This is a genomic window from Acinetobacter sp. GW821-FHT09D10 (genome assembly GCF_059416285.1).
This window is the reverse complement of the sequence record NZ_JBWKOW010000013.1, coordinates 1-51,312: the sequence shown is the minus strand read 5'-3', so window position 1 is coordinate 51,312 and position 51,312 is coordinate 1. Positions and strand designations below refer to the sequence as shown.

Here is a 51,312-nt window from a genome sequence, read left to right as displayed (position 1 = left end):
TAACTGTTTTTCAACAAGTTTCTATCTGCATCACCGCCGATGGATGTGCATTATAGACCATTAAATTCTCTTGGCAAGGGGTATTTCAGCCTTTTTCTATTGAGTGCCGTTTTTTTCTACTATTTTACGAAAAAAGTGATATATATGCCTTTTTTTTAGGCATTTTTACTGCTTTTTCTTAATTCTTATATTCAGAAATGTAGGTTATCGTGAGTTTTATATGTCTTCTATAAGAGCTTAGAGGCATATATAGCTTCTTCTAATCCAAAGATTCCAAAGATTCCAAAGATTCCAAAGATTCCAAAGATTCCAAAGATTCCAAAGATTCCAAAGATTCCAAAGAAATAATAGAGCAAATACTCTACCCCACTCTATATTTCTTCTTATTTTTAATTTACTTCTTTTATTATTACTGAATTACTGATCTTTAGATTGTTCCACGTGGAACACTGAATTGTTTTTATGATCCTAAAATAAAAAAAGCAGGATTACTCCTGCTTTTTATCACTACACAACTTTCTTAGTCAGTGAACGTTACACGAGCAATTGCTTTCTTACCTGACTGAATAATGAAAGTACCGTTTTCTTTTACAGAGAAACTTGCATCAACAGCATTCCAGTCAACTTTTACTGCTCCGCGAGCTACAGCATCTTTTGCAGCTGCTGCATTCGGATTTAGGCCAGCTAAACGTAGAATCGTAGCAATAAAGATTTCTCCACCAAACTCACCACGTGAAATAGTCACTTCTGGTGTGTCTTCGGGTACTTCACCTTCTGTAATAAGGTTACCAGCACTTTTATGTGCATTAGCTGCAGCTTCTGCATCATGGAAACGTTCAACTAATTCAAGTGCAAGAATACGTTTTACTTCTTGCGGATTACGACCAGCAGCAATTTCATCTAATAAAGTTTTGATTTCATCTAGAGATTTAAAGCTGAGTAAATCGAAATAGCGTTCAATTAAAGAATCAGGCATTGATAAAACTTTTTGGTACATTGCCCCTGGTGTATCAAATACACCAATATAGTTACCTAAAGATTTAGACATTTTATTTACGCCATCTAAACCTTCTAGAATCGGAACAGTGATACACACTTGTGATTCTTGACCATAACGACTTTGTAAAGTACGACCCATGAGAAGGTTAAAAGTCTGGTCTGTACCGCCTAATTCTACGTCAGCTTCAAGTGCAATTGAGTCATAGCCTTGAACTAAAGGATATAAAAACTCATGGATTGCAATTGGCTGATGGTTGCTATAACGCTTAGTAAAGTCATCACGCTCTAACATACGCGATACAGTTTGCTGACTTGCTAACTGAATAAGGTCAGCAGCAGACTTTTGATTAAACCATTCTGAGTTAAAACGTACTTTGGTCTTATTCGGATCTAATATTTTGAAAACTTGTTCTTGATAAGTTTTGGCATTGGCTTCTACTTGTTCGCGTGACAACGGCGGACGAGTTGCACTTTTACCAGTTGGGTCACCAATCATGGCAGTATAGTCACCAATCAAGAAGGTCACTTCATGACCCAAATCTTGGAACGTTTTTAATTTATTAATAAGAACAGTATGTCCTAAATGTAAATCTGGTGCTGTAGGGTCAAAACCAGCTTTAATTTTAAGGGGACGGTTCTCTTTGAGCTTTTTCAGTAAATCTTCTTCTGAAATAATTTCGTGCGTGCCTCGTTGGATGAGGGCAAGCTGTTCTTCGGCGGGCAAGAAATTTGACATCACAAAACCTAAACACATCAGTTATTCAATTTGTGCGATATACTAACATTTTTTCAGCGTCTTGCAGGGGAAGTTGCATATGAGCGCAATCTATATCGGCGTAATGACTGGCACTAGTATGGATGGTTTGGATATTGTTGCGGCTTCATTTGAGCCACTACAGCTTCATGCCACTCTTACAGTTCCATTTGAACCCGAGTTACGTGATGAGCTTATGGCATTAACTTTACCTGATGACAATGAAATTGACCGCATGGGTAAAGCTGATGTTGCTCTGGCCCAAATGATTGGTCACGGGATTAATACTCTCATTGAAAAACATCAATTAGATCGTAGTCAAATTAAAGCGATTGGTTCGCATGGGCAGACAATTCGTCACCGTCCAGAACATGGGTTTACGCTACAAATTGGCGATCCCAATATCATTACCGAAATCACTCAAATTCCAGTTGTTTCAGATTTTCGTCGTAGAGATATGGCAGCAGGTGGTCAAGGTGCACCATTAGTTCCAGCTTTCCATCAAGCCTTATTTCAACATGCAAGTATCCATCGTGTGATTTTAAATTTGGGTGGTATTGCTAATGTAAGTATGCTGCCTGCCAACAATGCAGACGGCGTATTTGGTTTTGATACAGGTCCTGCAAATATTTTGATGGATGCGTGGTGTCATCGTCATACTGGTCATCCATATGATGAAAATGGTGATTGGGCAGCTTATGGGCACCCTATCCGCTCTTTACTCGATCGCCTTCATGCGCATGAATATTTTTCTAAAGAACCACCGAAAAGTACAGGACGTGAAGATTTCAATATTGACTGGTTAGATGATCAGTTAATCGATTGGCGAAATGATTTAACTTATGATGAGTTAGAAGACACACCTGAAAACGTCCAAGCCACCTTATTAAAACTCACTGTGCGTGCTATTCAAAAGGCGATTTATCGCTCAGAGATGGAAACAGGTGAAGTATATGTTTGTGGTGGTGGTGCTTATAACTCTTATTTATTAGAACAATTACGCTGGCGTTTACGTAAGCACAATTGGTCTGTTCAACCTACAGATGTTTTAGGACTCTCCCCTACTTGGGTCGAGGCTACAGCATTTGCATGGTTAGCAATGCGTTTTGTAAACGGTTTAAGTGGTAATTTACCAGCGGTAACAGGTGCTTCGGATTTCAGAATTCTAGGTACGATCACGGCCGTATAAAGCTACATATCAATTTGATTGGTCAGATTCGACCTCATAACACATTTACTGACCCGAAATGCTGTTATTTAAATCAGTATAAAAACTCATGATAAGTGCCAACAAAAATAATTTGAGGCACTGTCATCATGGATCTGACCAAACGTATCCATCAGTACACGCGTGGCGACTGGACATTCGATGTGATTGATTCAGGCCCTATTGATGGCCCACTTGTTGTTTTATTGCATGGTTTTCCAGAAACTGCTCATAGTTGGGAGCAAACCTCGGAATTATTGCATCAGCATCAATTTAGAACACTTGCAATTCATCAACGGGGCTATAGCTTAAATGCTAGACCTCAAAGCCGATTTCAATATTCATTGAGTGAACTGGTAGAAGACGTGGCAATTTTTATTAACCAACTCGGTCAACCAGTCTATTTAATAGGGCACGACTGGGGATCGGCAATCGCTTCGGGCGTTGCAATGAAGTATCCACAATATATTCAACATCTCACTTTAGTTTCTGTACCACATCAAGCTGCTTTTTTAAAAGCCTGCTTAAGCAGCAAACAACTTTTTAAATCTTATTATTTTGCAATTTTTCAGCTGCCTCTTCTTCCTGAAGTTCTATTTAAAAAGATGCCTAAATTAGGTCGTAAATTTCTTCAGTCATCTGGCATGACCGAGCAGCAAATTAAAACATTCGAGACTGAGTTTATAAAGGAAAATAGATTAGGTACGGCGTTAAATTGGTATCGTGGCTTTTTTTGGGACAAGCCTCAAAATCCGTTTAAAGCAATAGATGTTCCTACTCTTTTTATTTGGGGTAAACATGATATTGCCGTTACAGAAAAAAGTGCCAAGTTAAACTCAAGTTATTTTAAAAATAGTTATCGTGCAGTTTTTATGGATGCTTCGCATTGGATTCCGTATCAGAATGCACCTGAACTTGTGCAATACTTTTTAGAATCTATCCGTGAAAAGTAATAATCTGATCAATAAAAAACCTCTCAAAATAGAGAGGTTTTTAAATTTTAAAATTCTTTTTAAATCGAGAATGAAGAACCACAACCACATGTTGTTGTTGCATTCGGGTTTTGAATGATAAAACGTGAACCTTCAAGGCCTTCTACATAATCAACCACTGAGCCAATTAAATACTGATAGCTGAGTGAATCAACAAGCATTTTTACATCGCCATTAACAAATTCTGCATCATCTTCATTTACACTTTCAGCAAAATTAAAGCCATATGAAAACCCTGAACACCCGCCTCCCGTTACATATACACGTAACATGAGATCGTCATTCCCTTCACTATCACGGAGTTGGCGTACCTTATTGGCAGCATTATCTGTCAAAACTAGAGCTTGGGCATTCATGATGATTGTTCCTCGGATTTTGCTGTGCCTTTCAAAATAAAAAAGACCCTATATTGAGTATAGCATAATCAATATAGGGTCTGTCTTCGAAGTTTAAAGCGAATCTTGAGTATTTTTATCAAGATTATTTGTAATTCTCGTCTTGTAAGCCACATTCGAAGTTTTTAGCATCTTGCTTACAGCGGAATTGCCATAATAGTTTCATCATACGTTTATCATATACACCACGTTGTGTAAGGCTGATTCGTGACTCACGCATGAGCTTTTGGTAACCCGGTTTATCTGCTGGTGGAACATCCATCCAGTATTTTTGTGGAATATCAGCTTTCATTTTACCTAAAATGGTAAAGGCACGTGGTAACTGACCCGAAACCCACTCTCTAGATTTCTGACCAAAACCTGCTGGGAACTTATCAGGACGGATAATAATATTTCCTGTCACCTGTAAGATTGGATAGTTCACGATCGCCCCTTTTGTTCCTAAACCTTTTTGTAGTTCTAAAGGTTTAAATGCTGCCGCTGGAGCACCAATAATGTCTACCTGATGGTTATTAAATTTAGCACCGAAATTTGTTATATCGGCACTAACAGCCTGCGCACCTACCTGCTGAACCATAATTTTTTGCGCTTCATCATAGTCAAGAACTGCAATTTTTTTACCTGCAGCTTTCGCTACTGTATTGATGCTGCGATCATTTACTAAAAGATAGGCATCTCCTACTGGAATAACACCTACAACCTCATAGCGGCCGTTAACCATATATTTACTAAAAGTCGGACTCGCCAAACCTTGCATCACTTTTACGGCAAGCTTGAGGTCAGGAATAGCACCAATTGCGTCTAATGACCCTGTAAACGAGTTAAATTGACGACCACGCATGCCTGACACACTGATGCCATCGCATTTGCCTGCTTTAAAATCTTCGGCAATAACGGCTTCATTCTGGTTTACTTTCAGTTCGATATCAGCTCCCCAGGTTTTAGCGGCAAGTTGATAATCCTTCATCAGCGCATAGACATCACCATTTTTACCAACGAAGTCAAAAACACATACTGTTTGTTTAGCCTGAGCTGCAAAAGAAACTGTGGTCAGTCCCATCGCAAGTAATAGCATTTTGGAAAATTGCATATTCTTTTTCCTTTCCTTGTGGAGTTTTTTGTTTTTCGATACCAAGAAATTTCACACCGAAATGGTATGAGTCGGATAGGCTTCATATAAAAAATCATGTTGAAGATATTTTTACGGATCCATTTTGCTTTTATGATTTTATTTCCATCAAAAATAGATAGTCGTCTATCTATTAGCAATTATTTTAATCACAGAAGTCCTTGATCCATTTTTATACCTTCATGTTTCCTTATGAAGTTTTTATCTAAATTTAGCTTAACGTCTTTCTAGTTATCCACAATGGCAGAATTGACAGCATATACAAAACAAAAAGCCTAGAACTAAGTCTAGGCTTTCTGAGAAAAATTAAGATTATTCACCAGGCATTGAACATTCAAAGTTAGCCTTGTCTACAGAACAACGCGCTTTTTTCAATACAGACATCATTCCTGCATCGTAAACACCGCGTTTAGTTAAATCCATACGGCCATCACGCAACATTTTTTGATATTTAAGTTTGTCTTCTGCACTTAAATTCATTTTGTATTTGCCAGGAATCTGAGCTTCTAAACGGTTGATCATTGCAAAGTTCTTAGGCAACTGTTTAACAAACCAGTCACGAGATTTTTGACCAAAACCAGCTGGGAATTTATCAGAACGTAATACTAGATCAGCTGTAACGTGTAATACAGGGAAGTTCCACATTACACCGTTTGCACCCAAACCTTTATTTAATTCTAATGGTTTGTAAGCATAAGCAGGCGCACCTACCATATCTACTTGGCCATTATTAAATTTCGCAGCAAAGTTTGAAATATCAGAAAGAACTGCTTGAGCGCCTACACGCTGCACCATAATTTTTTGTGCATCGTCATAACCTAATACAGCGAATTTTTTACCCGCAGCTTTTTCAACAGAGTTGATGTTTTTGTCACGTACGAAAATGAACGCTGAACCTAACGGAGAAATACCAGCAACTTCGTATTTTTTACCGCCCATATTGGTGGTCATTTTTGCTGCATTACGCGCATCTAACACATAAGTAATTGCACGTTGAGCGATTTGGTTGTTTGGAACACCGCCAAGTGAGTCGATAGATCCTGCGAATTTGTTATATTGGCGTGCACGCATTGCTGTCATTGCTACAGCATCACATTTGCCCGCTTTAAAATCATTATCAGCAACAGCCTCGTCCTGACGAGGTACTAAGTTAATTTCAGTACCCCAGCCTTTTGCAGCTAGAGCCCATTCTTCCATCATTTTATATGAGTCGCCTGCTTTTCCTAAGAGGTCGAATACACACACGGTACTCGCTGCTTGCGCTGAAGCAGAAAAACCAACAACAGAAGCGGCAGCCATAGCAAGTACGATTTTTTTCATTTTCTTCATCCTTCCACGGAACAGATTTTTTGTTTGAAGTTTCCTTTCAAAGACAGATATTAATCATGTTTTTTAGAAAAAAATAGAGCATTTACTCAATTTTTTTATCTGATTGAACCATTGTTTGTTCAATTTAAATTATTTATTAGTAGTAAAAATCACTAAGTTTCCGTAAGTTACTTTTTATATTCACAATTTTCATACCCATATTCAGTATGGAAATATATGTAGGGTTTTTGTGATGAAAAAATAATCTACTCTCCATTAAGCGTACATTCAAAATTTGTGCGTTCAACTGTACAGCGAGCACGCTTAAGTACACTCATCATGGTCGTATCATATACACCCTGTTTAGTTAAGTTGAGACGTCCCTCTCGCAAAAGTTTTTGATATTTGGTTTTATCGTCTGCTGAAAAGTTCATTCTAATTTTTGATGGTACGCCCATTTCCAACCGCTTTATCATGGCAAAGTTTTGAGGTAATTTTTGTATAAACCAATCACGGGATTTTATGCCAAAATCTGTAGGGAACTTATCAGTTCTCGCAATTAAATCTCCAGTAACATTCACCACTGGAAAATTAAACATGGCCCCTTTAGTGCCTATACCTTTGCCAATCTCAAGTGGTTTATAAGCATAAGCAGGCGCAGCAATTGCATCGACTTGTCCACTATTAAACTTTTTCACAAAATCATTAATTTCAGAAGGAATAGGCTGCGCCCCCACACTTTCTACCATAATTTTTTGAGCAAGGTCATAATGCAAAATAGCGAATTTTTTACCGCGAACTTTTTCAATGGAATTCAGATTTTTGTCTCTTACAAATAAATATGCCAGACCAATCTGAACAATACCGACAACCTCGTAATTCGTTCCATTCTGAGCAGTCACCATGCGATGTTTATTGCGTTTATCTAAAACGTAGCTAATCGCTTTTTGCGCAATAGCATTACTGGTTACCCCACCAATCGCATCGATAGAACCTGCAAATTTATTATAGTTTCGTGCCCGCATGGAGGTCATATAAGCAGCATCACATTTGCCTTCACGAAGTCTACGGTCCACCAGAGCTTCATCTTGAAATGGAATTAAGGTGATATCAGCTTGCCAGTCTTTTGCTGCAAGCGCCCACTCTTCCATCAATTTATAAGATTCACCTGACTTCCCTAATAAATCAAATACACACACATTTTGTCCCGCATGTGCTGTTCCCATAGCGCAGCAAAATACTGCACTAATTATCCCCAATCTTTTTTTCATTTGACTTTCCCTAGTCTAGTTTTATTAGTAGCTCATTAATCAACCAAACTTTAAACTGTTTTTATTTTAGTCATTTTTTTTAAAAAGTGTTCTATCTTGTTCAATATTGACGACATTTCGGATGAATAGCTGAACCTAGAATATTTCGATGTATACAATTGTTGTCCACTTCTAACTAAAATCCGGAAAGTTTTGTTTTCATCGGCAGTTCTCTTTAAAATACGGCATTCCTCACTCACCTCGATACAATAAGATGATTCAATTTGACCAAGTTTCTTTACGCCGCGGTGGACGTATTCTATTTCAAAAAGCGTCTATGCAATTACACCCAGGTTGGAAAATTGGTCTGACTGGGGTCAATGGTGCAGGTAAATCAACATTATTTGCAGCGTTACTAGGTAGCTTAGGTGCAGATGAAGGTTCACTTACTCGTCCTTCAGGCTGGATCGTGGCGCATATGGCGCAAGAAATAAAAGCACTAGACATGCCTGCAATTGATTTTGTTCTCTCAGGTGATGAAGAGTTTTGGGATATTCAAAATAAGCTTGCTCAACCAGATCAACTGAGTGACTTCGAATTGGCTAAATTGCATGGCCGCTTTGATGAAATTCATGGTTATTCAGCACCATCTAAAGCAGCTCAGCTTATGGCTGGTCTTGGTTTTCTAGAAAATCAATTGCGTTTAAACGTTGAGAGTTTCTCAGGTGGATGGCGTATGCGTTTAAATTTGGCGCGTACCCTAATGAGCCGTTCAGATTTATTATTACTGGATGAACCAACCAACCACTTAGACTTAGATGCAATTTTGTGGTTAGAAGATTGGCTTAAGGCCTATGAAGGTACACTCATTTTAATTTCGCATGACCGCGACTTTTTAGATGCGATTACAGATCATATTCTGCATATTGAAAATCAGGAGCTCACCCTTTACACCGGAAATTACTCTACATTTGAAACCACGCGTAGTGAACGTCTTGCTCAGCAGCAACAAGCTTTTGAGAAGCAACAAGAAACACGTGCTCACCTACAAAAATTTATTGACCGTTTTAAAGCAAAAGCGACTAAAGCTCGTCAGGCACAAAGTCGAATTAAACAACTTGAGCGCATGCAAGAGCTCGCTCCAGCCCATATTGATACACCTTTTACTTTTAGTTTCCGTGAACCAACCAAAATGAGTTCGCCGTTACTGACTTTAGACAATGCCAGCATTGGTTATGGCGATAAACAAATCGCCGAAAAAATCAGATTACAAATTACACCAACCTCTCGTATTGGTTTACTTGGTATGAACGGCGCAGGTAAATCGACCTTAATTAAGACCTTAGTGGGTGATTTACCGCTCTTAGCTGGTGAACGCAAGGCATCAGAGTTACTTAATATTGGTTACTTTGCACAGCACCAAATGGATGCTTTAGATGGCCATGCTACTCCAATGTTACAAATTGCCCGTTTAGCAGGTAAACAAATTAGTGAAGCGACCTTACGTTCTTTTTTAGGTAGTTTTGGCTTTAGTGGTGAACGCATGGATACGCCATGTGAAACCTTTTCTGGTGGAGAGCGCGCTCGTTTGGCCCTCGCACTGATTGTATGGCAGCGTCCAAATGTTTTGATTCTGGATGAACCGACGAACCATTTAGATCTTGATATGCGTCATGCACTAAGCATGGCATTACAAGATTTTGAAGGCGCTGTCGTATTGGTTTCTCACGAACGTCAACTCATTGCAAGTGTTTGTGACGAGCTTCTTTTAGTGCACGGTGGTAAATGTACCGAGTTTGAAGGTGATTTACAGGATTATGCAAAATGGCTACGTGAAGCACGTCAGCAACTCATCAATGCTCAGACTGCTGTAGCACAGAATAATTCTTCTTCTGCCGCTCCTACTCTCACTAAAGTCGATAAAGAAGCACAGCGTAAAGAAGCAGCTCGCCGTCGTGAACAAACCAGACCTATTCGTAAAAATATCGAAAAAATTGAGTCTCAAATTGAGAAACTTCAACCACAACTTGCCAAAATTGAAGAGTCTTTAGCAGATACATCTTTATATGATGCAGCACGTAAGGATGATCTACTCAAGCTTATGAATGAACAGACTGAGCTGAAAGCTAAACTTGAGCAATATGAAGAACAGCTTTTAGAACTTATGATGGAATTAGAAGAGATGGAAGCCTCTTTTGATTAATCTATTTTTCAAAATAAAAAAGCCGATTTCTTAATCGGCTTTTTTATGAATTAATAAGGGGTATAAAAAGCCCCTAATTCATTTAAATTGGTATTGATTGGCAAAGGCCAAACATTGCTTGATAAACTATCTGCAATATATAAATCATAACCGCCACGGCTTCCTGTCTGCCCCGCTAGAGAAACCACCATATACCGCTGGTCTAAAGGTGCCGGATCTGATGTATTTACGACTGTACTATTAAAAGGCAAACGGGTGGTTTGTTTGGTGGCCGTATCATAAACATAGATCTGATCATGAGCATTTGTTGAGCTATACCAGCGTACATATAAAAACTGGCTTCCCTTCCACCATACTGGATAATATGAGGCAATATTGGTTAGCTGTGTATCATATGCACCCGACTGATCAATACTAAAAATTCTAGAATTACTACTTGCACCTTTGGCGTATAAGATTTGCGTAGTATTGACCATTGGATAAGGCATTGACTCTTCGATATCCCAACCATTTTGAGTGACAGAAGTAATCGTGCGATCAGTCATTTTAACGATTTTTAAATCGCCATTTTGCTTAAAAATAATACGCTGATTATCTATAAATTTGGGATCTTCATCCCGCTTGTTATTCCCTTGGGTTAAATTGGTTGGTAATTCCGTGCTCCCAACTCTCCAAGCATAAACATCCCATGCATCTCCATAATGCTGTCCAGAATTAACTCCCATAAAAGTGAGCCATTTACCATCTGGGGAAAAATGACCATTCATCATGTGGTCAATTTTCCAGTTTGCGCCCAGTAATGTGGTTTGCTGCGTTGTGAAATTATAAAGATAAAGCTTACTGTCCCATGCGTCATAATCACTATAACGATGAAATACTAATTTTCCGTAAAAAGTGGGTGCTGTGGCAGCATGCAGTTGAAATAAGCAATTAAAAAATAAGATTACAATGTATAAAAGTTTTTGTGTGTTTTTCAAAATTATATTCTCTTGTAATAAATGAGTATCCAAGAGAATAGCAGTTTACAAATTTATTTTTCTTATAAAACAAAAGACTTTGTCTAAAATTAAACAAAGCCTTTTATTAAATCATCATAAAAAAGATTATCTAAATTTTTTATGATTTTCATTTCGAATTTTGACTAAATTCATTGCTTCAGTTTTTGCTTGCTCTAACTGTCCGTGCTCAACCAATGCAGTTACCTTATCAATCTCAGCAACAAGCTGATCTAAACCAGCTTGGTACTCTTTTACCTGCACATTTCCTGAAGGTAAACCTTCGAGTTTATGCGGCAAATATTGCTTAGAAGAAACTGCTGCTTCACGCATTACAAAAAGCTGTTGTTTCGCATTAGCAGCATCTTTCGCTTCAGCAAATGCTTTAGTACTCTTAGCTAAAGTTTTCATATTCGTTTCTAAATCAGCCGCCCAAACAGCAGAGCTTCCTAAAAAAACCCATGAGATTAACAAGCTAGCTAACAATTTCTGACCCATCATCTTCTCTCCCTAGACTGATTTAGAATCGTGTTATGAATTAAGCATCAATATCAGCATTTAAAGCATTCTCTTCAATGAATGCACGACGTGGTTCCACATCATCACCCATTAAGCAAGAGAACATACGATCTGCTTCAATCGCATCGTCAATGGTTACCTGTAACATATGACGGTTTTCAGGGTCCATTGTCGTTTCCCAAAGCTGCTCAGCATTCATCTCACCAAGACCTTTATAGCGTTGGATCATCATACCGCGGCGCGAATCTTGCAAAATATGCTGCCAAACTTGATGGAAGTTAGCCACTTGAATACGGCGATCACCTTTTTGTAAATAAGCACCATCTTCAAGCAAACTGAACCAACTCTTCGAGTTTTTCAGCAAACGAGCATACTCAGCTGAGTTCAATAAACCTGCATCAAGCAAATATGCATGTGGAAGGTTATGAACATATACAGTAATACGCGGCCAATAATGCGCAGATTTTTCACCCTGAGCATTTTCACGCTCAAATGACTCTAGTGTAATTTCTGGACGTAAACTTGGCTGTAATCTTGTAATGATGTCTTTTACTTGATCAGCCCATTGTTGTACATAAGCTTCATCATGGTTTTGATCGCTCTTGAATGCCTCTATTTCAAGTAAAGCATCTAGTAAGCTAGCTGGGTAACGTAACGTTAAGCGCTGTAAGCTCTTTTGCGAAACTTGATAATCCTGAATGACTTTAGCAAGTGCTTCACCTGTAATTGATGGTGCTTCAGCATTGGTATGCAAAGATAGCTCATCAATCGCATTTGAAATTAAATAATTTTCCAATGCATCATTATCTTTGATGTATTGTTCCTGCTTACCTTTTTTCAATTTGTATAAAGGTGGCTGTGCAATATAGATATACCCACGCTCAACCAATTCTGGCATTTGACGGAAGAAGAACGTTAACAACAAGGTTCGAATATGCGAACCATCAACGTCGGCATCGGTCATGATAATGATTTTATGATAGCGTAGTTTGTCAGGATTATATTCTTCACGGCCAATACCACAGCCGAGAGCAGTAATTAAAGTACCCACTTCCTGACTAGAAATCATTTTGTCAAAGCGTGCACGTTCAACGTTCAGGATTTTACCTTTCAACGGCAAAATAGCCTGCATTTTACGGTTACGGCCTTGCTTGGCACTACCACCCGCAGAGTCACCCTCGACAAGATATAATTCAGAAAGTGCTGGATCTTTTTCCTGACAATCTGCCAATTTCCCTGGTAAACCTGCAATATCAAGTGCGCTCTTACGACGCGTCATTTCACGCGCTTTACGTGCAGCATCACGCGCACGTGCAGCATCAATAATCTTACCAGCAATTGACTTTGCAGCTTGCGGGTTTTCAAGTAAGTAAGCAGAGAACTCTTTGTTCATTGCTTGCTCAACAGCAGGTTTTACTTCACTCGATACCAGTTTTTCTTTGGTTTGAGATGAGAATTTTGGATCAGGTACTTTTACCGAAATAATAGCGGTTAAACCTTCACGCGCATCGTCGCCCGTTACATTGACTTTTTCTTTCTTGAGAATATTTTCATTTTCAAGATATTGGTTTAAACCACGCGTCAAAGCTGCACGGAAACCAGCTAAATGGCTACCGCCATCTTTTTGAGGAATGTTATTGGTAAAGCAACGAACGTTTTCTTGATAACTTTCATTCCACTGCAAGGCTACTTCTACACCAATACCGTTATCTGTATCCGCAGTAAAATGGAAAATCTCATTTAGATGAGTTTTACCTTCGTTAATGTATTTTACAAACTCAGATAATCCACCTTCGTAGTCATATACATGTTCAAGGTTAATACGTTCATCGCGTAATACAATACGTACGCCCGCGTTTAAGAATGAAAGCTCACGTAAACGACGTGCTAGAATTTCTACGTTAAAAATGGTTTGGGTAAATGTTAATTCACTTGGCCAAAAACGTACTGTTGTACCACTCTTATCCGTTTCACCAATCACACGTAATGGATATTGCGGATCACCGTGTTGATATTCTTGCTCATGCACTTGACCAGCACGAGAAATCATTAAATGTAATTTACTCGAAAGTGCATTTACTACAGAAACACCTACGCCGTGTAAACCACCTGAAACCTTATAGCTGTTGTCATCAAACTTACCGCCAGCGTGCAGAATGGTAAGAATTACTTCCGCTGCAGAAACACCTTCTTCAGGGTGAATATCGGTTGGAATACCACGACCATTATCAGAAACACTCACTGATTCATCTTCATGAATAGTGACAATAATTTCATCACAATGCCCAGCTAAAGCTTCATCGATTGCGTTATCGACTACCTCGAATACCATATGGTGTAAACCGGTACCGTCGTCTGTATCCCCAATATACATACCCGGACGTTTACGAACTGCATCTAATCCACGTAATACTTTAATACTAGAGGAATCATAAGCCTTTTCATTGGTTTGTTCTGTTTGAGAGGCTGATTGAGACTCTGAACTCATGGTTTCTCCCTAGCAAATATAGGTTTATTCAAAGATGGGTAACATCAAAAAATTATGGTGAAGCAAGACTAACTTGACCGGATTCAACATTAAATAATTGATATGAAATAGACAAATCATGTAAATGTTTTTTTACCGATGCATGATCTAAAGTTGTCATAAAAACCTGGCTACCAAGTTGGCTTAATCGTTCAATTAAACGTTGTTGTGCGGTTAAGTCTAATTCTGCTGTCAGATCATCTAATAATACCACAGTTTCCTTATTACTCGCATGCAACATTGCAATTTGTGACAGTTTTAAGGCAATAATCAGCAGTTTTTTCTGACCTCTTGATAAAACAACATCAGCATGTCCATAAGGGGTTTTTAAGCGCAAATCTGCGCGATGTGGACCATATTCGGTATAACGTCGTTCGATGTCTTTTTGGTGTTGATTAAGCAGGTCTTGCATGAGCCCCTGCTCTGTATGAAAACCTGGACTGTATTCCAGTTCAATTTCAAGATCAGGGAGTAATTGCCTCAAATCATTTTGAAAAAAGACATTCCATTGTTCCACAATACCCAAGCGCTGAGAGTGCAAAACTTCACCATAATCACTCAACATTTTGTTCCAAGGCTCTAAATCAGCCAAAGACAAATTCCGTCGGGTTTTAAGTAGAGTATTTCGCTGTTTTAATGCACGCGAGTAGTATTGCCATGCAAAATAAAACTCAGGTTCCACGTGGAACATCAGCCAATCTAAAAGTTGGCGTCGTGGTTTTGCACCATGGTCAATAATGTCTGTACTTTGTGGATCAAGATGCTGCAAAGGAAGTAATTTAGCAAGTTGACCTTGGGTAGCCACGGTGTCGCCATTGACTTTCATCAACTGCTCACCAGAGGCCAACTTTTGCATGCCAATTTTCTCAGTACTAGACTGTGCAAAGACAATCGCATCTTCAGCAGCATACTGAATATAATTTTTAGGAATATGAGTGCGGAACGACCTCCCTGTTGCAAGCAAATGAATTGCTTCCAGAATTGAGGTTTTTCCTGAACCATTAGCGCCATAAAATATATTAAAAGGTTGCAATCCTTGGAGTGCAACCTTTTTTAAATTACGCACACGTTCAATATTTAAGCGCGTAAGATGCATATTAGATAGCCAGACTATACACGCATCGGCATAACTACATAAGTTTGATCAGTATGTGCCGGGTCTTGAACCAAAACAGACTGATTCGCCTCACTCATACTCATATTTACGTCATCGCCATCAAGTACACCCAATACTTCAAGTAAATATTGCGCATTAAATGACATTTCGAGCGGTATATTTTGATATTGAATAGCTAAATCTTCAATAGCCTCATCTTGCTCAGGGTTATTCGCACGAAGCTGTAAAGAATCCTGATTAAAATTCAAGAAAACACCACGCAACTTTTCATTACTCAAAATTGCGACACGTTGTAATGATTGCTTAAATACATCGTGGCTAATTAATACATGTTTATCGCCACCACGTGGAATTACACGACGATAATCAGGGAATTTTCCATCAATCAATTTTGTAGTAAAACGAACAGTAATATTGCCCTGTTCTTTATCACGACTTGGTGTATTGATGGTTACATTTAACAATTCACGACCAATCAACAATGTTAATTGTTCATCTTCAATACTCAGTAAACGCTGTAATTCACCAACAGCTTTACGAGGTACAATGGCCTGAACCAATTGAGCTGATGTAGAAGAAGCTGTAATTTCACAAAGTGCTAAACGGTGACCATCTGTTGTTACTGCACGTAATTGATTTTCATCAATTTCCAATAAAGTACCTGTTAAATAGAAACGTACATCTTGTACAGCCATCGCAAAAGCAGTTTTTTCAAATAAACGCTTTAACTCACGTTGGGTTACTTGTACTTGAGTACCCTGACTATTTTCAGTCGTCAATAATGGATAATCTTCTGCAGGTAAAGTCCCTAATACGAAACGGCTATTACCAGACTTTAAGATACATCTTTGATCTTCAGTAATTTGTAAATCAATTAATGCAGCTGTAGGCAATGATTTACAAATTTCCATTAACTTACGAGCAGGGACTGTGGTTTCCCCTGCTTCAAGGCATGCCCCTTCTGATAAAACAGTGCTCGCAACCAGCTCGACTTCTAGATCAGAACCAGTAATGGTGAGCGCCTGAGCATTAGTCTGAATTTTGACGTTTGAAAGAATATTCAATGTATGACGACGTTCTACCGCACCGACAACATGCGATAAAACATTGAGTAAACTTTCTTTAGCGATTTTCAAACGCACGATTCATTCCTCTAGCAACTTGGAGCAAATATTTCATTTTTTAGCTGTGTACTATGCTGCACTTGCGTAGACTTTGCAACAAGGTCTTATTATTTCATTAACTCTGAAGTAGACGCAGTAGATTTTTATAATCTTCGTCAAAAATTGGATCTTCTCCACGCAGACTGGCTACTTTTTCACAAGCATGCATCACTGTACTGTGATCGCGTCCACTGAAAGCCATTCCAATTTCTGGAAAACTATCACCGGTCAACTCACGAGCAAGTCCCATTGCCAACTGACGTGGTCGAGCATAAATTCGTGTACGTTTCGGCCCTACTAATTCTTTTAATGGGATACGGAAATATTCACTAACCACACGCTGGATATTTTCTACACTAATTGTTCGTGCACGGATCGCCAACACATCTTTTAAAGACTCACGAACCACATCAAGATCGATTGGTGCACCTTTAAAACGGGAAATTGCAACGACTTTATTAAGTGCCCCTTCAAGTTCACGCACGTTAGCAACAACTTGTTGTGCAATAAATAATGCACAATTTCGAGGTAAATCAACGCCGCTATTTTCCGCTTTCTTTAATAAAATTTCGATACGAGTTTCAATATCTGGTGGTTCAACACCTACTGAAAGTCCCCAAGAAAAACGGGAAACCAAACGCGGATCTAACTCTGTTAACTCTTTTGGATAACGGTCTGAAGTTAAAATAATTTGTTTAGATTCATCAAGTAAAGCATTAAATGTATAGAAGAATTCAACCAGACTCGCCTCTTTACCTGCTAAGAGATGAATATCATCGACCAATAATAAATCTAAAGAACGGCAGTTTTTCTTAAACTCTTCTACTTTGCCTTTTTGTAAAGAACTCACAAAATCCTGAACAAAACTCTCAGAAGTCATATACATCACACGGGCGTTAGGTTTGGCTTGTAGTAAAGCATTGCCAACTGCCTGCATTAAGTGAGTCTTACCTAGCCCTGTGGGACCATATAAAAACAAAGGGTTATGCTGTGAAGCACCTAATTGAGTTAATACTTTTCTACATGTTTCAGCAGCCATCTGGTTTGAACGGCCTTCAACAAATAAAGAAAAAGTAAACTGAGGATTGAGTAGCTTCTTCTTCGCTGTTTTAGGGTTGACCACACTATTGGTATGAGGACTAGAAACAGACTCGGGCTCTTTTTTTACTTTAATACTTTGTGGTGGCGCAGATTGCAAAGCAGCCGTAGTGGTTGCTGGTTGTTCAGCAGATGACAAAATACTCCCAGGACGAGAATCAACTAAAATCTCAACCTGACGGACACGCCCTTCTGACAACTGCTCAGCCAATATAGAAATTAATTCTAAATGGTTCTCTTGAATGTAACGCGTCCAATAAGGGTTAGGAGCATAGAGACGTAGTATTCCTTCTACTTCTTCAGCAACTAATGGGCGAATCCACATCGCAAAGACGTTATCAGAGAGCTCTTGTCGCAAGCGAGTTAAGCAGTCTGTCCAAAGCATGTGTATCCCCTATTTCTGCATTTTTAAATTCAAATAATCTAAAGATTAACCCTTCCTGATAAGAAGGGGTCGCCATTCTAACCAAGTTATCCACATCTGTCATGACGAATTCGACTGATTTTGCCTAAAAAGAAATCTCTTGTGAATAAATTTAAATTCAAAACCACTTGTGTATAACTTTTTGTACAACCTGTGGATAAATTATCACATAAACTTATCCACAATCCATAAATATAATAGAAACAGAGTTATCAACAACCCAAATACATGTTTTTTAAATTTAAAAGTGCGAAATCCACAGAAAAAATAGCTCCTAATAAGAATAAATATAAATTTTAAAATTTGAATTTATTTAATAGGGGTGTGATCTTTTGTGGATAACTACAAAATATGAATTTAAATTCAAATGCAGCAAATCAAAGCCAAGATGATATCTTGTTTTGTTGATAAGTATGTATATAAGGTGTGTATATAATAAAAGCTCTAATAAAAATAGACAATTACTTTGTGTATAACTTTAAAAACTATATATTGCACTGAATTATGAAAATCATAAAAAAGAAGTAGAGAGATTAAAAATTTGGGTTAAATACAAAACTTTCTTGGTTTTTCATTGACAGCGTAAACATTGCGCAATAAAATCGCGGACCTTTATAGAAAGATCATTTTTGGGAGTTTCGATATGAAACGTACTTTCCAGCCATCTGAATTAAAGCGTAAACGCGTTCATGGCTTCCGCGCTCGTATGGCAACTAAAGCTGGTCGTCAAGTATTAGCTCGTCGTCGTGCAAAAGGTCGTCATAGCTTAACTGTTTAATTACTGTTACGCTGACCAGACTTGGGTGTGATGACACTTTACAATTTTAGCACAGATGTGCGAATACGCTGTGCTGCAGATTATAAAAGTGTATTCGATGGTGCGCTTTTTAAAGTGCATCAACCCCATTTTTTATTTCTTGCAAAATTAACCGAACAGCCTAATAGCCGTTTGGGTATTGTTGTTGCTAAGAAAAAAGTGCGCCGTGCACATGAAAGAAATCGAATAAAACGTCTTGCTCGTGAGAGCTTTCGTCTACATCAGCCGAATTTTGGATCAGACATAGATATTGTGGTAATGCCAAAAGTTGGTATAGAAACGATTACGAATGCTGAGCTATATCAACAATTAGATTTTGCTTGGCAAAAATTACAGCGCTTAGCAAAAAAACATTCTAAAGTTGGCACAACCTCGCAGAATTAAGAGATAGCCAATGGTTCGTTTTCTACGTTGGTTGATTCGACTGTATCAAATTGCGATTAGTCCGCTTCTTGGACCCCGTTGTCGTTATATCCCGACTTGTTCCCAATATGCGATAGAAGCATTGCAAACTCATGGTGCGATAAGAGGCGTTTGGTTATCTTCCAAACGGATTTGTCGTTGTCATCCGTGGGGAGGATCTGGATATGATCCGGTACCGCCAAAAGCAATTCGTTTTATTTCGTTTCATCAAATAGATTCTCAAACGCATCATGTTGCTGTACCCTTTCGTGATCGTTTACTGAAGCAAAATCTCTCTAACCATTTGGGGTAATAGATATGCAACAATGGGCCAGGTTTGCAATTCTCGGGGCCATGTTTGTCACCGCATATTTGCTCATTTTGGCTTGGCAAAAAGATTATGGAAATGCTGCAACTGCACCGCAAAAACAAGCGGCGGCTGTAAGTTCACATGAAGTATCTGCTGATTTGCCAAATGCTAAAAATGCAACAGTGGCTTCCGATGTGCCACAAGCAAATATTGCGCAGTCACAAACCACAGATGCAACTGCACCTGTGAATCAACAGCTTATTTCAGTACAAACTGACCTTTACCATATTTGGATCAATCCAAAAGGTGGTGATATTGTTCGTATTGAATTACTCTCACACGACAAAAGCAAAGACAGCGATCAGCCATTTGTTATGCTTGAAAATGATTCCAAGCGTACTTATGTTGCTCAATCTGGCTTAATTGGTTTGAATGGACCAGATAGTAGTCGTGGTGGTCGTCCATTATATGCTGTTGAAAAAACATCATATACTTTGGCTGATGCTAAGGGTGTGCAGGATCAAAAGGGTCAATCTGAAAAAGTTTTAAACGTTCCAATGGTATTTAAAACACCGGAAGGCGTTGAAATTATTAAAACTTTTACCTTTACCCAAGGGCAATATCCAATTGTTGTAAGACATCAAGTTATTAACCGTAGCCAACAAAGCTGGCAAGGTCAGATGTTTGGACAATTAAAGCGTGATAACTCTGACGATCCTGGTAAATCTTCTCAAGGTATTTTCACTCTAGGAACTTTCTTAGGTGGAGCTTGGGGGACGCCTGAGTCACATTACAATAAGCTGAAGTTTGCTAATTTCTCAGAAGAAAAAGTAAGCACTGAAGCGAAAGGTGGATGGGTTGCGATTGTTCAGCATTATTTTGTAAGTGCTTGGATTCCTGGGAATCTTAAACTGACTCAAGCGAATGGTCAGCCTTATGTAGCTAAACTTGAATCTCGTCAATCTGCTGATCATATGAATATCATTGGTTTTACCTCACCAGTGATTAATGTTCCAGCAGGCACTTCAATGGAAGTGGACGCAAAACTTTATTCAGGTCCTAAAGTTCAAGCTGAATTAAAAGATTTAGCGGTTGGTTTGAATCAGACTGTTGATTATGGCTGGTTATGGCCGATTGCCAAGTTATTGTTCTTAGGTCTTCAATTCTTCCATAGCATTGTGGGCAACTGGGGATGGTCAATCATCTTACTTACCGTTATGGTGAAGATGATTTTGTGGCCTTTATCTTCAAAAAGTTATCGTTCTATGGCGAAAATGCGTGTGATTGCACCAGAAATGCAACGCATGAAAGAAGAGTTCGGTGAAGACCGTATGCGCTTCTCGCAAGAAATGATGGCTTTATACAAACGTGAACAAGTGAATCCGCTTTCAGGTTGTTTACCATTGTTGCTACAAATGCCAATTTTCCTTGCCTTGTACTGGGTACTCATGGAAAGTGTGGAATTACGTCATGCACCATGGTTAGGCTGGATTCAAGACTTGTCAGCAATGGATCCTTGGTTCATCTTGCCGTTAATCATGGGTGCTACCATGTTTGCACAGCAAATGTTGAACCCACAACCAGCTGACCCAATGCAGGCAAAAGTGTTCCGCATTATGCCGATTATGTTCACGGTATTTATGCTGTTCTTCCCTGCAGGTCTCGTGTTGTACTGGATTGTGAACAACAGTATTACTATTTTACAGCAGTCGTTTATTAATAAGAGCGTTGAGAAAAGTCGTTTAAGTAAGACTGAATCAGCATCTTAATCGTTGAACTTTTGCTGAATAAATCCGCTTAAGATGGTAATCTTAGGCGGATTTTTCTTTGGCTGGATTTTAGGTTTTTAGGTGAATAATATGCAAAGTCAAACCACGATTGCCGCAATTGCAACGCCACCCGGGCGTGGTGGTGTGGGCGTGATTCGCCTATCGGGACCTAAGGCTTATGAAATTGCTCAAAACCTGACACAAAAAAACTTGCCTGAAGCACGTATAGCTGGTTTTCGTAAGTTTTATGATGCTGATGGAAGCATTATGGATGAAGGGATTGTCCTATGTTTTCCAAATCCTTATTCGTTTACAGGTGAAGATGTTGTAGAGCTACAAGGGCATGGCGGTCCAGTCATTCAAAATGCCTTGCTTGGTCGTCTATTTGAGCTTGGTGCAATCGCTGCAAAAGCTGGTGAATTTTCCATGCGAGCTTTTGAAAATGGCAAGATGGATTTAGTTCAAGCAGAAGCCATTGCCGATTTGATTGATGCGACATCGCAAGCTGCCGCACGTTCTGCTGTTCGCTCTTTGCAAGGCGCTTTTTCGACCAAAATTAATACCGTTTTAGAAAAACTAATCCATTTACGGTTACATGTGGAAGCCGCAATTGATTTTCCTGAAGAAGAAATCGATTTCTTGGCAGATGGTAAAATTTTAGCTTTACTTGAAGATGTTCAGCAGTCGGTACATGCCGTTCAAACATCTGCACGTCAAGGTCAATTATTACGTGAAGGTTTACAAGTCGTTATTGCCGGCAAGCCGAATGCGGGTAAATCGAGCTTGTTGAATGCGCTTGCTGGCGTTGAGCGAGCTATTGTGACGGACATTGCTGGTACAACCCGCGATGTTTTGCATGAAAAAATTAGTTTAAATGGTCTACCAATTACCTTAACAGACACTGCGGGCCTTCGTGAAACGGGTGATATCGTTGAAAAAGAAGGGATTCGCAGAGCAATCAAAGAAATTGAACAAGCTGATTTGTTATTGCTGGTTTATGACTTAAATCAAGGCGATGATCCATTAAAACTCGCCCAAGAATATTTTGCTGAACATATTGAACCGCGTCGTTTAATGTTAATTGGTAATAAATGCGATTTAACTGGTCAGTTAGCTGAAATAAGTGATTTTCAAGGATTCCGTCATATTACCGTTTCTGCAAAACAAGAGATGGGTGTTCAAGGCCTCGTAGATGCGATTACAGCGCATGCAGGCTTTCATCCTGAGGAAGACACCTTTATTGCGAGAACGCGTCATTTAGACGCAATGAAGCGCACACAGCTCTATCTATCAGAGGCACATGAGCAACTTGTTGTATTTAATGCAGGTGAACTCGTTGCTGAATCATTACGTCTTGCTCAGAATGCTTTAGGTGAAATTACCGGTGACTTTAGCGCCGATGACCTGTTAGGCAAAATTTTTGGTTCATTTTGTATTGGAAAATAATTAAAAAATTCTGAATGATGCACAGGGCTGTGTCATTCAGTCACTTCGTTAACCGTATCTTTTTAGAACCTTTAAAAACTCATCTAATTCATTCTGATCAACTTGTGCTTCTTTGAGCACATGGTGATGTAAATGCTGCTCCATCAATTCACTCATCAAACCGTTTATCGCACCTTTAATTGCGGCAACTTGTTGTAGTATTTCTATGCATGAAAGATCCGACTGTTCAACGGCATGCTCGATACTGTTAATTTGTCCTTTTAGTCGTTTTACACGATTAAGTATTTTTTTATCCTGACCAATGTGACTCATCTGTGTTCTCTTGTATAATTCAATATACTGGTAGGGAGTATATTGGGTTTAAATTTTATGCAGGATCATAGTGTATCACGTCATCATCAACATCAGTTTGATGAAGGAAATCCACTTGCACAAAAACGTATTTTGATTGGAACCATTTTAACGGCATCCATGATGGTGTTAGAAGTATTTGGTGGGTGGTTCTTTAACTCAATGGCATTATTAGCTGATGGTTGGCATATGAGTTCGCACATGTTGGCACTCGGTTTAGCCTACTTTGCCTATCGTGCGGCCCGTCATTATTCCAAAGATCACCGTTTTAGCTTTGGAACCTGGAAAATCGAGATTTTAGCGGGTTATAGCAGCGCAATTTTGCTTATGGTTGTAGCTATTTTTATGGCATTTCAGTCGGTTCAGCGTTTATTTAATCCGATTGAGATTTTTTATAATGAAGCCATTCCGATTGCAATTTTAGGTTTAGTAATTAACTTGATTTGTGCGTGGTTACTCCATGATGGTCACCATCACCATCACCATCACCATCACCATCACCATCACCATCACCATCACCATCACCACGATTTAAACCAAAAAGCTGCATTTTTACATGTAGTTGCAGATGCTGTGACCTCCGTTTTTGCAATTATTGCGCTTTGTGCGGGTAAATATTTTGGCTGGGACTTTTTAGATGCACTTCTAGGAATTTTAGGTGCTATTTTGGTTGCAAAATGGTCTCTTGGGTTAATCAAAGAGACAGGAAAAACCCTTCTGGATGCAGAAATGGATCATCCTGTGGTTGAAGAAATTCGTGAAGTGATTGCTGAATTTCCTAAACACATCGAAATTACAGATATTCATGTCTGGAAAGTCGCAAAAGGCAAGTTTTCTTGTATTTTGGCGCTCGAAACTGATGATATTTCCTTAACAGCAGACCAGATTCGTCATGCTTTATCGGTTCATGATGAAATCGTCCATATTTCGGTAGAAATTAACGATTTAAAACCTGCTTATGTTCCACGTGAAACATTGGCGTAACTGAGTGGGAGTTTGGTTATAACTCGGTAATCAGTTCTGTTTTAATCATCTGAACTGATTAGAATAAACTTCTCTTACCTATGAGTTGGTTTTATGCTTAAAAAATTAGGAATATTGGCATTATTTAGCTTAACGGCGAGTTTGAGTTTCGCTAATGTGGACTCGGTCAGAGAAAATATTAAAAAACAATATCCTAATTTAAAAATTAGCAATATTCAGAAAACTGAAATGCCTGGGTTATATAGCGCTAATCTGGATCAACAAATCATCTATGTGGGTGAAGATGGTCAGCATATGTTTGTTGGTTCTATGATTCGGTTAAAGGATCAGAAGAATTTGACTAAAGATCTAGTTCTAGGACAGAACTCAATTGACTGGAAACAGCTTCCTTTAAAAGATGCGATTAAAACAGTTAAAGGTAATGGACAGCATGTTTTAGCAGTATTTTCTGATCCAAACTGTCCTTATTGTAAACAGCTTGAACCTGAACTGGACAAGCTGAAAGATGTGACAATTTATACGTTTATTTATCCTTTAAAACCTCAGTCTATTGTGGTTTCTAGACAAGTTTGGTGTGCGCCCAATCAATCTTATTCATGGAAAAAACTGATTCAGCAAGGCGTTAAACCAACCGTTGTGAGTTGTGCTAATCCAATTGACCGTAACTTAGAACTTGGGAGAAAATTAGGCTTTAATGGTACCCCTACCCTAATTTTTGCAAATGGTTTTAAACTGGTAGGTGCTCGTTCTGCAGAAGAAATTCAAGCCGTTTGGAAAGAGTTAGGTTTATAAAATAAATTAAAAAAAGCACTATTAGGTGCTTTTTTATTGCCTAAAACTAATTAACTTTTTCGTGCAATTAAATTGTAAATAAAGAGAATAACCACTGCGCCAATAACAGATGCGATAAAGCCCGCCGCTGAATTTTCTCCGTAAAGCCCCAGTAATCGTCCGCCATAGGTCGCTAGAAGCGAACCTGCAATACCGATGAGGGTTGTTACGATAAAACCTGCTTTATCATCGCCAGGATGTAAAGCACGAGCGATTAAACCAGCAAAGAAACCAACTACAATAGCAACAATAAGTGACCACATATTTTGTTCTCCAGTTGTTTTTTTGGTGAAGTTAATGATTTTGCTTCATATTCTATCGTGCTTCAGAGCCTGCTAGTTTGTCTGTAGCAGATTGCGAATTTTTGTGTCTTTTTTGTTCAAAACTAAAACGTTATATAAAAAAATAGCACCTTTCAGTGCTATTTTTTTGAAATTTATAAACCAATTTCACCAATAAATGGTAAGTGGCGATATTTTTGGTCGTAGTCTAAGCCGTAACCAACAATAAACTTATCTTCAACTTCAAAACCTAAAAATTTAACTTCAAGATCAATTTCACGGCGAGATGGTTTACTCACCAATGTGCACAATTGAATTGAATTTGGATTTCGAGTTTGCAGCATTTCCATAACTTTGCTTAAGGTATTACCAGAGTCGATAATATCTTCAACTACCAACACATCTTTACCGCGAATTTCACCATCAAGATCTTTTAAGATTTTAACATCTCGACTTGAAGTTGTACCGCCGCCGTAGCTAGACACTGTCATAAAGTCGAGTTCATGCGGTTTGGTAATCGTGCGGCATAAGTCTGCCATGAAAATAACAGAACCACGCAGTAGTCCAATCAGGACCAACTCTTTGTCACTATTTGCATAGTGAGCGTTAATTTGCTCGCCGAGCTCTTTGACTTTTGCTTGAATTTCTTCGGTTGAAATCATGATGCTCATTGCAACAGTCATGTCAGATTCCTACAAGATATAAAAGAAAAAATAAAAAAGGTGTTGACCTGCAACACCTCTAAAATCTGAGTTAATGGTAAAATTTTAAAGCAAAATGACTTTTCATGCACCCTTTGATAAGCCAGAAATTTTATCATTTTGAGCAATATGTCGATCACGCTTTAATGCTAGTGCGCATATTCCAAATAATAACAAAAACTTAACAGCACGATTTTGTTTAGGCTGTTTCTTTTTGATAAGCACGTTTTCCATAAATATAAGTCGCCTCAATATTTCGGTCATCACCTAACGTGAATAATGCAAACAGTGAATCTTCAACAGACTTAGATTTCGACTGGCGAAGTTGCTGTAATGCTGTTGGCTTAAGGTTCAAGACAACAAAATCTGCTTCTTTACCGATGTTGAAGTTTCCTAGTTGATCTTGCAGATCAAGTGCTTTTGCTCCCCCTAAAGTTGCATGATAGAGCGCTTCAAAAGCTGAAAGTTTATCGCCTTGTAATTGCTGAACCTTATAAGCCTCGTTAACTGTTTGCAGCAAACTAAATGATGTACCTGCGCCAATATCTGTACCCAAGCCTACCTTCACTTGTTTTTCCCACGTTTTTTTCAATGGAAATAAACCACTACCTAAGAACAGGTTTGAAGTTGGACAAAATGCGATAGCTGATTGCGTATCATGCATACATTGCCATTCTTCGTCTTCGAGGTGAACACAGTGAGCAAACACAGAACGTTTACCAGTCAGGCCATAATGTTGATAAACATCTAAGTAACCTGTTTGTTCTGGGAATAAAGATTTCACCCAAGCAATTTCATCTTTGTTTTCACTTAAATGCGTATGTACATAAACATCAGGAAATTCTTGCTTTAACTGCCCTGCTCTTTCTAATTGCTCAGGTGTAGAGGTTGGCGCAAAACGTGGTGTAATCGCATACAGAGCACGACCCTTGCCATGCCATTTTTCAATGAGTGCTTTTGTGTCGCTGTAAGCCGTTTCTGGTGTGTCACACAGCGCTTCAGGTGCATGACGGTCCATGAGTACCTTACCAGCAATTAAACGCATCTGAACGTGTTCTGCGGCTTCAAATAAAGCATCAACAGACTCAGGGTGAACTGTACAGAAAACGAGAGCGGTGGTTGTACCGTGCTTTAAGAGTTCCTGAACAAAAAACTGGGCAATTTCACTTGCATATGCTTTGTCCTGAAACTGGATTTCAGTTGGAAAGGTATAAGTATTAAGCCAACTTAAAAGTTGTTCGCCGTATGCTCCAACCATTTCTGTTTGCGGGAAGTGGATATGAGTATCAATAAAGCCGGGTACAATCAATTGTTCTGGGTAATGTTGAACTTCAACCCCAGCAGGAAGATGCTGTTGAGCTTCATCCCATGAACCAAACCATTTGATTTTTCCATGTTCACTAATCAATACACCATCTTCCAAATAACGTACTTGATTTGGAATATCAGTTGGCTCAGAGACAGTTTGCTGAATATCTAAAAAACGACCACGCACAACGGTGGTATTTGCGATCAATGACATGGAAAGCCTTTATATTTTCACTTTTTTCGGTTGATTGTACCCCAGTTAACCAAGATTTAAACGGTATAACGTTTACTTAGTCCCCATTCAGTCAAGATCCGACGATAAGTTGTTGATGAACGGTCGGCTTCAAAATGAGCTTCCATCATTAAATCTAGTGGCAGATCTTCAGGCTTTTGTGATTCGACTATGTCTTGGTCTTCAGTAAAAATTTGGGCATTAAATGCATATACGTTTTCTAAATCACCTGTTTGATCAAAGTTACGTGTTAATGGAACAAATAAACGAGTTTTATTACTTGAGATAGGACAACAGGCGTTCAAGATTTTTAAAACACCGCCTTCTGGAAAATCGACCGTAAGCACGGCTGAAAAAGGCGGATAGACATCAAAGGTGCGCTTCCATAAAAAGCCTTCTGGTTCGAGATATTTTAATTCATGTGGATAGTTACTAACATTACTGATATAGACCGTTTTTAAGCCGTAGTTGGTACGTTCAGTGTGATATTTGGGTACGACAGGATTATCGCGATTAGCAAAGGCATTGTGATGTACCCATGCAAAATGAGCGACATCGATAAAACCTTCAAGTTGACGTCCGCTAGAGCCGCCAATATCGACAAAAGGTGGCAAAATCGCTTGATGCTCTGTCTGGTCCCAAGTATCTAATACAGGAATATTGGCTTGAGCAACATCATGACCATGAATACTAGTCCAAATGAGGCCATAACGTTGAACAACCGGAAATTTGGTCAGAGAAAAACGATCAGAAATTTTGGTTAGTTCGGGTTGAGCTGGTATTTGGGTACATTTCCCTTCGGTGTTATAGCGTAGACCATGATAAGGACAAACAATTTCCTCACCGTCTACCCATCCTTTGGTTAAAGGCACACCACGATGGGGGCAAATATCTCGGACCAGATGAATTTCACCACTTTCTGTTTTATACAGTGCCATATTCACGTCTAATAGTGTCACTCGCTGGGGTGCAGTAGAGACGTCTTGAATACGAGCAACCGGATACCAGTGAGTAGATAAAATTTCCCAATCTTTTGCTTCAAAACTGCTGTTACATGGCATAGCAAGTGGCGTTAAAGTTGGGATAGCATTCATGGCATTACTCCTTAAAAAAATTAGGGCTCTCACGAGCCCTTAAAATCTAGGCTTTTTTCTTTTTAGGAGATGCAAAGAGCTTGCCAATCTAGATTTTTAATCAAAGAAAAGTGAATAAAATTTTAAAATACATAAGGTTGAATGATTATATTTTTGAATATTTGTTCTAATTTATCTTTAGAAACTGGAATTGGTTTTTCAAGATGAACCTAAAATGCACTCTATGTGAACAAATGAGGCACATTAAAAAAGCTCTATTTAAGAGCTCTTTTACATATGTTTAATGGGGTTAATTACTCGACAAAATAATGTGCTGCAAAGTGAGCATCATTACCGATAATGTCGTAACAATCTTCACGAATGGACATACCTGCGCATTGATGACCGACCATCCATAATCCGAGTGTAGGCAGTTGTCCTGAAAATAATGGGGTATCTACCCATTTTTGTACGACATAACCATATTTGTCATAGTCATCAAAATAGAAACTACCAGAAGCTGCGCCTTGGTCGTGGCCATCTTGTAAAACCCGAATATTAGCCCCTTCCCTTGCCAAAATCGGTTTTTTCACCCATTTGCCAGCCAATGTTCGCTGTGGGTCATAAGTATGGGTTTCGACCAATAAAGGATGGTTGGGATAACTTTTCCAAAGCTCAACCAGAATTGCTTTATTTGAAAGTAGCATTTTCCAACAAGGTTCAATCCACTGGGTTTGTGGATGAATATATTGAGAAAATGATTCTTCCCAGATCCATTCCCATGGATAGAGCTTGAACAGGTTTTGAATGGGGCGATTATTAAGATCAACAAAATTTTGTCCGTTCCAACCTATGTTTTCCATAGAAAGCTCGGAAACTTGTAGATGAGCTTGGTAAGCCGTATCCATCAAATACTCTAAATTGCCCCAATCTTCTCGTCCCGCTTCCTGACAGGCAGCAAAATGTACATGACTACCGCGCGGTAAAATCGTCTTCCAGCGTTTAATCAGGTCTTCATGAATGCTATTGAATTGGTCTCGGTTCGCAATGCCTGAGACTTGTTCTATCCACAGCCACTGCGCTACAGATGCTTCTAGTAAGCCGGTAGGTGTATCGGCGTTGTATTCCAGCATTTTGATATTTCGCCCATCGTAGGCGAAATCAAAGCGACCATAGAGCATTGGTGCATTTTGTTTCCATGAGCTTTCAATATGGCTTAAGGCTACTTCGGGAATTTGAAAATAAGTAGGATAGTCACCCCGTTGAATGAGTTCTCCTACAACAGATAAACACATTTGATGCAGTTCATTTGCTGCGTCTTCAAGTTGTTCAATCTGCTTAAGGGTAAACTCGTAAGCAATCCCTTCAGACCAGTAAATTGAGCCGTCGAGAGAAGGTAAATTAAAATAATCAAAACCAATATTTTGATGTTCCACTTGCCAGTCTGGGCGTGGAGTAAATATTTTTCTTTTCATCTTGAGTGAGTGCCTGAAGACTTAGCCGCCGAAAGAAAAACCGCTACGGCCAAAACCACCTCGAATCGGCGATGAGAAAGACGAACTTTTCGCTGTGCTTGAAATGATAGGGCGGCCAGCACTTAAATTGCTATAAGGATGTAAGGTATTGCCGCGAAAAGAAACTTCGCGGTTATTTCGATAATACGCAGGTCCTAAATAATGGCCTGAACCAGAACTATGTCCACTTGAGCTATTTTCTTCTTCACAAGTTTCAGTATTCCAGTCGCGAGCACAGTCATATTGGTTGTTATATACATCTTGTACTAAAGGACCATCATTATGGCTACATGCCGTGAGCAATAAAGGCACCACGACAAGATTAATTTTTTTAGAACGCATGAGCCCCACACATTTTAATAAGTATGTTCGACATACAATGTCGAATAGATATTGTCTATTATGTTTCTGATTAGGAAAGATAAAGTTTAAGTTGGCATATAATATTAATCTGTTTTTTTAAAGTACAGCTTATTTTTAAAATTTAAAGCACAAGGCATCTCGCTTGTAGATGCCTTGTTTTGATGAATTAAGACTGTAACTGCTTTTTGTTGTGTCGTAAGGATAGATAAGCAGTAATTGCTAACACCAATACGATAAAGCTTAACGAGATCCAGATTGGCATGTGGAATACATCAAGCAACAACATTTTTGCACCAATGAACAATAAAATGATGCCTAAGCCGTATGGCAAGTAATGCAATTTGGTCGCAGCGCCAGCAAGCAAGAAGAACATTGCGCGTAAACCTAAAATTGCCATTAAGTTCGCCGTTAAAACAATAAACGGATCGCTCGTTACCGCGAAAATAGCAGGAATAGAATCTACCGCGAAAATCACGTCTGAAGCTTCAACCAAAATCAAAACTAGAAATAACGGCGTTGCCCACAATAAACCATTTTGACGGACAAAGAATTTGTCACCTTCAAGCTGCGGAGTAATACGCATGTGCTTACGTAGCCATTTTAAAACTTTGATATCTTCAATATTGGTTTCTTCTTCTTGACCTTTTAAGAACTTAAAGCCTGTGTATACCAAGAACGCACCAAAGATATAAAGCACCCAAGAGAATTCTTGAACGAACCATGCACCAATAAAGATAAAGAGAGTACGTAGTACGATTGCGCCTAATACGCCGTAGAGCAGGATTTTACGTTGTAATGCAGCAGGAATAGCAAACGCTGCGAAAATCATTAACCAGACAAAAACGTTATCAATTGCGAGCGACTTTTCAAGCAAGTAACCAGCAAAGTATTCCATGGTTTTTTGATTTGCTAATGTCACACCAGCAGTTTGCTGTAGATACAGCCATAAACCACCACCAAATAACGCTGCGACACTCACCCACGCTACGCTCCAGTAAGCAGCTTGCTTAATTGAAACATCCTGACCTTGCTTTTGCTTAAAGCCTAAAAAGTCAATCAGGAGCATTACAATGACAATGCCAAAGAATGCTATGTATAGCCATAAATTGCCGATCGATTCCATAAAACCTCCACATCCGGCAATTGGGCATAAAAAAACCTTGACCCGTTGCCAGATGAATTAAACATCTGTACCAACATGATCAAGGTCTTGCCTACATCATGAATTTCATGATGCTCAGATACCGACTTTTTAATAAAAGTGTATTGACGATATCTGACACATAACATTGCTGCTATGTTTGGAGGAGGCTACTCCCCTTGTCAAACTAAATTCTGTTTTGGATAAAACATATCCAACTACGCATAGAATGGCAGATTTTTTAGAATTACGCAACTGAACTTAATTTCGTGGTTTTAACACTAAAAGGGCTCTAGAGGTTATTTAATTAAACCTCGATCTAAAAGCGGTTTACATATGATCTGGTAAAGGTGAATAAAGAATGCGGTTAAGCGCGTGCCGTAGGCATTCCAGAAGTAATATCCGGCTGTATTGACCAATAGCGCTACAATAAAAGCGCCAAACATATCTAAAGGGAAATGCACACCAAGATAAATACGCGACCATGCCACGACAAATGACAAGGATAGAAGAATTATTCCAATCAGTTTGCGCTGAGCAAATAAATAAGACAGAGCGATGGTGCTAAAAATCAGCATATGATTACTTGGAAAAGATGCCGTTGGTGCATGTTCGATAAAAGTAGTACCAACACCTATCACAAATGGTCTTGCGTGATGGTAAAACAGAGAAATAACATAACCTACTAAAAGCGACACGCAGGTCAAAAAGACAGATTTAGCAACCCTATTTTTTAAATCTTGGTCGCCATAGAACCATAAAAATGTAAGGATGAATAAAAGAATATAGAGGAGATCATTAGCAAAAAAGATAGCAAGACGAATGATAAATTGACTCGCATCCTGAGCCCCATTAATAACATGGAATAAGCTAAGGTTGAGTGTTTCTAAAGACATTCATATTCCAAATGAGAACAAAAACGTGAGCTATGATAAAGAATTAAGCTTAATGTCTTGATAAAGAATTGTCACAAAAATGAAATATAGTTTGTTTGTGAGTAAAGATTAAACAGCTTAGAACGATAATTTTTAATGCGTGATCTGGGCGTTGATATTAAAGTGCTAACGTGTTGGCATTTTATTCGAGAACGTTATTTTATGACTACTCAAGAAAAACAGAAAAAATTAAGTTTGAGGCCTTTATCTCCAAGAGATCCAGAACAGCCGCATAGAGCAGCGACTCCCCTCGAATTATTGTTCGATTTAATTTTTGTGGTCGCGATTGCAACAGCAGGTCAGCAGTTACACCACGCCATTATTGAAAATCATCTATGGCATGCGTTACCAAGCTACTTGATGGTATTTTTTGCGCTGTGGTGGGCATGGATGAATTTTTCATGGTTTGCTTCAGCTTACGATAACGACGATGCGTTGTATCGATGCCTCACCTTTGTACAAATTGTGGGTTCATTGGTGATGGCAGCAGGCATTCCCGATGTATTTCATAGTCAGGATTTTGACGTAATGATCATCGGTTATGTCATCATGCGAATGGCGTTAGTGACCCAGTGGTTGCGTGCAGCAAAATATGATCCTGCTCGACGTATTACGGCTTATCGCTATGCAATAGGGATTGTACTGGTACAGATTGGTTGGTTGGCTGCCAATTTTACCCATGTAATTTCGGCCCCTTTATTTTTATTTTTAGCTGCTATGGAGCTATTTGTTCCCTACTATGCAGAAAAATATTCACCTACGCCGTGGCATCCACATCATATTGTAGAGCGTTATGCCCTGCTTACGATTATTGTGTTGGGTGAATCAATTATTGGTAGCTTTAATGCAATCCGCGATGCGCTGACTGCTCAATCTATTAATATTCCTGCCGTTTTCTTAATGATCGGTGGATTGATGCTTATGTTCGCAATGTGGTGGGCTTATTTTGATCGTAGTGAACAGCATCACCATTTGAAAGGTGTGCGCCCGTTTGTATGGGGATATGGTCATTACTTTATTTTTGTGAGTATTGCTACGGTGGGTGCTGCGCTTGCTGCTGCTGTGGATGTCACAACCCATCATGCACATATTTCCGATTTATATATGGGAATAGTCGTTGCGGTGAGTGTAGTGCTGTATACGACCTGCATTTGGGGACTATACGAATTTGAATGTTTAGCAGGAATCAGCAAATGGTTTTACCCTATTACGGCTCTCATCATTTTATGTATTCCGTTTATTTGTAATAACGTGGGATATAGCGTTTTTGCGATGGGTATTGTCTATAGTTTACGTTTAATGGTTTCTAATAAATTTATAGAAAATATAGAGCCAGAGAAGGTTTAAAACGGCTGAATAAAAAAACGGGTTTCAATTTGAAACCCGTTTTTTTACTGAATAATTAAAAGCAAAAGTTAAGCAGCTTTTGCTTTTAATGCATTCATTAATTTTTGATGTAATCCGCCAAAGCCACCATTAGACATAATCACGACGGCATCGCCCTCACCTGCTTCATTGACAATACGTTCAATAATTTCATCAAGTGAACGGCTAACTTGAGCATGGTTAGACGCAGCTTCAATCACGGGTTGTAAATCCCAATCTAAACCTTCTGGCTGGTACCAGATGACTTCGTCTGCTAAGCGTGCTGAGTGTGCTAAGCCATCTTTATGACTGCCCATACGCATGGTGTTTGAACGTGGTTCGATAATGGCCCATAAACGGCGTTCGCCTAAGCGTTTACGTGCGCCATCTAAAGTCGTGTCAATTGCAGTTGGATGGTGAGCAAAGTCATCATAAACCTCAATGCCATTGACTGTGCCGAGTAACTCCATACGACGTTTCACGCCACCAAAGTTAGACAAAGCTTCACAAGCTTGCTCAAGCGCCACACCCACATGCTGAGCGGCTGCAATCGTTGCCAAAGCATTAGCTACGCTATGTTGTCCTGTCATGCTCCATTTAACTTCACCAACGACATTACCATTTTCAAGTACTTTAAAATGACTACCATCAATTGAAATGAGTTCGGCAGACAAAGCAGCTTTTTCATTCGCTTCTAAACTTGTACGAATGACTGGCGTCCAGCAACCCATTTCAAGTACTTCATCAATATGAGTTTCAGTAATTGGCGCAATAATACGGCCTTCACTTGGAATGGTACGAACAAGATGATGAAATTGCTTTTGAATAGCCGCTAAGTCATCAAAAATATCGGCATGGTCAAATTCAAGGTTGTTTAAAATCGCCGTTTTCGGGTGATAGTGAACAAACTTAGAGCGCTTATCAAAGAAAGCTGAGTCATATTCATCGGCTTCAACGCAGAAGTATTTGCCGCCACCTAAACGAGCGCTTTCACTAAAACCAAGTGGAACACCACCAATTAAAAAGCCTGGGTTTAAACCCGCCTGATCAAGTACCCAAGCCAACATGGTTGTAGTCGTGGTTTTACCGTGAGTACCAGCTACACCAAGGACATGTTTACCTTGTAAAACATGGTCAGCAAGGAATTGTGGACCAGAAATATATGGCAGACCTTCGTTAAGCATATATTCCACAGCATCAATACCACGTTTCATGGCATTTCCGACAATCACTAAATCTGGATGAGGCTGCAAATGACTACGGTCATAGCCTTGCATGAGGGTAATACCTGCGTTTTCTAACTGGGTAGACATTGGCGGGTAAACGTTTGAATCGGAACCGGTTACCTTATGTCCTAAATCACGAGCTAAAAGTGCTAAAGATCCCATAAAAGTGCCACAAATACCCAAGATATGCAGATGCATTGCTCGCCTTCTCCACTGCTTCTATACACAGCACGTCAAGTGTCTGCGCGTTCATTATTGATAAATTTGGCAGCAACGATAGCAAGGCTAAACAGGAAAAGATAGTCAAAAATCGTTGTTGTTCTATGTGTTTGAGGCCCTTATAAAAGTACAGCTTTATTTTTTGTATTTAAGCTGAATTACAGTTTTATCTTTTATAATGTTTTATATCTTTAATAATACTTAAATCATCGTGATGATGAGGGATGTGCCTTTGAGCCCAACGGTTTTAGCTTTTACGCTATTAATTATTTCTAACTGTTTTATGACACTTGCATGGTATGGGCACCTTAAATTTTTGCACCATGCCCCACTCTGGCAAGCGATCTTATTCGGTTGGATTATTGCCTTGCTTGAATATAGTTTTATGATTCCTGCAACTCGTATGCTGAGTGCTCAAGGCTGGTTACTCGGTGAAATGAAGATCACGCAGGAAGTGGTTACGCTGATTGTGTTTGTACCGTTTATGATTTTCTTGTTTAAACAACCATTTAAACTAGATTACTTGTGGGCGATGTTATGTCTATTTGGTTGTGTTTATTTCGTATTTAGAAGCCAATAATTTGCAATAGCTTGTATTGAATAATTGATTCTATACAAGCGATTACTTTTCCAAATACTTGATTATCTTGCAGGGTGTTTACACGCTTTTTTTAGAATTTTAGAAAATTGTTGATCTCTTGGCGTTGGGTCTTCATAGTCAAAAGCATAATTACTGTCTGTTGTGGTTGTACTCAAAGCGCCGTCCGGCTCAAAATTAGACATAGCATAACCATAGGTCTGATCGTCACAGTAAATTCGATATTCAGTAATTGAATATACATTTCCTGCCTCAGTTGCACCAAGATAATAACCAGTCATAAGAACGGGTTCTCTCTCATCAGTAGCAGATGTTCCCGTGACAATAAATTTCTCTTGGACTTTGCCAGTTAATGCTCCACTTTTGATTTCTCCGTTATAACCTTTTTCTTTATTTAAAGTTTTAATGGTTTTTTGAAATTCACCGATGTTTAAATTTACTAAGGCCGCATAACTCATTGTTGTGCAAAGTGTGAGTGTTAAGAATCCAAGAAATTTTTTCATTATTAAGCTCTTATTGATTTCATTAAGCGCGCTATATTAATAAAATTTGAGAATGTGTCACTGTTAAACCATGACATTTTTTGATGATATTAAAAATATTCGCAGAGCTGGTCAGTTAAATTTTCGTGAGATGAAAAATCAGTCTATAATAATGGGCTTCCGAACCATTTAAAACTTGGCTCTCGTCGAGATTTATCTTCTTTTACTTTTGTCTCTGGAACATTAGCAATGAATGCGGCCGCAGCACAAGACGCTCAACCTCTCGTTGGAATTATTATGGGTTCTCAATCTGATTGGGCAACTCTCGAAAACACAGCCAATATGCTTAAACAGCTTGGTGTCCCATTTGAAGCGGAAGTGGTATCTGCTCATCGTACTCCAGATCGTTTATTTGAATATGCAGAAACTGCGCGTGATCGTGGTATTCAAGTGATTATTGCTGGTGCTGGTGGTGCAGCGCATTTACCTGGAATGTGTGCCGCAAAAACTGATTTACCAGTTTTAGGTGTGCCAGTTAAATCATCAATTTTAAATGGCGTAGATTCTTTGCTTTCAATCGTACAAATGCCAGCTGGTATCGCAGTAGGTACTTTAGCGATTGGTCCAGCAGGTGCGACGAATGCTGCAATTATGGCGGCACAAATCTTAGGTTTAACTCGTCCTGAAATCGCAAAAAATGTTGCAGATTTCCGCGCTGCGCAAACTGATAAAGTTGCAAGCAAAAACATTCCGGGTCAGGTGTAAGAGGCTGAGATGGATAAAACTATCGGTATTTTTGGTGGTGGGCAACTGGGTCGAATGATGGCTCAAGCGGCGTTACCATTAAATATTCAGTGTACTTTTTTTGAAGCAAATACAGATTGTCCAGCAGGTGTTTTAGGCCAAGTCTTTTCTAGCCAAGATGAGCAAGGTTTAAAGCAGTTTATTGAAAGTGCTGATGTTTTCAGTCTTGAGTTTGAAAATACACCAGTTGAAGATGTTGATGTTTTAACACAAACCAAAGCATTGCACCCTCCCCGTGTTGCTTTAGCGACTGCGCAAAATCGCTTGTCAGAAAAAGCATTGTTTGATGAACTTTCTATTCCTGTTGCGCCGTATCGTGCTGTAGATAGTCTAGAAAGCTTGAAAAAGGCTGTTGCTGAGCTTGGTTTGCCGATTGTGCTTAAGACAGCAACTGGCGGATATGACGGTAAAGGTCAGTTTGTACTTCGTTCAGAAGACCAGATTGACACTGCGTGGGCTGAACTTGGTCCTGCAAAAAGTCTAGTTGCCGAAAGCTTTGTTAAATTCTCTCGCGAAGTTTCAATTATTGCGGTGCGCGGCCAAAATGGTGAAGTAAAAACTTGGCCATTGGCTGAAAATCACCACTATAATGGCATTTTATCGCATTCAATTGTTCCAGCACCGAATAGTGAAGCTTTACAGCCTGTGGCTCAAGACTACATTACACGGTTGTTGAATCACCTCAACTATGTTGGTGTGTTGACTCTAGAGCTGTTTGTGACTGAACAAGGTTTGTGTGCAAATGAGATGGCACCACGTGTGCATAACTCAGGTCACTGGTCAATTGAAGGCGCTGTCTGTTCTCAGTTTGAAAACCATATTCGAGCTGTTGCAGGTCTTCCATTAGGTTCAACAGACGTTGTTCGTCCAACGGTCATGATCAATATCATTGGTCAGCATCCTAAAACTGAAGATGTACTTGCCTTAAATGGTGCTCATCTACATCTTTATAACAAGTCAGAACGTGCTGGCCGTAAGTTAGGTCATATCACTTTAATGCCTGTGGATAGCCATGAATTGACGACGTTATGCCGTCAATTGGCGAAAATTTTGCCAGAACCACTCGCTCTAACAGAAGATATGACCCTCTAAATACTTTTGATTTTGCAAAAAAGCGATCTTCGGATCGCTTTTTTTATCTTTTAAATTTAAAAAATAATAAATCATAAGTATTTGGGGTTTGTGGATAACTTTTTACGTGAATTTTTGAATTTAAATATTGGTGGTGTTTTTAAATTTAAAAAAGTGAAAACAAGTTTTTACATTGTTTTGAATTTAAAGTTAGTTATCCACAAGAGAGTTTGATTTATAACAGATGGTGGAGGCTATATCTTTTGAATTCAAAACTAATGATGTTTGTTGAAGTGTTTTAAATTCAAAATAACGTGGCAAGTTTGAATTTAAAACATGGGGTGGTTTTTGAATTTAAAAATACAGATTGTTCGGTTGATTAGATTTGCCGTGTCATAAAGAATGATGAAATATAGAATGGAATCAATGAATAGTACTGTTTTTCTCGACTGTGGATAAGTTTATCCACAGAAACACATGTTTTATAGTTTAAATTTAAAATAAGGTTTTTGAATTTAAACTATGCGCTATTATTTTGAATTCAAAACTGGAGATGTACACTGGTTGAAGTTTTAAATTCAAAATAAAGTGAAAAATTTGAATTTAAAACACTGGAAATGAATTTAAAGAAGAGATTATGAATTCAAATTTACGTTTTCTCTCTGAAATTTTAGACTCATAATGGTATGGTACTTAAAAATTTAAATTCAAAAATTGAAACTGGGATAATATGCGACGTTTTTCTTGTATTGTTGGCTCTGTATTTTTAGCAATGACTCAGGCTCAAGCAGAGCTCGTAATTAATGGTTCTGCAATATCTAGCAGTGCCACTGTTCCGGCAGTGACTAACGAAAATTATACGCCTAATAATAATTTCCAAAGTTGTTTGGCAAATTTACGCTCTCAAGCGATTGCTGCCGGAGTCTCTGGTACAACCTATGATCGTTACACTCAAAACTTAACTCCAGATTATTCGGTTATTGATAAGTTAAATTATCAACCAGAATTTTCGACACCAATTTGGGATTATCTTTCTGGCTTAGTCGATGAAGAACGTATTGAGCTTGGAAAACAAAAGTTGGCGCAATATCGCGATGTTTTAAATCGTGCTTCTCAAACCTACGGCGTACCACCAGAAACAATTGTGGCAGTGTGGGGTGTTGAAAGTAATTTTGGTGATATTTCTGGAAAATATCCTTTATTACAAGCACTCGGAACTTTAAGTTGTGAAGGTCGCCGACAAAGTTATTTCCGTACTGAATTTTTTGCCACCATGCGTATTTTACAGCGTGGTGACTTAACTGAAGATCAACTGAAAGGTTCATGGGCTGGGGCATTTGGTCATACCCAATTTATGCCATCGACCTATGAACGTTTAGCGGTTGATTTTGATGGAGATGGTCGTCGCGATTTGGTGTCTAGTACAGTTGATGCATTGGCTTCAACGGCTAATTTCTTAAATAAAGCGGGTTGGCAAGCAGGAATGCCATGGGGTTTTGAAGTAAAAGTTCCCCAAGGTATGTCAATTGATGGAGAAGGGCGACGTTCAAAGAAAGCTTTAAGTAGCTGGAGTGCGCGAGGTGTTACTCGGATTGATGGTTCTCCACTTGTTCAAGGGGCTTTATCTAGCAGTACTTCGGCAGGTTTAATGGCACCAGCAGGCGTAAATGGTCCAGTATTCTTAGTATTTAAGAATTTTGATGCTATCTATAGTTATAACGCTGCGGAAAGTTATGGTCTTGCAATTGCTCATCTATCTGATCGTTTAAAAGGTGCTCGTCCTTTTGCGACATCTTGGCCAACTGATGATCCAGGAACTTCTCGCGCAGAACGTCGTGAAATCCAACAATTTTTAATTAATCGTGGCTACGATATTGGTGCGGTTGATGGTCTTATTGGGGATAAAACCCGTGTGGCTATTCGTCAAGAGCAAACTCGTTTAGGTTTAAATCCAACTGGACGAGCAGGGCAACAAATCTTACGCGCATTCCGCCAAGAACAAGCCCAAAAAATGATGCAATAAACTGAAAATAATAAAAAGGTCTGCACATGCAGACCTTTTTTATAAGTACTTGTATAAGATTATTAATCTAATTTAACCGCTTCCAATATATCAAAAATAACCGAAGTGACATCTTGGCTTAAATCTCGATCATTAAAGATTTCATACGCAGTGATCGTAACATCTGTATCACTTGGTAATTGCTTTTGTTCTTCTTCAATTAAATGTTCAATCGGTAGCAGAGTCTGTTTCACTTCAAGATGCAAAATATCTTTGTATTCAATATTTTCATCTTCAAGCTCGATTTCATGTTCATTGAAAAAGGGGATTAGAATAGAATGAAGATATGGTTTGATTTCAATAATATCAAACAGTTCAATATCGCGTGTTTGTTCAATTGTGCTGATATGATCATTTACTTCAATCAGGATATGATAGTAACTCATCTTGATCTCCATTCTATTTTCGTTAGCTCTTATGACCACAATAACATGACTTTGATATGAATTTCGATGTATCTATCTAGAAATAGATACATCATTTTATATCAAGTTCTTAATTATTGAGGTAAAGCACTCAATAGATCGCGATCAGCATCGGTAAGGCCAGTGATTTTTCTGTCACCATCTTTACGAACTGAGTACATCAATGCATTTGGCTGATCACTGTGTTTTAAGCCAAGCGCATGTCCTAGCTCGTGAGCAATCGTTAAACGTAAATCATCAATAGACTTGAACTCATAAATCACAATTTGTTTGCCGTTGTAGATACCTTTTTTAAAGACATCAGCTTGAGCATTTTGCTTAAATTCATTTAATGAATTATTAAACTCATTATTAATCTGATTAAAATGAGTAACTTTGACATTTAAATCTTTAGCTTGCTCATTATATGCAGCAATTTCTTTCTTTAAAGCAACAGTTTGCTTTTGCAAATCTTTCTGGGTTTTAGCCAAAGATTTAGCACTATATTCAGGTGCTAATTTGCCTTGGTTAAGTTGCATCATTTGCTGGTCAAGATTTTTCAATTTGCCATTCAAAATCTGCTTTTTATTTTCAAGTTCAGATTGAGTTTGACCAAGGGTTTGCTTCAATTGCTTAATTTGTTGCTGTTCATCAATTACACGTTGCTGTTCTTGCTGGAACTGAGCTGCAATTTTTTGACGCTGTTCAGAACGACTTTGACCATTATCGTAAACTAGACGAATTTCTAACTTTGCATTTGGATCATAAGTAAAATAATCCTGCCCAGTGCCTTGTTTCCAAATATCTGCAGCTTGTTGGCTAATCTGAATCAATTGATCTTGGCTCAAACCAAAACGTGGATCAATTTCAGCAATTTTATAAGTCAGGTGCTGACCCGCTTTTTGCTGAATTTGAGTATGAGCTGGAGTGGCAAGATTAGCATTAGCCTGAAAATTAGAAAAAGCAAAGGCTACGCCTAGTAACAAAGATGTTAAACGCATAATAGAAGAGGGGGAGATTTTAAAAAAACGTATTATAAGAATATAAAGTGAAAAATCAATCAAAAAACATACAATTCAGATAAATAAATGAGACTTTAGTCTCATTAGTTTTTACCAAATGCAAAATTATTTTTTAGATAAAATTCAATATGTTTAGTTTTATTTAGTTTTTTTAATTATTTAACTTTAATGATTTTCCTTAATTGAACTATATATTGAGCCTAATAACTCTAAATCCGAATCTGTTAATTTGAAATTATGAATATCTTGCTCTTTTAAACGGGGGTACATTAAAGATTTGGGATCAGTGGTATGTTTTAGTCCTAAAGCATGGCCAAACTCATGAGCAAGGGTCAAACGTAAATCATTTAAAGAAGCATAACCGTAAATTTGAATTTGGTTTTGACTGAATAAGCCTTTATGAAAGGTCTGAATACTGGCTTTTTGTTCTAGCTTAAATTGTGCCATTAAAGTTGTTAAATCGCTTTGCTCTTGATTTAGTTCTTTAATTTTTATGTTAAGCATTTGAATTCTATAATTTAAATTATTTGATTCATTTTGTAAATTTCCTGATATTTGCTGTAGTTGGTTTTGCCGCTCTTTTAATTCATCGGCAAGATAGTATCGATGTTCCCCTTGATTAAAATGTGTTACGTCTCGTTGATAGTGTTCAAATTCAGCTTTTAGACTGATCTTTTTTTTGTTCAAATCAGATGATAGTTGATCAATTTCTTGTTTGTTTAAAATAATCTCTTCATTTTTAATGCGCCATTGTTCCTGCTTTTGTAAAAGAGCATTTAAATTTTCTTGTTGTTCACTTTTAATAATTTGATGATCATCATAAATTAAGTTAATTGATAACTGTGCTTCTGAATCATAAGAAAAATAGGTTTTTCCAGTCTCTTTGTGCCAGATTTCAGCAGCTTGTTGGCTTACTTCAATAAGTTGTTCTTTAGTGAGTTGAAACCGTGGGTCAATAAAAGCAATTCGATACTTTAAAGGCTGATTAGATGAAGCAATTGGTAGATTACTTTGAGCAAAGATCGTCGTTTGTAAGCCTATGCATAAACACAAGCTAAGTCCCCACCATAGAAATTTTTTCATGGCAAAATAAAAAATATAAATAAATCTTATTGTTAGCTACTTAATTAATTTCGTCAAAATGATAAAAAATGCAGGAGAGTGGGAGAATTTGTGATCTGGCTATAAAAATTTAAAAAGATGTTTTTAGACTTGGCAATAATGGAATAATTAATGTAATAAGTAACAATGTCTTTTCGTTTATAAAATCTTTTTTATAATTAATAGATTAGTTTTTATCATTGATCTTTTTGACATTAAGATAATTAAAAATATCCTTAAAAAAGCTATTGTTATTTTTTGTAACCAATAAAAAACCGCGCCTAAGCGCGGTTTTTTATTAAAGAAACAAATTATTTTTTGTCATCTTTAACTTCAGTAAACTCTGCATCTACAACGCCATCGTCAGCTTTTTGTTGACCTGCATCGCCACCTTGGAATGTATTTGGATCAAAGCCTTCTGCACCACCAGCTTGTTGTGCTTGTTCATAAGCACGTTGAGTGATAGGCATTAAGATGTTTTGTAAAGCTTCAGTTTTAGCTTTGATATCTTCAACATCATTTTCTTTTGTTGCTAATTCAAGTTCAGAAACTGCAGTGCTTACAGCTGTTTTTTCATCTTCAGTAACTTTATCACCAAGATCTTTTACAGCTTTGTTTGAGCTAGAAATTAATGCATCAGCTTCGTTACGAGCTTTTGCAAGTTCTTCAAACTTACGATCTTCTTCAGCATTCGCTTCAGCATCTTTAATCATTGCTTCGATTTCAGCATCAGACAAACCTGAGTTTGCTTTAATCTGGATTGATTGCTCTTTACCAGTGCTCTTATCTTTAGCAGATACTTTCAAGATACCATCAGCATTGATGTCGAAAGATACTTCAATTTGTGGCACACCACGTGGAGCAGGTGGAATGTCGCCTAATTGGAAGTTACCCAACAATTTGTTTTGTTGAGCCATCTTACGTTCACCTTGGTAAACAGAAATGTCTACAGCAGGCTGGTTGTCAGCAGCAGTAGAGAACACTTGTGATTTCTTCGCAGGAATCGTCGTGTTTTTCTCAATGATTGGTGTTAATACACCACCCATTGTTTCAATACCTAAAGTTAATGGTGTTACGTCTAATAAAAGAACGTCAGTTTTGTCACCAGACAATACCGCACCTTGAATCGCAGCACCAATTGCAACTGCTTCATCAGGGTTTACGTCTTTACGTGGTTCTTTACCAAAGAATTCTTGTACTTTTTGTTGTACAAGTGGCATACGAGACTGACCACCAACCAAAATTACGTCAGAGATGTCAGAAGTCGAAAGACCAGCATCTTTAAGTGCGATACGGCAAGGCTCAATTGTACGAGCAACTAAATCAGCAACTAAACCTTCAAGTTTTGCACGTGTTACATTGATCACTAAGTGTTTAGGACCAGTTGCATCAGCAGTGATGTATGGAAGGTTGATTTCAGTTGCATTTGATGAAGAAAGCTCGATTTTTGCTTTTTCAGCAGCTTCTTTCAAACGTTGTAACGCAAGTGGGTCATTTTTCAAGTTCACACTTTGTTCTTTCTTAAATTCTTCAACCAAGAATTCAATTAACGCGTTATCAAAGTCTTCACCACCAAGGAAAGTATCACCATTTGTTGATAACACTTCGATTTGTTGGTCGCCATCAAGGTCTGCGATTTCAATGATTGATACGTCAAAAGTACCACCGCCTAAATCGTAAACAGCAATTTTACGATCGCCTTCTTTTTTGTCCATACCGAACGCAAGTGCAGCAGCAGTTGGTTCGTTAATGATACGTTTAACGTCTAAACCAGCGATTTTACCCGCATCTTTAGTTGCTTGACGTTGAGCATCGTTAAAGTAAGCAGGAACAGTAATAACTGCTTCTGTAACTGTTTCACCTAAATAGTCTTCTGCAGTTTTCTTCATCTTTTTCAAGATTTCAGCAGAGATCTGTTGAGGTGCTAATTTTTTATCGTTTACTTCTACCCAAGCATCACCATTGTCAGCTTTGATGATTTTATAAGGTACAAGGCCGATGTCTTTTTGTACTGCTTGATCTTCATAACGACGACCAATTAAACGCTTAATAGCGAATAATGTATTTTTCGGGTTAGTTACTGCCTGACGCTTAGCACTTTGACCCACTAAGATCTCGCCATCTTTATAAGCAATGATCGATGGAGTTGTACGTGTGCCTTCAGCGTTTTCGATTACTTTTACTTTATCGCCTTCAAGTACAGCAACGCATGAGTTGGTAGTACCTAAGTCAATACCAATAATTTTTGCCATGTGACGTTTTCCTCAAAAATTCTTTTGCAATGTTTTTGCTTGTTATCCGATATGAGAGTGAATCTATTTTTTTCAAGCGTTTTAGCGAAAAAAAATCTAAAAACTCTCAAATTTTTATTTATTGACCAACCATAACCATAGCAGGGCGCAATAAGCGACCATTTAAGGTATAGCCTTTTTGTAAAACGGTACCGATTTCATTCGCTTTAGCATCTGGGGCAATGCCCACTGCTTGGTGTAACTCTGCGTTGAAACCATTTTGAGTGTCAGCTTCTACAACACCAAATTTTTCCAGTGTAGTTAATAGCGACTTCAAGGTTAACTTAATGCCCTCAAGTACAGGAGTTTCTTCATCACCCGCTGCTTGAATCGCACGCTCTAGATTGTCTACAGAATCCAGCAACTCTTTTGCAAATTTTTCAAGCACAGTTTCCTTATGCTTCTCAGACTCACGTTGAATACGCTCTACACTTTTTTGTGCTTCGTAAACAGCATTCGCTGTACGTGCTTTTTCAAGTTTAAGGCTTTCTTCTAATTTAGTGATTTGCGCTTGTAAAGATTCAACGGTAACGTCGTTTGCTTGCTCTCCACCTTCAGCCTGAGTTTGCTCATTAGATTGCTCTGCTTGCTCGTGTTGAATGTCTTGAGCTTGCTCATTTTGCTCATTAGCCATTGATGATCTCCGTTTAAATGGGTTTTTAAACATGTACAGTCCTTTTTGGCATCAGTATTTACTGTGTAAAACCTGAACTGCCATGCATATGCTGTAATTCATTAATAGGTATGAAGTATGGGCACTGCCTAAAAATTCAAGCGTACACGACAATTTAAAGCTTTTAATTTTGCGGTTTTAAGTAAAAATCTAAATTTTCGATCATAAAAGCAATAAATTCCTGAGTTATTTTGGGTAAATGCTGCCTAGATGCATATACCACCGACAAACTTAGCTCTGGCGCTGAAAAGTTTTTAAATAAAGGAATTAGTCGTTTTTCTTTTAAATCTTTTTTAACTAATAGTGAAGGCAACATAGCTACACCCTGAGCATGTAGACACATATCATAAACAGCATTTACATCATTACTTTTAAAGGTAACGTTTAAAGGATAATTCTGTGGTTGTTGCTCTTCATCAAAAAGAGTCCAGTATTGATGCTGGCTATGGTGAGCTAAACATTCATATTGAATAAGTTGTCTTGGGTGAGAGAGGGGGCTGTGCTGTTTTAAATAGTCTGGATGAGCACAAAATACCGATTCGATCTGGCAGACTGGTCTCGCAATTAATCCATCTGCAACTTTTTGCGTTATACGCAAAGCTAAATCGACTTGTGCATCAATCAAGTCAATTGTATTTTCAGTAAGATATACATCAAATTGAATATGTGGATGTTGCTTTTTAAATTGACGAATACATTCCCCAACACCTAATTGAAATAAAAATAAACCACAAGTAAAACGAATCGTACCGTTATGTTGTTCGGGTGCTGCTAGCTCTTGTAGAAGTTGTTGTTGTTGTAAAATATTTTCGCAGTAGAGAAGGGCTTTTTCACCGGCTGGAGTAAGAGATATTTTTCGGGTATTCCGCTGAAATAGTCGAGTTGAGAATGTATGCTCTAGGTGCTCAAGATAGCGAGAAACCATGGCACGGGAATAATTAAGATGTTCTGCGGCTTTGGTTAAATTGCCATGCTGAGCAATAGAAACAAAGACTTGTATGGCTTTTAATGTGTCCATATGCTTTATCATTATTACAATTTATGCAACAGTTTATCTTAGTTTAGTGCATTTACCTTACAGAAATTGCAATTTAAAGTATTCCTTATGAAATTGGAGAATACATAATGAAATTTTTTAAATTAACTGCTTCGGCTCTAGCAACTACTACAGCTTTGACGATGGCTTCCACAGCTTTTGCACAAGATCTAAAAATCCAAAGTTTTCTGGCTAAACCCGAACATTTTGGGGTGACTTCTACTTTAATTGAAGGTGATAAAGAAGTTCTATTGGTCAATGCGCAATTCTCAAAATCTGAAGCATTACGTATTGCTGCCGATATTCTCGATAGCGGTAAAACGCTAAAGACAATTTTCGTAAGTTATGGTGATCCCGACTATTACTTTGGCTTAGATGTATTTAAACAGTACTTCCCAAATGTACAAATCATTGCAACTCCGGAAACTGTTAAACATATTCAAGATACTCAAGCCCTTAAAGTGAAATATTGGGGACCACAAATGGGTGCAAATGCACCTAGCCAAATTATTGTGCCTCAAGCTTACACTGCTAAAACTTTAAAACTAGAGAATGAGTCAATTGAAATTAAAGGTAAGAAAGAACTCACTTATTTATGGATTCCTTCTTCTAAGGCAGTAGTAGGTGGTATCCCTGTATCTTCAGGTATTCATTTATGGATGGCAGATACACCAAAAGTTAAAGACCGCAATGAAGTGATTCAAACTTTAGAAAGCATTAAAGCACTACAGCCTCAGACGGTTGTTCCTGCCCATATGGTTGAGGGAGCTCCACAAGGTTTGGATGCAGTTAACTTTTCGATCGACTATCTCAAGAGCTATGAGAAAGCGGCTAAAGTAAGTAAAAATGCTAGCGAATTGAGTCAGCTCATGCAAAAACAATATCCAACATTAAAAAGTGTGGATAGCCTAGAGCTAGGTGCAAAAGTTGTAAAAGGCGAGATGCAATGGCCGTAATTTAAATCGGAATATTTTAAATCGTCAGAAAAGCCGTGGTCTATACCCGGCTTTTTTAATGGGAAAAGGAATTTTTAATCAAAAAAACCTCTGTAACATTCTACGCACCTTATATAGTGTTTCTATAAAGAGAATTTTTTTGAGCAGAGAAAAAGACTAAGATAAAAATTAAAAATTGATAAAATTAAACAAAAGCTTAAGTTGCTACTTTTATATAAAAGGTAGAGATGAAGCTAAGGAAGAGAATTTAATAAAAAATTGCACAATTTGTACTTCTATTACTACAAAAGACAACCAATGATACGCACGCCAGAAAAAAAAATTGTGAATTATAGGCAGCGCAAAGATGATCTTTGCATTTAAGTGTTTGTCGTAATGAAAGGAAAGCGATTATGAAAAAATTAGGTCTTATCTCTGTAGTACTTGCTGGTGTTGCTTTTACAGCTGTTGGTTGTGCATCTGAAGCTGGTTTAAACGCATCAGGTTCTGCTCAAACAAGTGCTAGCCCATCTGGCGTACAAGCAGGTGTAGGTGTAGATGCTGGTGTTTCTGGTCAAGCACAACCAGGTCAAGTTGATGCTGGTGCTTCTGGTTCTGTTTCAGGTTCTGCAACAGCTCAGTAATTCTTAGTAATAAGAACAGTTAAAAGATTATAGAGTCATATATTTAAGATGCCGATTTATATATGAAATGAGCTGCTACTCATTATTCTATAATTAAGAGAATTTAGAATTCTCAAAAAAGCCCCAAAAGACGTAGCTTATTGGGGCTTTTTATATAGTAATGAATTTAGTCATCATGACGAGAATCTCGACGATTATGATCTCGATCTTCTACTCGGTTTTTATCCCATTCGTGACGTCTTTTATCGTCATCACGGTGTTTTTTATCCTCGTCATGGCGTCTTTTATCCCACTCATGACGGTTTCGGTCCTGTTCGCGAGCGTCTCTACGTTGTTGTTCATATATTCTTTGACGTTCTTCCCAGCGTTTTCGTTCCCAATCATTATATCGACGTCCATCATTGCGATCATAGCGATTAGTATCATGGTAACCATAGCCACCACGATAAGAAGGGTCATCTGTATAAGCAACACAGCCTACAGTTAAGAGACTGGTTACTAATAAAGTAACAACTAGTTTTGTTGACATAATCTTACCTCTTTTTGTCTGTTAACAATAATTGGCAAAAAACTCCTGCTTGAAACGACAGATTTGTTAATGACATTTGCTTTAAATCAGATTAGCGTAATTTAGTTTTTACCTTTGTATCTTGATTACATGAGTTGTATGCGAATATAGTCAAACAGCAACAGAATTCTGTAGAAAATATGAAGGATAAGAGGAATTCATGGAGATAGGCATGACAGCATTTAATCAAAAAATTCAAACATTGCTAGATAAGGGCCAAGGGCCCGCTGCTCGAGCTCTTGATAAGTTACCTCGATTAGCTCAAGAATCACTTGCCAAAATTCTTGGGTATTCTTACCAATATCCAGATCTGGACTCATTTACTAAATGTCTGATGGCTGTACAAATTAAGCAGGGGCGTATCGGTTTTATTGGTCCAGATCCAATTGACTCTAGACGGCAGTTTGATACGCAAATGTTAGCCATACGTCAGAAATCAACAGAGATTGATTCAGTAGAAGATATTCGTTTACCTCTTCAAAGTGGAACCGTTTTCGCGAGACACTACCACCCGGCGTCTAATAAAAAATTGCCTCTTCTTGTTTTCTATCACGGAGGGGGATTTGTTGTGGGTGGATTAGATACTCATGATGAGGCGTGTCGTATATTGGCAAAATATGCAAAAGTACAAGTACTCAGTATCGATTATCCTCTTGCGCCAGAGGTTTCTCCTCAACATTTAATCCAATCTTGTGAAGATGCTTTGGCTTGGGTATATCAAAATCGTAGACAATTAAAAATATTAAAAGGTCGAATTGCGGTAGCGGGTGATAGTGCAGGTGGAAACATTAGTACAGTCGTGGCTCAACGATCAGTAAATAAGCCTTATGCTCCACAGGCCCAACTTCTTATTTACCCTGCAGTCGATTTCAAGAGCCGACATCCATCCTTCTATGCCTATAACGAAGGATTGGTTTTGACAGATAAAGATATCGATAATGTCACTCAATATTATGCAACCCAGCATAACGTAGAATTAGACGATCCTATTATTTCTCCAACCTATGGAAACTTGAAGAAGAATCCACCGGCTTTTGTGATTACTGCTGGGCATGACGTATTACATGATGAAGGGAAAATCTATAGCTATAAGCTACGCCAAAATGGCGTCAAAATGCATTATGAAGAATACTCAGATCAAACGCATGGATTTATAAATCTGACGCCTATTTCTAAAAAGGCCAAACGGTACACCATTGAGTTCAGTAAAAACTTTAGAAAATTTTGGGATAAAAATAGCTAAATAAAAGTTTGGTCCATGTTTCACGTGGAACGTGGACTCATACTCAAATCTAAAATATAAGGCTTTAAATAAAAGATAATAAATACTCACTAGAATTATTTTATATAGACGATTAAATTTAACCTTTATTAAGTTTTGCATTTTACTGTAGGAAGATATGAAAAAATTATTAATGCTATGTTGCTTGGGTTTAAGCAGTCATTCAGTCTGGGCTGACACTTTAGTTGAAATGCAAACAAATTTAGGCAACATTGAAATACAGCTTTATGATGAGAAGGCTCCAAGTAGTGTCAAGAATTTTAAAAGCTATATAAAGTCGAACTTTTATAAAGATACGATATTCCACCGCGTAATTCCTGGTTTCATGGTACAGGGCGGTGGGCTTACTGCAAATATGCAGGAAAAAACCACTCGAGCACCAATCAAAAACGAAGCTGGAAATGGGATTGCTAACACACGAGGAACCTTAGCAATGGCTCGTACCGCAAATCCTGACTCTGCTACTAGTCAGTTCTTTATTAATGTCGCAGATAATAGTTTTCTAAATCGCTCTGCTGGTAATGCTGGTTATGCAGTTTTCGGAAAAGTGATTAAAGGAATGGATGTGGTTGACCGTATTGTAAAAGTACCGACAATCACTGATGGAATGCATCAGAACGTCCCTAAACAACCTATTAAGATAATAGAAGTGAAAATCAAAAAAGAATGAAAATAAAAGATTTTAATATTTGTTTTTTATTATCAATAATTTAAACCGTTGTTTTTACTTTTTTTGATTTCGATTGGGTGAAAAAGAATCGATCAAACACATATATTTAGAAAAGTGCTTGCGTACCATTTTTTTTTCCCTATAATGCACTCATCCCGACGCGATACATGAGAATATCTTAGCTTACAGGGTTAAGATGAAAAGCTTAGTATTGCGTTGAATTCTGTCTCTGACGAAGAGCAGAAAGATCATTAAGAGATTATGAAGAACAACTTGTGTGGATTTTTACTGATTGATCGATCGAAATATTATCATTGATTG

General features: G+C 38.2%; 47 protein-coding genes and 1 pseudogene. 19 read left to right on the top strand and 29 right to left on the bottom strand.

Going from position 1 to position 51,312, the window contains the following annotated elements; genetic code table 11:
* Positions 1–520: 520 nt before the first annotated feature.
* Positions 521–1,753 carry a tyrosine--tRNA ligase gene (gene tyrS, locus AC07M3_RS18590; protein ID WP_017387717.1) on the bottom strand — a complete coding sequence of 411 codons (1,233 nt, stop codon included), beginning with the start codon at positions 1,751–1,753 and terminating at the stop codon, positions 521–523.
* A 61-nt stretch (positions 1,754–1,814) separates the two neighbouring features.
* Here tyrS and AC07M3_RS18585 point away from each other — a divergent pair, with 61 nt between their 5' ends.
* Positions 1,815–2,942, top strand: coding sequence for an anhydro-N-acetylmuramic acid kinase (locus AC07M3_RS18585; RefSeq protein WP_494567991.1), 1,128 nt, complete (start codon positions 1,815–1,817; stop codon positions 2,940–2,942).
* A gap of 128 nt (positions 2,943–3,070) precedes the next feature.
* A complete protein-coding gene (locus AC07M3_RS18580) occupies positions 3,071–3,913 on the top strand; it encodes an alpha/beta fold hydrolase (protein WP_494567992.1) in 843 nt (280 codons plus the stop codon).
* A gap of 59 nt (positions 3,914–3,972) precedes the next feature.
* Here AC07M3_RS18580 and erpA read toward each other — a convergent pair whose 3' ends face one another.
* From erpA to AC07M3_RS18560, 4 genes are all read right to left on the bottom strand, one after another.
* The gene (gene erpA / locus AC07M3_RS18575; protein WP_003656048.1) at positions 3,973–4,308 is read right to left on the bottom strand and encodes an iron-sulfur cluster insertion protein ErpA; all 336 of its coding nucleotides are present in this window, start codon (positions 4,306–4,308) and stop codon (positions 3,973–3,975) included.
* A 124-nt stretch (positions 4,309–4,432) separates the two neighbouring features.
* Complete coding sequence (locus tag AC07M3_RS18570; RefSeq protein WP_311085383.1) at positions 4,433–5,437, bottom strand: putative solute-binding protein; 1,005 nt, start codon at positions 5,435–5,437, stop codon at positions 4,433–4,435.
* Between the two features lie 351 nt (positions 5,438–5,788).
* Positions 5,789–6,796: a putative solute-binding protein gene (locus AC07M3_RS18565; protein ID WP_003656045.1), complete on the bottom strand. Its 1,008-nt coding sequence runs from the start codon at positions 6,794–6,796 to the stop codon at positions 5,789–5,791.
* A gap of 254 nt (positions 6,797–7,050) precedes the next feature.
* On the bottom strand, positions 7,051–8,055 hold the full coding sequence (locus tag AC07M3_RS18560) for a putative solute-binding protein (protein WP_494567993.1): 1,005 nt from the start codon (positions 8,053–8,055) through the stop codon (positions 7,051–7,053).
* Between the two features lie 253 nt (positions 8,056–8,308).
* Here AC07M3_RS18560 and AC07M3_RS18555 point away from each other — a divergent pair, with 253 nt between their 5' ends.
* Complete coding sequence (locus tag AC07M3_RS18555) at positions 8,309–10,237, top strand: ATP-binding cassette domain-containing protein (RefSeq protein WP_494567994.1); 1,929 nt, start codon at positions 8,309–8,311, stop codon at positions 10,235–10,237.
* A gap of 50 nt (positions 10,238–10,287) precedes the next feature.
* On the opposite strand, the gene AC07M3_RS18550 is transcribed toward AC07M3_RS18555, so the two are convergent.
* From AC07M3_RS18550 to dnaA, 6 genes are all read right to left on the bottom strand, one after another.
* Positions 10,288–11,214 (bottom strand): TolB-like translocation protein, encoded by a 927-nt coding sequence (locus AC07M3_RS18550; RefSeq protein ID WP_494567995.1) that lies wholly within the window; start codon positions 11,212–11,214, stop codon positions 10,288–10,290.
* 126 nt (positions 11,215–11,340) lie between these two features.
* The gene (gene cybC / locus AC07M3_RS18545) at positions 11,341–11,733 is read right to left on the bottom strand and encodes a cytochrome b562 (RefSeq protein WP_494567996.1); all 393 of its coding nucleotides are present in this window, start codon (positions 11,731–11,733) and stop codon (positions 11,341–11,343) included.
* Positions 11,734–11,770: 37 nt separating this feature from the next.
* On the bottom strand, positions 11,771–14,239 hold the full coding sequence (gyrB, locus tag AC07M3_RS18540) for a DNA topoisomerase (ATP-hydrolyzing) subunit B (protein ID WP_005037763.1): 2,469 nt from the start codon (positions 14,237–14,239) through the stop codon (positions 11,771–11,773).
* Between the two features lie 52 nt (positions 14,240–14,291).
* A complete protein-coding gene (recF, locus tag AC07M3_RS18535; protein ID WP_494567997.1) occupies positions 14,292–15,374 on the bottom strand; it encodes a DNA replication/repair protein RecF in 1,083 nt (360 codons plus the stop codon).
* A gap of 14 nt (positions 15,375–15,388) precedes the next feature.
* Positions 15,389–16,537, bottom strand: a complete 1,149-nt coding sequence (gene dnaN, locus AC07M3_RS18530; RefSeq protein ID WP_005045339.1) for a DNA polymerase III subunit beta — start codon at positions 16,535–16,537, stop codon at positions 15,389–15,391.
* A 97-nt stretch (positions 16,538–16,634) separates the two neighbouring features.
* On the bottom strand, positions 16,635–18,041 hold the full coding sequence (gene dnaA, locus AC07M3_RS18525; protein ID WP_494567998.1) for a chromosomal replication initiator protein DnaA: 1,407 nt from the start codon (positions 18,039–18,041) through the stop codon (positions 16,635–16,637).
* Between the two features lie 682 nt (positions 18,042–18,723).
* Here dnaA and rpmH point away from each other — a divergent pair.
* The 5 genes from rpmH to mnmE all read left to right on the top strand — a co-directional run bounded on the left by rpmH (position 18,724) and on the right by mnmE (position 22,824).
* Positions 18,724–18,858, top strand: a complete 135-nt coding sequence (gene rpmH, locus AC07M3_RS18520) for a 50S ribosomal protein L34 (RefSeq protein ID WP_000831329.1) — start codon at positions 18,724–18,726, stop codon at positions 18,856–18,858.
* Positions 18,859–18,888: 30 nt separating this feature from the next.
* Positions 18,889–19,281 (top strand): ribonuclease P protein component, encoded by a 393-nt coding sequence (rnpA, locus tag AC07M3_RS18515; RefSeq protein WP_004640245.1) that lies wholly within the window; start codon positions 18,889–18,891, stop codon positions 19,279–19,281.
* 10 nt (positions 19,282–19,291) lie between these two features.
* The gene (yidD, locus tag AC07M3_RS18510) at positions 19,292–19,612 is read left to right on the top strand and encodes a membrane protein insertion efficiency factor YidD (RefSeq protein WP_151745251.1); all 321 of its coding nucleotides are present in this window, start codon (positions 19,292–19,294) and stop codon (positions 19,610–19,612) included.
* 5 nt (positions 19,613–19,617) lie between these two features.
* Positions 19,618–21,378, top strand: coding sequence for a membrane protein insertase YidC (yidC, locus tag AC07M3_RS18505; RefSeq protein WP_005037757.1), 1,761 nt, complete (start codon positions 19,618–19,620; stop codon positions 21,376–21,378).
* Positions 21,379–21,468: 90 nt separating this feature from the next.
* Positions 21,469–22,824, top strand: coding sequence for a tRNA uridine-5-carboxymethylaminomethyl(34) synthesis GTPase MnmE (gene mnmE / locus AC07M3_RS18500; RefSeq protein WP_494567999.1), 1,356 nt, complete (start codon positions 21,469–21,471; stop codon positions 22,822–22,824).
* Positions 22,825–22,872: 48 nt separating this feature from the next.
* On the opposite strand, the gene AC07M3_RS18495 is transcribed toward mnmE, so the two are convergent.
* A complete protein-coding gene (locus AC07M3_RS18495) occupies positions 22,873–23,136 on the bottom strand; it encodes a metal/formaldehyde-sensitive transcriptional repressor (RefSeq protein WP_003656024.1) in 264 nt (87 codons plus the stop codon).
* Positions 23,137–23,178: 42 nt separating this feature from the next.
* On the opposite strand from AC07M3_RS18495, the gene dmeF reads away from it, so the two are divergent.
* Positions 23,179–24,159 (top strand): CDF family Co(II)/Ni(II) efflux transporter DmeF, encoded by a 981-nt coding sequence (dmeF, locus tag AC07M3_RS18490; RefSeq protein ID WP_494568000.1) that lies wholly within the window; start codon positions 23,179–23,181, stop codon positions 24,157–24,159.
* A gap of 93 nt (positions 24,160–24,252) precedes the next feature.
* A complete protein-coding gene (locus AC07M3_RS18485; RefSeq protein WP_494568001.1) occupies positions 24,253–24,951 on the top strand; it encodes a DsbC family protein in 699 nt (232 codons plus the stop codon).
* 50 nt (positions 24,952–25,001) lie between these two features.
* Here AC07M3_RS18485 and AC07M3_RS18480 read toward each other — a convergent pair whose 3' ends face one another.
* The 8 genes from AC07M3_RS18480 to AC07M3_RS18445 form a co-directional block, all read right to left on the bottom strand.
* Positions 25,002–25,253: a GlsB/YeaQ/YmgE family stress response membrane protein gene (locus AC07M3_RS18480; protein ID WP_016139726.1), complete on the bottom strand. Its 252-nt coding sequence runs from the start codon at positions 25,251–25,253 to the stop codon at positions 25,002–25,004.
* Between the two features lie 173 nt (positions 25,254–25,426).
* The gene (hpt, locus tag AC07M3_RS18475; protein ID WP_003656020.1) at positions 25,427–25,954 is read right to left on the bottom strand and encodes a hypoxanthine phosphoribosyltransferase; all 528 of its coding nucleotides are present in this window, start codon (positions 25,952–25,954) and stop codon (positions 25,427–25,429) included.
* 217 nt (positions 25,955–26,171) lie between these two features.
* Positions 26,172–27,494: a guanine deaminase gene (guaD, locus tag AC07M3_RS18470; protein ID WP_494568002.1), complete on the bottom strand. Its 1,323-nt coding sequence runs from the start codon at positions 27,492–27,494 to the stop codon at positions 26,172–26,174.
* Between the two features lie 56 nt (positions 27,495–27,550).
* Positions 27,551–28,606 carry a Rieske 2Fe-2S domain-containing protein gene (locus AC07M3_RS18465; RefSeq protein WP_494568003.1) on the bottom strand — a complete coding sequence of 352 codons (1,056 nt, stop codon included), beginning with the start codon at positions 28,604–28,606 and terminating at the stop codon, positions 27,551–27,553.
* 293 nt (positions 28,607–28,899) lie between these two features.
* Complete coding sequence (locus tag AC07M3_RS18460; protein WP_494568004.1) at positions 28,900–30,060, bottom strand: glutathionylspermidine synthase family protein; 1,161 nt, start codon at positions 30,058–30,060, stop codon at positions 28,900–28,902.
* Positions 30,061–30,081: 21 nt separating this feature from the next.
* The gene (locus AC07M3_RS18455; protein WP_035358681.1) at positions 30,082–30,441 is read right to left on the bottom strand and encodes a hypothetical protein; all 360 of its coding nucleotides are present in this window, start codon (positions 30,439–30,441) and stop codon (positions 30,082–30,084) included.
* A 187-nt stretch (positions 30,442–30,628) separates the two neighbouring features.
* Positions 30,629–31,585 carry a TerC family protein gene (locus AC07M3_RS18450; RefSeq protein WP_092710939.1) on the bottom strand — a complete coding sequence of 319 codons (957 nt, stop codon included), beginning with the start codon at positions 31,583–31,585 and terminating at the stop codon, positions 30,629–30,631.
* A gap of 317 nt (positions 31,586–31,902) precedes the next feature.
* A complete protein-coding gene (locus tag AC07M3_RS18445; protein WP_494568005.1) occupies positions 31,903–32,499 on the bottom strand; it encodes a phosphatase PAP2 family protein in 597 nt (198 codons plus the stop codon).
* A 135-nt stretch (positions 32,500–32,634) separates the two neighbouring features.
* Between AC07M3_RS18445 and AC07M3_RS18440 the strand changes: the two genes are divergently transcribed.
* Entirely contained in the window at positions 32,635–33,885 is a 1,251-nt protein-coding gene (locus AC07M3_RS18440) for a low temperature requirement protein A (RefSeq protein WP_494568006.1), read from the top strand.
* A 68-nt stretch (positions 33,886–33,953) separates the two neighbouring features.
* Here the strand turns inward: AC07M3_RS18440 and mpl are convergent, their stop codons facing one another.
* Entirely contained in the window at positions 33,954–35,327 is a 1,374-nt protein-coding gene (gene mpl, locus AC07M3_RS18435; protein ID WP_004640278.1) for a UDP-N-acetylmuramate:L-alanyl-gamma-D-glutamyl-meso-diaminopimelate ligase, read from the bottom strand.
* A gap of 238 nt (positions 35,328–35,565) precedes the next feature.
* On the opposite strand from mpl, the gene AC07M3_RS18430 reads away from it, so the two are divergent.
* A complete protein-coding gene (locus AC07M3_RS18430; protein WP_080547845.1) occupies positions 35,566–35,928 on the top strand; it encodes a DMT family protein in 363 nt (120 codons plus the stop codon).
* A 62-nt stretch (positions 35,929–35,990) separates the two neighbouring features.
* Here AC07M3_RS18430 and AC07M3_RS18425 read toward each other — a convergent pair whose 3' ends face one another.
* Complete coding sequence (locus tag AC07M3_RS18425; RefSeq protein ID WP_092710930.1) at positions 35,991–36,449, bottom strand: hypothetical protein; 459 nt, start codon at positions 36,447–36,449, stop codon at positions 35,991–35,993.
* Between the two features lie 228 nt (positions 36,450–36,677).
* On the opposite strand from AC07M3_RS18425, the gene purE reads away from it, so the two are divergent.
* The 3 genes from purE to AC07M3_RS18410 all read left to right on the top strand — a co-directional run bounded on the left by purE (position 36,678) and on the right by AC07M3_RS18410 (position 40,326).
* Entirely contained in the window at positions 36,678–37,193 is a 516-nt protein-coding gene (gene purE / locus AC07M3_RS18420; protein WP_002115451.1) for a 5-(carboxyamino)imidazole ribonucleotide mutase, read from the top strand.
* 9 nt (positions 37,194–37,202) lie between these two features.
* Complete coding sequence (locus AC07M3_RS18415; protein WP_494568007.1) at positions 37,203–38,324, top strand: 5-(carboxyamino)imidazole ribonucleotide synthase; 1,122 nt, start codon at positions 37,203–37,205, stop codon at positions 38,322–38,324.
* Between the two features lie 709 nt (positions 38,325–39,033).
* Positions 39,034–40,326, top strand: coding sequence for a lytic murein transglycosylase (locus AC07M3_RS18410; RefSeq protein ID WP_494568008.1), 1,293 nt, complete (start codon positions 39,034–39,036; stop codon positions 40,324–40,326).
* A 62-nt stretch (positions 40,327–40,388) separates the two neighbouring features.
* On the opposite strand, the gene AC07M3_RS18405 is transcribed toward AC07M3_RS18410, so the two are convergent.
* From AC07M3_RS18405 to AC07M3_RS18380, 6 genes and pseudogenes are all read right to left on the bottom strand, one after another.
* Positions 40,389–40,763, bottom strand: coding sequence for a hypothetical protein (locus AC07M3_RS18405; protein ID WP_003656007.1), 375 nt, complete (start codon positions 40,761–40,763; stop codon positions 40,389–40,391).
* Between the two features lie 101 nt (positions 40,764–40,864).
* Positions 40,865–41,845: a M57 family metalloprotease gene (locus tag AC07M3_RS18400; protein WP_494568014.1), complete on the bottom strand. Its 981-nt coding sequence runs from the start codon at positions 41,843–41,845 to the stop codon at positions 40,865–40,867.
* Between the two features lie 111 nt (positions 41,846–41,956).
* Positions 41,957–42,874: a matrixin family metalloprotease gene (locus AC07M3_RS18395; RefSeq protein WP_494568009.1), complete on the bottom strand. Its 918-nt coding sequence runs from the start codon at positions 42,872–42,874 to the stop codon at positions 41,957–41,959.
* A 329-nt stretch (positions 42,875–43,203) separates the two neighbouring features.
* The gene (dnaK, locus tag AC07M3_RS18390; protein ID WP_494568010.1) at positions 43,204–45,144 is read right to left on the bottom strand and encodes a molecular chaperone DnaK; all 1,941 of its coding nucleotides are present in this window, start codon (positions 45,142–45,144) and stop codon (positions 43,204–43,206) included.
* A gap of 118 nt (positions 45,145–45,262) precedes the next feature.
* On the bottom strand, positions 45,263–45,817 hold the full coding sequence (gene grpE, locus AC07M3_RS18385; RefSeq protein ID WP_092710918.1) for a nucleotide exchange factor GrpE: 555 nt from the start codon (positions 45,815–45,817) through the stop codon (positions 45,263–45,265).
* Between the two features lie 128 nt (positions 45,818–45,945).
* Positions 45,946–46,874: pseudogene (locus AC07M3_RS18380) on the bottom strand (LysR family transcriptional regulator).
* Between the two features lie 107 nt (positions 46,875–46,981).
* Here AC07M3_RS18380 and AC07M3_RS18375 point away from each other — a divergent pair.
* Together AC07M3_RS18375 and AC07M3_RS18370 are read left to right on the top strand one after the other, a co-directional pair.
* On the top strand, positions 46,982–47,848 hold the full coding sequence (locus AC07M3_RS18375; protein WP_494568011.1) for an MBL fold metallo-hydrolase: 867 nt from the start codon (positions 46,982–46,984) through the stop codon (positions 47,846–47,848).
* Between the two features lie 392 nt (positions 47,849–48,240).
* The gene (locus tag AC07M3_RS18370; RefSeq protein WP_000733015.1) at positions 48,241–48,471 is read left to right on the top strand and encodes a hypothetical protein; all 231 of its coding nucleotides are present in this window, start codon (positions 48,241–48,243) and stop codon (positions 48,469–48,471) included.
* A 166-nt stretch (positions 48,472–48,637) separates the two neighbouring features.
* Here the strand turns inward: AC07M3_RS18370 and AC07M3_RS18365 are convergent, their stop codons facing one another.
* Positions 48,638–49,000 (bottom strand): hypothetical protein, encoded by a 363-nt coding sequence (locus tag AC07M3_RS18365; protein WP_494568012.1) that lies wholly within the window; start codon positions 48,998–49,000, stop codon positions 48,638–48,640.
* Positions 49,001–49,211: 211 nt separating this feature from the next.
* On the opposite strand from AC07M3_RS18365, the gene AC07M3_RS18360 reads away from it, so the two are divergent.
* Together AC07M3_RS18360 and AC07M3_RS18355 are read left to right on the top strand one after the other, a co-directional pair.
* On the top strand, positions 49,212–50,282 hold the full coding sequence (locus tag AC07M3_RS18360) for an alpha/beta hydrolase (protein ID WP_494568013.1): 1,071 nt from the start codon (positions 49,212–49,214) through the stop codon (positions 50,280–50,282).
* Positions 50,283–50,439: 157 nt separating this feature from the next.
* A complete protein-coding gene (locus AC07M3_RS18355; RefSeq protein WP_199991531.1) occupies positions 50,440–50,991 on the top strand; it encodes a peptidylprolyl isomerase in 552 nt (183 codons plus the stop codon).
* Positions 50,992–51,312: the final 321 nt, after the last annotated feature.

What these genes read in the sequence shown, in the direction of transcription:
- tyrS (WP_017387717.1), bottom strand. Translation starts at nt 1,753, where the DNA reads ATGTGTTTAGGTTTTGTGATGTCAAATTTCTTGCCCGCCGAAGAACAG.
- AC07M3_RS18585 (WP_494567991.1), top strand. Translation starts at nt 1,815, where the DNA reads ATGAGCGCAATCTATATCGGCGTAATGACTGGCACTAGTATGGATGGT.
- AC07M3_RS18580 (WP_494567992.1), top strand. Translation starts at nt 3,071, where the DNA reads ATGGATCTGACCAAACGTATCCATCAGTACACGCGTGGCGACTGGACA.
- erpA (WP_003656048.1), bottom strand. Translation starts at nt 4,308, where the DNA reads ATGAATGCCCAAGCTCTAGTTTTGACAGATAATGCTGCCAATAAGGTA.
- AC07M3_RS18570 (WP_311085383.1), bottom strand. Translation starts at nt 5,437, where the DNA reads ATGCAATTTTCCAAAATGCTATTACTTGCGATGGGACTGACCACAGTT.
- AC07M3_RS18565 (WP_003656045.1), bottom strand. Translation starts at nt 6,796, where the DNA reads ATGAAAAAAATCGTACTTGCTATGGCTGCCGCTTCTGTTGTTGGTTTT.
- AC07M3_RS18560 (WP_494567993.1), bottom strand. Translation starts at nt 8,055, where the DNA reads ATGAAAAAAAGATTGGGGATAATTAGTGCAGTATTTTGCTGCGCTATG.
- AC07M3_RS18555 (WP_494567994.1), top strand. Translation starts at nt 8,309, where the DNA reads ATGATTCAATTTGACCAAGTTTCTTTACGCCGCGGTGGACGTATTCTA.
- cybC (WP_494567996.1), bottom strand. Translation starts at nt 11,733, where the DNA reads ATGATGGGTCAGAAATTGTTAGCTAGCTTGTTAATCTCATGGGTTTTT.
- gyrB (WP_005037763.1), bottom strand. Translation starts at nt 14,239, where the DNA reads ATGAGTTCAGAGTCTCAATCAGCCTCTCAAACAGAACAAACCAATGAA.
- recF (WP_494567997.1), bottom strand. Translation starts at nt 15,374, where the DNA reads ATGCATCTTACGCGCTTAAATATTGAACGTGTGCGTAATTTAAAAAAG.
- dnaA (WP_494567998.1), bottom strand. Translation starts at nt 18,041, where the DNA reads ATGCTTTGGACAGACTGCTTAACTCGCTTGCGACAAGAGCTCTCTGAT.
- rpmH (WP_000831329.1), top strand. Translation starts at nt 18,724, where the DNA reads ATGAAACGTACTTTCCAGCCATCTGAATTAAAGCGTAAACGCGTTCAT.
- rnpA (WP_004640245.1), top strand. Translation starts at nt 18,889, where the DNA reads ATGACACTTTACAATTTTAGCACAGATGTGCGAATACGCTGTGCTGCA.
- yidD (WP_151745251.1), top strand. Translation starts at nt 19,292, where the DNA reads ATGGTTCGTTTTCTACGTTGGTTGATTCGACTGTATCAAATTGCGATT.
- yidC (WP_005037757.1), top strand. Translation starts at nt 19,618, where the DNA reads ATGCAACAATGGGCCAGGTTTGCAATTCTCGGGGCCATGTTTGTCACC.
- mnmE (WP_494567999.1), top strand. Translation starts at nt 21,469, where the DNA reads ATGCAAAGTCAAACCACGATTGCCGCAATTGCAACGCCACCCGGGCGT.
- AC07M3_RS18495 (WP_003656024.1), bottom strand. Translation starts at nt 23,136, where the DNA reads ATGAGTCACATTGGTCAGGATAAAAAAATACTTAATCGTGTAAAACGA.
- AC07M3_RS18485 (WP_494568001.1), top strand. Translation starts at nt 24,253, where the DNA reads ATGCTTAAAAAATTAGGAATATTGGCATTATTTAGCTTAACGGCGAGT.
- AC07M3_RS18480 (WP_016139726.1), bottom strand. Translation starts at nt 25,253, where the DNA reads ATGTGGTCACTTATTGTTGCTATTGTAGTTGGTTTCTTTGCTGGTTTA.
- hpt (WP_003656020.1), bottom strand. Translation starts at nt 25,954, where the DNA reads ATGACTGTTGCAATGAGCATCATGATTTCAACCGAAGAAATTCAAGCA.
- guaD (WP_494568002.1), bottom strand. Translation starts at nt 27,494, where the DNA reads ATGTCATTGATCGCAAATACCACCGTTGTGCGTGGTCGTTTTTTAGAT.
- AC07M3_RS18465 (WP_494568003.1), bottom strand. Translation starts at nt 28,606, where the DNA reads ATGAATGCTATCCCAACTTTAACGCCACTTGCTATGCCATGTAACAGC.
- AC07M3_RS18460 (WP_494568004.1), bottom strand. Translation starts at nt 30,060, where the DNA reads ATGAAAAGAAAAATATTTACTCCACGCCCAGACTGGCAAGTGGAACAT.
- AC07M3_RS18455 (WP_035358681.1), bottom strand. Translation starts at nt 30,441, where the DNA reads ATGCGTTCTAAAAAAATTAATCTTGTCGTGGTGCCTTTATTGCTCACG.
- AC07M3_RS18450 (WP_092710939.1), bottom strand. Translation starts at nt 31,585, where the DNA reads ATGGAATCGATCGGCAATTTATGGCTATACATAGCATTCTTTGGCATT.
- AC07M3_RS18445 (WP_494568005.1), bottom strand. Translation starts at nt 32,499, where the DNA reads ATGTCTTTAGAAACACTCAACCTTAGCTTATTCCATGTTATTAATGGG.
- AC07M3_RS18440 (WP_494568006.1), top strand. Translation starts at nt 32,635, where the DNA reads ATGCGTGATCTGGGCGTTGATATTAAAGTGCTAACGTGTTGGCATTTT.
- mpl (WP_004640278.1), bottom strand. Translation starts at nt 35,327, where the DNA reads ATGCATCTGCATATCTTGGGTATTTGTGGCACTTTTATGGGATCTTTA.
- AC07M3_RS18430 (WP_080547845.1), top strand. Translation starts at nt 35,566, where the DNA reads ATGAGGGATGTGCCTTTGAGCCCAACGGTTTTAGCTTTTACGCTATTA.
- AC07M3_RS18425 (WP_092710930.1), bottom strand. Translation starts at nt 36,449, where the DNA reads ATGAAAAAATTTCTTGGATTCTTAACACTCACACTTTGCACAACAATG.
- purE (WP_002115451.1), top strand. Translation starts at nt 36,678, where the DNA reads ATGAATGCGGCCGCAGCACAAGACGCTCAACCTCTCGTTGGAATTATT.
- AC07M3_RS18415 (WP_494568007.1), top strand. Translation starts at nt 37,203, where the DNA reads ATGGATAAAACTATCGGTATTTTTGGTGGTGGGCAACTGGGTCGAATG.
- AC07M3_RS18410 (WP_494568008.1), top strand. Translation starts at nt 39,034, where the DNA reads ATGCGACGTTTTTCTTGTATTGTTGGCTCTGTATTTTTAGCAATGACT.
- AC07M3_RS18405 (WP_003656007.1), bottom strand. Translation starts at nt 40,763, where the DNA reads ATGGAGATCAAGATGAGTTACTATCATATCCTGATTGAAGTAAATGAT.
- AC07M3_RS18395 (WP_494568009.1), bottom strand. Translation starts at nt 42,874, where the DNA reads ATGAAAAAATTTCTATGGTGGGGACTTAGCTTGTGTTTATGCATAGGC.
- dnaK (WP_494568010.1), bottom strand. Translation starts at nt 45,144, where the DNA reads ATGGCAAAAATTATTGGTATTGACTTAGGTACTACCAACTCATGCGTT.
- grpE (WP_092710918.1), bottom strand. Translation starts at nt 45,817, where the DNA reads ATGGCTAATGAGCAAAATGAGCAAGCTCAAGACATTCAACACGAGCAA.
- AC07M3_RS18375 (WP_494568011.1), top strand. Translation starts at nt 46,982, where the DNA reads ATGAAATTTTTTAAATTAACTGCTTCGGCTCTAGCAACTACTACAGCT.
- AC07M3_RS18370 (WP_000733015.1), top strand. Translation starts at nt 48,241, where the DNA reads ATGAAAAAATTAGGTCTTATCTCTGTAGTACTTGCTGGTGTTGCTTTT.
- AC07M3_RS18365 (WP_494568012.1), bottom strand. Translation starts at nt 49,000, where the DNA reads ATGTCAACAAAACTAGTTGTTACTTTATTAGTAACCAGTCTCTTAACT.
- AC07M3_RS18360 (WP_494568013.1), top strand. Translation starts at nt 49,212, where the DNA reads ATGACAGCATTTAATCAAAAAATTCAAACATTGCTAGATAAGGGCCAA.
- AC07M3_RS18355 (WP_199991531.1), top strand. Translation starts at nt 50,440, where the DNA reads ATGAAAAAATTATTAATGCTATGTTGCTTGGGTTTAAGCAGTCATTCA.